Annotated in this window: 50 protein-coding genes (1 of these 50 only partly in view); 32 read left to right on the top strand and 18 right to left on the bottom strand. The window is 65.0% G+C overall.

Annotated elements, in window-relative coordinates:
* The 4 genes in view from ctaD to PTE31013_RS14065 are tightly spaced (at most 19 nt apart) and all read left to right on the top strand, a layout consistent with a single transcriptional unit that may run on beyond the window.
* Positions 1-662, top strand: the final stretch of a protein-coding gene (gene ctaD / locus PTE31013_RS14080) for a cytochrome c oxidase subunit I (RefSeq protein ID WP_150613427.1). The gene continues 1,186 nt to the left of window position 1, outside the view; only the last 662 of its 1,848 coding nucleotides appear in the window; its start codon lies beyond the left edge, outside the window; it ends in the stop codon at positions 660-662.
* Positions 659-1,294: a cytochrome c oxidase subunit 3 gene (locus tag PTE31013_RS14075; protein WP_150613426.1), complete on the top strand. Its 636-nt coding sequence runs from the start codon at positions 659-661 to the stop codon at positions 1,292-1,294. The genes ctaD and PTE31013_RS14075 overlap by 4 nt, the downstream gene beginning before the upstream one ends.
* A 19-nt stretch (positions 1,295-1,313) precedes the next feature.
* Positions 1,314-2,006, top strand: coding sequence for a heme-copper oxidase subunit III family protein (locus tag PTE31013_RS14070; protein WP_150613425.1), 693 nt, complete (start codon positions 1,314-1,316; stop codon positions 2,004-2,006).
* Positions 2,007-2,014: 8 nt separating this feature from the next.
* Entirely contained in the window at positions 2,015-2,371 is a 357-nt protein-coding gene (locus PTE31013_RS14065) for a cytochrome C oxidase subunit IV family protein (RefSeq protein WP_150613424.1), read from the top strand.
* Between the two features lie 27 nt (positions 2,372-2,398).
* Here the strand turns inward: PTE31013_RS14065 and PTE31013_RS14060 are convergent, their stop codons facing one another.
* Complete coding sequence (locus tag PTE31013_RS14060) at positions 2,399-3,331, bottom strand: LysR family transcriptional regulator (RefSeq protein ID WP_150613423.1); 933 nt, start codon at positions 3,329-3,331, stop codon at positions 2,399-2,401.
* Positions 3,332-3,537: 206 nt separating this feature from the next.
* Here PTE31013_RS14060 and PTE31013_RS14055 point away from each other — a divergent pair, with 206 nt between their 5' ends.
* From PTE31013_RS14055 to PTE31013_RS14010, 10 genes are all read left to right on the top strand, one after another.
* Entirely contained in the window at positions 3,538-4,359 is an 822-nt protein-coding gene (locus PTE31013_RS14055) for a putative hydro-lyase (protein WP_150613422.1), read from the top strand.
* Between the two features lie 274 nt (positions 4,360-4,633).
* On the top strand, positions 4,634-5,965 hold the full coding sequence (locus PTE31013_RS14050; protein WP_150613421.1) for an MFS transporter: 1,332 nt from the start codon (positions 4,634-4,636) through the stop codon (positions 5,963-5,965).
* Between the two features lie 228 nt (positions 5,966-6,193).
* The gene (locus PTE31013_RS14045; protein ID WP_150613420.1) at positions 6,194-9,883 is read left to right on the top strand and encodes a hydantoinase B/oxoprolinase family protein; all 3,690 of its coding nucleotides are present in this window, start codon (positions 6,194-6,196) and stop codon (positions 9,881-9,883) included.
* A 140-nt stretch (positions 9,884-10,023) separates the two neighbouring features.
* A complete protein-coding gene (locus PTE31013_RS14040) occupies positions 10,024-10,425 on the top strand; it encodes a hypothetical protein (RefSeq protein WP_150613419.1) in 402 nt (133 codons plus the stop codon).
* A gap of 13 nt (positions 10,426-10,438) precedes the next feature.
* Positions 10,439-10,963, top strand: a complete 525-nt coding sequence (locus tag PTE31013_RS14035) for a hypothetical protein (RefSeq protein WP_150613418.1) — start codon at positions 10,439-10,441, stop codon at positions 10,961-10,963.
* Between the two features lie 85 nt (positions 10,964-11,048).
* The gene (locus tag PTE31013_RS14030) at positions 11,049-11,675 is read left to right on the top strand and encodes a hypothetical protein (RefSeq protein WP_150613417.1); all 627 of its coding nucleotides are present in this window, start codon (positions 11,049-11,051) and stop codon (positions 11,673-11,675) included.
* The gene (locus PTE31013_RS14025; RefSeq protein ID WP_150613416.1) at positions 11,672-12,187 is read left to right on the top strand and encodes a tetratricopeptide repeat protein; all 516 of its coding nucleotides are present in this window, start codon (positions 11,672-11,674) and stop codon (positions 12,185-12,187) included. Before PTE31013_RS14030 ends, PTE31013_RS14025 begins: the two co-directional genes overlap by 4 nt.
* Entirely contained in the window at positions 12,184-13,701 is a 1,518-nt protein-coding gene (gene sctE, locus PTE31013_RS14020; RefSeq protein ID WP_150613415.1) for a type III secretion system translocon subunit SseC family protein, read from the top strand. Before PTE31013_RS14025 ends, sctE begins: the two co-directional genes overlap by 4 nt.
* A gap of 60 nt (positions 13,702-13,761) precedes the next feature.
* The gene (locus tag PTE31013_RS14015; protein ID WP_150613414.1) at positions 13,762-14,436 is read left to right on the top strand and encodes a hypothetical protein; all 675 of its coding nucleotides are present in this window, start codon (positions 13,762-13,764) and stop codon (positions 14,434-14,436) included.
* Between the two features lie 4 nt (positions 14,437-14,440).
* The gene (locus tag PTE31013_RS14010) at positions 14,441-14,869 is read left to right on the top strand and encodes a hypothetical protein (RefSeq protein ID WP_150613413.1); all 429 of its coding nucleotides are present in this window, start codon (positions 14,441-14,443) and stop codon (positions 14,867-14,869) included.
* Between the two features lie 6 nt (positions 14,870-14,875).
* On the opposite strand, the gene PTE31013_RS14005 is transcribed toward PTE31013_RS14010, so the two are convergent.
* On the bottom strand, positions 14,876-16,351 hold the full coding sequence (locus tag PTE31013_RS14005) for an SLC13 family permease (protein WP_150613412.1): 1,476 nt from the start codon (positions 16,349-16,351) through the stop codon (positions 14,876-14,878).
* Between the two features lie 226 nt (positions 16,352-16,577).
* Between PTE31013_RS14005 and PTE31013_RS14000 the strand changes: the two genes are divergently transcribed.
* Complete coding sequence (locus tag PTE31013_RS14000) at positions 16,578-16,907, top strand: GIY-YIG nuclease family protein (protein ID WP_150613411.1); 330 nt, start codon at positions 16,578-16,580, stop codon at positions 16,905-16,907.
* Here the strand turns inward: PTE31013_RS14000 and PTE31013_RS13995 are convergent.
* Positions 16,879-18,024: a serine hydrolase domain-containing protein gene (locus PTE31013_RS13995; RefSeq protein WP_174978571.1), complete on the bottom strand. Its 1,146-nt coding sequence runs from the start codon at positions 18,022-18,024 to the stop codon at positions 16,879-16,881. The two genes, PTE31013_RS14000 and PTE31013_RS13995, sit on opposite strands and share 29 nt — an antisense overlap.
* Positions 18,025-18,619: 595 nt before the next feature.
* Here PTE31013_RS13995 and mprF point away from each other — a divergent pair.
* From mprF to PTE31013_RS13980, 3 genes are all read left to right on the top strand, one after another.
* Positions 18,620-21,277, top strand: coding sequence for a bifunctional lysylphosphatidylglycerol flippase/synthetase MprF (mprF, locus tag PTE31013_RS13990; protein WP_150613571.1), 2,658 nt, complete (start codon positions 18,620-18,622; stop codon positions 21,275-21,277).
* The gene (locus tag PTE31013_RS13985) at positions 21,274-22,878 is read left to right on the top strand and encodes a virulence factor family protein (RefSeq protein WP_174978570.1); all 1,605 of its coding nucleotides are present in this window, start codon (positions 21,274-21,276) and stop codon (positions 22,876-22,878) included. Before mprF ends, PTE31013_RS13985 begins: the two co-directional genes overlap by 4 nt.
* 141 nt (positions 22,879-23,019) lie before the next feature.
* Complete coding sequence (locus PTE31013_RS13980) at positions 23,020-24,327, top strand: solute carrier family 23 protein (RefSeq protein WP_150613408.1); 1,308 nt, start codon at positions 23,020-23,022, stop codon at positions 24,325-24,327.
* Positions 24,328-24,366: 39 nt separating this feature from the next.
* On the opposite strand, the gene PTE31013_RS13975 is transcribed toward PTE31013_RS13980, so the two are convergent.
* Positions 24,367-25,281 (bottom strand): LysR substrate-binding domain-containing protein, encoded by a 915-nt coding sequence (locus PTE31013_RS13975; RefSeq protein ID WP_150613407.1) that lies wholly within the window; start codon positions 25,279-25,281, stop codon positions 24,367-24,369.
* Between the two features lie 378 nt (positions 25,282-25,659).
* Between PTE31013_RS13975 and PTE31013_RS13970 the strand changes: the two genes are divergently transcribed.
* The 7 genes from PTE31013_RS13970 (at position 25,660) to PTE31013_RS13940 (ending at position 33,172) form a co-directional block, all read left to right on the top strand.
* Positions 25,660-27,282 (top strand): DEAD/DEAH box helicase, encoded by a 1,623-nt coding sequence (locus PTE31013_RS13970; RefSeq protein WP_150613406.1) that lies wholly within the window; start codon positions 25,660-25,662, stop codon positions 27,280-27,282.
* Positions 27,283-27,319: 37 nt separating this feature from the next.
* Positions 27,320-27,520 carry a hypothetical protein gene (locus PTE31013_RS13965; protein WP_150613405.1) on the top strand — a complete coding sequence of 67 codons (201 nt, stop codon included), beginning with the start codon at positions 27,320-27,322 and terminating at the stop codon, positions 27,518-27,520.
* Between the two features lie 91 nt (positions 27,521-27,611).
* The gene (locus tag PTE31013_RS13960; RefSeq protein ID WP_246174554.1) at positions 27,612-28,373 is read left to right on the top strand and encodes a peptidylprolyl isomerase; all 762 of its coding nucleotides are present in this window, start codon (positions 27,612-27,614) and stop codon (positions 28,371-28,373) included.
* A gap of 405 nt (positions 28,374-28,778) precedes the next feature.
* On the top strand, positions 28,779-30,164 hold the full coding sequence (locus PTE31013_RS13955; RefSeq protein WP_150613403.1) for a protoporphyrinogen/coproporphyrinogen oxidase: 1,386 nt from the start codon (positions 28,779-28,781) through the stop codon (positions 30,162-30,164).
* A gap of 81 nt (positions 30,165-30,245) precedes the next feature.
* The gene (locus PTE31013_RS13950; protein ID WP_150613402.1) at positions 30,246-30,824 is read left to right on the top strand and encodes an AfsA-related hotdog domain-containing protein; all 579 of its coding nucleotides are present in this window, start codon (positions 30,246-30,248) and stop codon (positions 30,822-30,824) included.
* Positions 30,825-30,866: 42 nt separating this feature from the next.
* Positions 30,867-31,673 (top strand): fatty acid desaturase family protein, encoded by an 807-nt coding sequence (locus PTE31013_RS13945; protein WP_246174550.1) that lies wholly within the window; start codon positions 30,867-30,869, stop codon positions 31,671-31,673.
* An 11-nt stretch (positions 31,674-31,684) separates the two neighbouring features.
* On the top strand, positions 31,685-33,172 hold the full coding sequence (locus tag PTE31013_RS13940) for an NAD(P)/FAD-dependent oxidoreductase (protein ID WP_150613400.1): 1,488 nt from the start codon (positions 31,685-31,687) through the stop codon (positions 33,170-33,172).
* Between the two features lie 51 nt (positions 33,173-33,223).
* Here the strand turns inward: PTE31013_RS13940 and PTE31013_RS13935 are convergent, their stop codons facing one another.
* Positions 33,224-33,997 (bottom strand): class I SAM-dependent methyltransferase, encoded by a 774-nt coding sequence (locus PTE31013_RS13935; protein ID WP_174978577.1) that lies wholly within the window; start codon positions 33,995-33,997, stop codon positions 33,224-33,226.
* A 189-nt stretch (positions 33,998-34,186) separates the two neighbouring features.
* On the opposite strand from PTE31013_RS13935, the gene PTE31013_RS13930 reads away from it, so the two are divergent.
* On the top strand, positions 34,187-35,023 hold the full coding sequence (locus PTE31013_RS13930) for a helix-turn-helix transcriptional regulator (protein ID WP_246174548.1): 837 nt from the start codon (positions 34,187-34,189) through the stop codon (positions 35,021-35,023).
* Positions 35,024-35,053: 30 nt separating this feature from the next.
* Here PTE31013_RS13930 and crcB read toward each other — a convergent pair whose 3' ends face one another.
* Both crcB and PTE31013_RS13920 read right to left on the bottom strand, forming a co-directional pair.
* Entirely contained in the window at positions 35,054-35,452 is a 399-nt protein-coding gene (gene crcB / locus PTE31013_RS13925; protein WP_150613398.1) for a fluoride efflux transporter CrcB, read from the bottom strand.
* 102 nt (positions 35,453-35,554) lie between these two features.
* A complete protein-coding gene (locus PTE31013_RS13920) occupies positions 35,555-36,244 on the bottom strand; it encodes an orotate phosphoribosyltransferase (protein ID WP_017234978.1) in 690 nt (229 codons plus the stop codon).
* Between the two features lie 358 nt (positions 36,245-36,602).
* On the opposite strand from PTE31013_RS13920, the gene PTE31013_RS13915 reads away from it, so the two are divergent.
* On the top strand, positions 36,603-37,841 hold the full coding sequence (locus PTE31013_RS13915; RefSeq protein WP_246174540.1) for an MFS transporter: 1,239 nt from the start codon (positions 36,603-36,605) through the stop codon (positions 37,839-37,841).
* Between the two features lie 317 nt (positions 37,842-38,158).
* Positions 38,159-40,438 (top strand): NADP-dependent malic enzyme, encoded by a 2,280-nt coding sequence (locus tag PTE31013_RS13910; RefSeq protein ID WP_150613396.1) that lies wholly within the window; start codon positions 38,159-38,161, stop codon positions 40,436-40,438.
* A 143-nt stretch (positions 40,439-40,581) separates the two neighbouring features.
* Here the strand turns inward: PTE31013_RS13910 and PTE31013_RS13905 are convergent, their stop codons facing one another.
* Positions 40,582-44,148: an indolepyruvate ferredoxin oxidoreductase family protein gene (locus PTE31013_RS13905; RefSeq protein WP_150613395.1), complete on the bottom strand. Its 3,567-nt coding sequence runs from the start codon at positions 44,146-44,148 to the stop codon at positions 40,582-40,584.
* Between the two features lie 600 nt (positions 44,149-44,748).
* Between PTE31013_RS13905 and PTE31013_RS13900 the strand changes: the two genes are divergently transcribed.
* On the top strand, positions 44,749-44,958 hold the full coding sequence (locus PTE31013_RS13900) for a hypothetical protein (protein WP_150613394.1): 210 nt from the start codon (positions 44,749-44,751) through the stop codon (positions 44,956-44,958).
* Positions 44,959-45,171: 213 nt separating this feature from the next.
* Positions 45,172-45,660 (top strand): Lrp/AsnC family transcriptional regulator, encoded by a 489-nt coding sequence (locus PTE31013_RS13895; protein WP_017234984.1) that lies wholly within the window; start codon positions 45,172-45,174, stop codon positions 45,658-45,660.
* Positions 45,661-45,745: 85 nt separating this feature from the next.
* On the opposite strand, the gene PTE31013_RS13890 is transcribed toward PTE31013_RS13895, so the two are convergent.
* The 9 genes from PTE31013_RS13890 to PTE31013_RS13850 all read right to left on the bottom strand — a co-directional run bounded on the left by PTE31013_RS13890 (position 45,746) and on the right by PTE31013_RS13850 (position 53,504).
* Entirely contained in the window at positions 45,746-46,402 is a 657-nt protein-coding gene (locus PTE31013_RS13890) for a GNAT family N-acetyltransferase (RefSeq protein ID WP_150613393.1), read from the bottom strand.
* A gap of 236 nt (positions 46,403-46,638) precedes the next feature.
* On the bottom strand, positions 46,639-47,295 hold the full coding sequence (locus PTE31013_RS13885; protein ID WP_150613392.1) for a TetR/AcrR family transcriptional regulator: 657 nt from the start codon (positions 47,293-47,295) through the stop codon (positions 46,639-46,641).
* A 9-nt stretch (positions 47,296-47,304) separates the two neighbouring features.
* Entirely contained in the window at positions 47,305-48,093 is a 789-nt protein-coding gene (locus PTE31013_RS13880; RefSeq protein ID WP_150613391.1) for a DUF1835 domain-containing protein, read from the bottom strand.
* Positions 48,094-48,307: 214 nt separating this feature from the next.
* A complete protein-coding gene (gene paaE, locus PTE31013_RS13875; RefSeq protein ID WP_150613390.1) occupies positions 48,308-49,396 on the bottom strand; it encodes a 1,2-phenylacetyl-CoA epoxidase subunit PaaE in 1,089 nt (362 codons plus the stop codon).
* A gap of 85 nt (positions 49,397-49,481) precedes the next feature.
* Positions 49,482-50,054, bottom strand: a complete 573-nt coding sequence (gene paaD, locus PTE31013_RS13870; protein ID WP_246174528.1) for a 1,2-phenylacetyl-CoA epoxidase subunit PaaD — start codon at positions 50,052-50,054, stop codon at positions 49,482-49,484.
* 80 nt (positions 50,055-50,134) lie between these two features.
* Entirely contained in the window at positions 50,135-50,938 is an 804-nt protein-coding gene (paaC, locus tag PTE31013_RS13865) for a 1,2-phenylacetyl-CoA epoxidase subunit PaaC (RefSeq protein WP_150613388.1), read from the bottom strand.
* Positions 50,939-50,987: 49 nt separating this feature from the next.
* Complete coding sequence (gene paaB / locus PTE31013_RS13860) at positions 50,988-51,284, bottom strand: 1,2-phenylacetyl-CoA epoxidase subunit PaaB (protein ID WP_150613387.1); 297 nt, start codon at positions 51,282-51,284, stop codon at positions 50,988-50,990.
* A gap of 50 nt (positions 51,285-51,334) precedes the next feature.
* A complete protein-coding gene (gene paaA / locus PTE31013_RS13855) occupies positions 51,335-52,348 on the bottom strand; it encodes a 1,2-phenylacetyl-CoA epoxidase subunit PaaA (RefSeq protein ID WP_150613386.1) in 1,014 nt (337 codons plus the stop codon).
* A gap of 214 nt (positions 52,349-52,562) precedes the next feature.
* Complete coding sequence (locus tag PTE31013_RS13850) at positions 52,563-53,504, bottom strand: LysR family transcriptional regulator (protein WP_150613385.1); 942 nt, start codon at positions 53,502-53,504, stop codon at positions 52,563-52,565.
* 220 nt (positions 53,505-53,724) lie between these two features.
* On the opposite strand from PTE31013_RS13850, the gene PTE31013_RS13845 reads away from it, so the two are divergent.
* Positions 53,725-55,017, top strand: coding sequence for a porin (locus PTE31013_RS13845; RefSeq protein ID WP_246174526.1), 1,293 nt, complete (start codon positions 53,725-53,727; stop codon positions 55,015-55,017).
* A gap of 28 nt (positions 55,018-55,045) precedes the next feature.
* Positions 55,046-56,497: an amidohydrolase family protein gene (locus tag PTE31013_RS13840; RefSeq protein ID WP_246174525.1), complete on the top strand. Its 1,452-nt coding sequence runs from the start codon at positions 55,046-55,048 to the stop codon at positions 56,495-56,497.
* A gap of 215 nt (positions 56,498-56,712) precedes the next feature.
* On the opposite strand, the gene PTE31013_RS13835 is transcribed toward PTE31013_RS13840, so the two are convergent.
* Positions 56,713-56,946: a hypothetical protein gene (locus tag PTE31013_RS13835; RefSeq protein ID WP_150613384.1), complete on the bottom strand. Its 234-nt coding sequence runs from the start codon at positions 56,944-56,946 to the stop codon at positions 56,713-56,715.
* Positions 56,947-57,525: the final 579 nt, after the last annotated feature.

Below are 57,525 nucleotides of genomic sequence, written 5' to 3'. Positions count from 1 at the left end.
TCAGCGTCGACATGCCGTTGTCGAACACCTACTTCGTGGTCGCGCACTTCCATATGGTGATGGGCGTGTCGCCGCTACTGGTGATCTTCGGCGGCATCTACCACTGGTATCCGCTCATCACAGGAAGACGGATGAATGACCGCCTCGGCCAATGGCATTTCTGGATCACGTTCCTCGGCACCTACGCGATCTTCTTCCCGATGCACTACCTCGGCATCCTCGGCATGCCGCGCCGCTACTACGAGTTCAAGGGCTACAGCTTCATCCCCGAGTCGGCGCACACGATGAACGCCTACATCTCGGTGGCAGCGTTCATCGTCGCCGCCGGGCAATTGTTGTTCCTGTTCAACCTCGCCTGGAGTCTGCGGCATGGCAAACCGGCCGGCGCCAATCCGTGGCGCGCCGCTTCGCTCGAATGGCAAACACCGGACGTGCCACCTGTGCACGGCAACTGGGGGCCGGTGCAGCCCGTGGTCTACCGCTGGCCATACGAATACAGCGTGCCGGACGATATCGACGACGTCGTCCCGCAGAATATCGCCCCCGATCCGCGCCGCCCCGCCACGCTCGTGCAGGGCGATTCGGTGGCGCTGCATCGTCGCGACCCACCGCCGCCCACACCGCCCAAGTCACCCAAAACACCCAAGGGAGCCGCACCATGAAGCCCGCTCCGTCCTGGCCGTCCCCGTCGCCCGGGGGCGCACCCATCGCTCAACCGCAGCGTCGTGCGGCGTCGCAGATTGCGCTCTGGTGGCTCATGGGCGTGATCGGCATGCTGTTCGCGCTGATGCTCGCCGCCTACGCCATGCGCATGAGTCTCGGCGACTGGCATCCGCTGCCGTCGATCAACGCGTTGTGGATCAACACAGGGGTGCTCGCCGCCGCATGCCTCGTGATGCAGTCGTCGGCCTGGCAAGCGCGACACGGCGAGCTGCGACGTTCACGCCGTGACTGGGCGCTGGCGGGTGGGCTGGCGCTCGCGTTCGTCATCGGGCAACTTTGGGTGTGGCACGACCTCACGCTGCGACACTTCGGCGTGGCCGGCAATCCCGCCAACAGCTTCTTCTTCCTGCTCACCGGATTGCACGCCCTGCATCTGCTCGGGGGTGGGGTGGCGTGGGCGTGTCTCGCGTCGCATCGGCTCTCGCATGCCACGCGCGCGCGTCGCCTGTCGTTGACCGCACAGTATTGGCACTTCCTGTTCCTGCTATGGATCGTGCTGTTCGCGGCCATCGTCAATCTCACGCCGGAAATCGTGCAGCGACTGTGCGGCGTGGCCGCCGTCGGTCCGTAACGCGCCGAGGAGCGACATCGTGAATACGTCTTCGCCTGCATCGTCCCCGTCGACCGAGCCGCCCGCCGGCTGGCGCGGCGTCGTCACCGATTGGTCGGGAGATCGGGCCGCGTTCCACGTGCCGTGGGGCAAGGCGATGATGTGGATCTTCCTGCTCTCGGACACGTTCGTGTTCAGCAGCTTCCTCATCGGCTACATGACGGTGCGCATCTCGACGACCGCGCCGTGGCCAAACCCGGCGGAAATATTCGCGCTCGACGTGAATGGCCATCCCGTCCCGCTGCTGCTCATCGCCATCATGACGTTCACGCTCATCACCAGCAGCGGCACCATGGCGATGGCGGTGAACTATGCCTACCGGCGCGATCGCGACAAGACGGCCGCCTGCATTCTCGCCACGGCCTATCTCGGCATGGCTTTCGTCGGCATGCAGGCCTTCGAGTGGACAAACCTGATCGTGCACGAAGGCATCCGGCCGTGGGGCAATTCGATGGGCGCGGCACAGTTCGGCGCGTGTTTCTTCATGATCACGGGCTTTCACGGGCTGCACGTGAGTGCCGGTGTCATCTATCTGCTCACGGTGATGCGCAAGGTGCTCAATGGCACGCTCGAGCGACGCGGCAACTATCAGCTCGTCGAGATCGCCGGCCTTTACTGGCACTTCGTCGATCTCGTCTGGGTGTTCATCTTTGCGCTGTTCTATCTCTGGTAGGAGGAGCGATGGAGTCCTCTGCAACGTCCGCGCCGCACGCATCGACCGCCAGCGGCGGGCACACCGGACAAGAGCATTCGGTCGGCCTTTATCTCAAGGTATGGGGGCTGTTGTTCGTGCTCTCGACGTTCTCGTATCTCGTCGACTACGCCGATCTGCACGGCTACCTGCGCTGGGGGCTGATCCTCGCGCTGATGGTGGCGAAGGCGAGCCTGATCGTGGCCGTGTTCATGCACATGCGCTGGGAGCGGCTCGCGCTCGTCTACGCGATCCTGATTCCACCGCTCGCGTTGCTCGTGCTCATGGGATTGATGGCGGCGGAGGCGGATTACACGTTCCTCACGCGACTCGCGCATTTTCACTGAGTCGCAGCGAGCCGACAGCGCAGCGCCTTACAACAACTCCACCAGCCGCCGGTCACTCTTGCGGCAGTACTCCGCGCACGCGGTGCGTGCCGCCGTGGCCGCACCGTGCACGAAGAGCGGCGCGTCGGCGCGGCGCGACATCGACACCACGATGGACGGCGGCGCCGGCTGCAACGGCAGCTCCGCGACTTCACCGCTTGCAATCAGATCGTCGACGAACAAACGCGGAATCGCCGCCACGCCGAAGCCGTCCCTCACCAACTGCACGATCACGGCAATCGATGGCGATCCGGTGATGCGGGTCTCCGAGAGCGGCACGCCATGCACGCCCGCCAGCTTCGCCACGATGTCCTCCAGCGCCCGGTGCGGCGCGGTGCCCCGCCCATACGTGAGGATCGGATGCTGCAACACCTGCTTCGCCAGCCCGCTGCGCGTGTTCGGAAACATGCCCGTGCGTGCAATCCAGTGCACCGGATAGTTGGCGAGCGCGTCGCACACCACGCTGCTGTCGTCGCTGCCCTCCACGCGGATGATGAGGTCGAGTTCGTCGGCAATCAGGCGGCGCTGCAACTGCACCGAGACGTCGACCGTCAACTCCACTTCCAGTGTGGGATAGTCGGCCGCCAGTCGTCGCAGGTAATGCGGCAGCCAGCTATGCACGACTGTCTCGATCACGCCAAGCCGCAATCGTCCACGCAAGGTACTTTCGCCCGATGCCGCCGCCTGTAGACGGCGCGCCGCCTCCACCACCGCCTTGGCATAGCCCAGCAGGTATTCGCCATTCGGGGTGAGCCGGAATTCGCGGCTGTCGCGGTCGACCAGCTCGGTTTTCAACTCCTCCTCGAGTGTCTTGAGTCGTTGCGAGATCGCCGCCGGGGTGGCGTGCAGTGCCGCGGCCGTCGCGCGGAAATTGCGCAGCTTGGCCAGCGTGACGAAGGTTTCGAGAAATCGCGTGTTCATGAGACTCGGCAGCCAGGGAGCCTGCCCAAAATTTGGCCTCGGATCGAGGAAAGGGAACGCAACGAACCTCGGGAAAACCCGTGATGTTGTTAAGAAATTCTATACGGAGGTGCCTAGAAAAACTCGTTAGCGACAATTTTTTTTTCTTTCTATGCTTCAGCCATCCGATGCCGCCATGGCGTCGTCCCCCAAACGCCGGAGCCTTCATGAACTATCCCGCCGTGCTCAACGACCTTGCGTCGCAACGCGACGCCGCCTCGCCCTTCGCATTCCGTCAGGCGGTGCGCAGCGGTCAGTTTCGCAAGCCGACCGCGGGGTACTGTGGCGACTTCGCGCAAGCCAACCTCGCGATCCTGCCGCAAGCGTACGCGCACGACTTCCTCCGCTTCTGCCAAAGTAATCCGAAGGCCTGCCCGCTGCTGGGCGTCGGCGAACCGGGCCAATGGCATGTGCCGTCGCTGGGCCAGGACGTGGATATCCGTACCGATGTGCCGGGTTACAACGTCTACCGCGACGGCAAGCTCGCCGAGCAGGTCGATCACCTCGCCGAGGTCTGGCAAGACGATTTCGTGGTCTTCGCGATCGGCTGCTCGTTTTCGTTCGAAGACATGCTGGCCAAGGCGGGCATTCCCTTGCGTCACGTGGAAGAGGGCCGCAACGTGCCGATGTACCGCACCAACATCGCCAATCAGCGCGCCGGAACGTTCGGCGGCGAGCTGGTCGTGTCGATGCGGCCGATGAAGGGCGCCGACGCTATTCGCGCCGTGCAGATTACGAGCCGCTTCCCCGGAGTGCATGGCGCGCCGATCCATATCGGCGACCCGGCAGCGTTGGGTATCAAGGATTTGGCCACACCCGAGTTCGGCGACGCCGTCACCCTTCGCGATGGCGAGCTGCCCGTCTACTGGGCCTGTGGCGTGACGCCGCAGACCGCGCTCATGGAGGCCAGGCTGCCGATCGCCATCGCCCATCGGCCGGGCTACATGCTGATGACGGATATCCGGAACGCCTCGCTCGCCGTTTTTTGATCGAGCGCGTCGCACGGCACCGGCGCATCACGGGAACATCGGCAACACCGACGCAGGGCCTGAAGCACTACGCAAATTTCACGCAAGCATCAAGCGAGCATCAAGCGAACATCACAAAGCATCACCCGAGCACCACGTACGACAAAAACACCGCGCCATGACGGGAGGCGGCAGGGGAACGATTGCCTGCCGGTGACCGCACACGCCCATCGGGGAGCGCGGCCCGAGGGCACATCACACGGCAAGTCACGACATCACCGGAGCCTTTTTTCTCATGGAAAGCAAAACCCCTCTCGCGCCCCCGGCGGCGGTATCCTCCGCCGACACGTCCACTACGTTCGACAAGGGCGGCAGCCTGTTCGGCTGGTACGGCGACGCCACACCGCGCCAAAAGCGTGCGTTCTGGAGTTGCAAGGTCGGCTACATGCTGGACGGCATGGACACCCAGATGCTGAGCTTCGTCATCCCGACGCTGGTCGCGACGTGGGGCATCAGTCTCGCGGACGCCGGCTTCATCGGCACGCTGACGTTGCTCGCGTCGGCGCTCGGCGGCTGGGCAGCCGGCATTCTGTCGGATCGCATCGGTCGCGTGCGCACGCTGCAGCTCACCGTGTTGTGGTTCGCCGTCTTCACCGGGCTGTGCGGGCTCGCGCAGAACTACCATCAACTGCTCGCCGCGCGTGCGCTCATGGGCTTCGGCTTCGGCGGCGAATGGACCGCAGGCGCCGTGCTCATCGGTGAAGTCATCCGTGCCCGTGATCGCGGCAAGGCCGTGGGCCTCGTGCAGTCCGGCTGGGCCATTGGCTGGGGTCTGACGGCAATTCTCTACTCGGTGCTGTTCTCGCTGTTCTCCGCCGAAATGGCGTGGCGAGGAATGTTCCTGGTCGGCCTGTTGCCCGCGCTGCTCGTGCTCTTCATTCGTCGTTACGTGCAGGAACCGGAGGTCTATCAGAAGGAGAAGGCCAAGCAGACTTCGGACGACGCGCCCGGCCTGGCCGCCATTTTCAGCCCGGCATTGCTCTCGACGACGATCCGCGCCGCCCTGTTGACTACCGGCGCACAAGGCGGCTACTACGCCATTACGACGTGGCTGCCCACGTACCTGAAGACGGAGCGCCATCTCACGGTGATGGGCACCGGCGGCTACCTCGCCATGATCATCTTCGGCTCGTGGGTCGGCTATCTGGCCAGCTCGTATCTGACGGACCGGCTCGGCCGCAAGCCGAACTTCATCCTGTTCGCCGTGGGCTCGATGGTGATCGCGTTCTCGTACACGTCGCTGCCGCTGACCGATAGCGCCATGTTCTGGCTCGGCTTCCCGCTCGGCTTCTTTGCGTCGGGCATCTTCAGCGGCATGGGCGCGTTCCTCACCGAACTCTTCCCGACACGCGTGCGCGGCTCCGGCCAGGGCTTCTGCTACAACGTCGGCCGTGCCGTGGGCGCCCTGTTCCCGTTCCTGATCGGCATGCTCTCGAAGCAATACGGCCTGGGCACGACCATCGGTATCTTCGCCGGCGTGGCCTACGGTGTGCTGATCCTGGCGGCGCTTACGCTTCCCGAGACGCGTGGCCGAGATCTCGATGGGCTCGAGGCACACACGCAGTGACAAGCGACACCGTGTGCCAGTGAAATACCGCGGCAGCCGTCGCTGCCGCGTCCGATGACTTATCTCTAATCCTCCCGGCAGCGAAATTCGCAAGTGTGTGGAGCATCCGACGACATCGGCTGCGCCACACACCGGGACACGTGCGCCCTGCGCCAGTATGAATTGCGACGGTGCTCTGCGCCGTCACCCCGACGATTCACGTTTGACCATTGCTTTGCGAGTGACCTCATGACGACCGCCCTCACGCCCTCCGCCCAAAATCGCGCACCCGCGCATCAGACCGCTTCGCGCTGGCAGTTCTGGATCGACCGCGGCGGCACCTTTACCGACATCGTGGCACGTCGCCCGGACGGCACGCTCGTCACACACAAGTTGCTCTCCGAGAACCCCGAGCAGTATCGCGACGCCGCCGTGGCAGGCATTCGGTACCTGCTGGATCTCGCGCCGGGCGAGCCGATCACGCCCGAGCGCGTCGAGATGGTGAAGATGGGGACGACCGTGGCCACCAACGCGTTGCTCGAACGCAAGGGTGAGCCGCTCGCACTCGTGACGACGCAAGGCTTTCGCGACGCACTGCGCATCGCGTATCAGAACCGGCCGCGACTGTTCGATCTCGACATCGTGTTGCCGGAGGCGCTGTACGCGGAGGTCGTGGAGATCGACGAGCGTGTCGGTGCGCACGGCGAAGTCGTGCGCGAACTCGATCCCGAGGCGACGCGTCGCGCGCTGGAAGCGGTCTACGCCAAGGGGATTCGTTCGATCGCGATCGTGCTGATGCACGGCTACCGCTATCAGGCGCACGAAAAGGCGCTGGCGTCGATGGCGCGCGCGCTGGGCTTCTCGCAAGTATCTGTCTCGCATGAAGTCTCACCGCTCATGAAGTTTGTCTCGCGCGGCGATACGACCGTCGTCGATGCGTACCTGTCGCCGATCCTGCGACGCTACGTCGAGCAGGTCGCGCAGGAAATGCCGGGCGTCAATCTCCAATTCATGCAGAGCAGTGGCGGCCTGACCCGTGCCGACAACTTCCAGGGCAAGGACGCCATTCTGTCCGGCCCGGCGGGCGGCATTGTCGGGATGGTGCGTGCGTCGAGCGCGGCCGGCTTCGACCGAGTGATCGGATTTGACATGGGCGGTACGTCGACCGACGTCTCGCATTACAACGGCGAGTTCGAGCGCGTGTTCGAGACGCAAGTCGCTGGCGTGCGCATGCGCGCGCCGATGATGAGCATCCACACGGTGGCCGCCGGCGGCGGGTCGGTGCTGTCGTTCGACGGCACGCGTCTGCGCGTGGGGCCAGATTCGGCCGGCGCCAATCCGGGGCCGGCCGCATACCGACGCGGCGGCCCGCTCACGGTGACTGACTGCAACGTCATGCTCGGCAAGATTCAGCCCGCGCATTTTCCGAGGGTGTTCGGCCCGAACGCCAACGAACCGCTCGACCGCGATGTCGTGGTCGCGAAGTTCACCGCGCTGGCCGCCGAGATCGAACAGGCGACCGGCCGGCGTCAGACGCCTGAAGCGCTCGCCGAAGGGTTCCTCGAAATCGCGATCGGCAGCATGGCCAATGCCATCAAGAAGATCTCGGTGCAACGCGGTCACGACGTGAGCCGCTATGTGCTGACGACGTTTGGCGGTGCGGGCGGTCAGCATGCCTGTGGCGTTGCGGATGCCCTCGGCATGACGAAGGTCTTCGCGCATCCGCTCGCGGGGGTACTTTCGGCCTACGGCATGGGCCTCGCGGATCAGACGGCGATGCGCGAGCGCATGATCGAAGCGCCACTCTCGGACGACGGTCTGGGCGCACTGGAAGACGCGCTGGGCGCGCTCGCCGACGCCGCCGTGAACGTCTTGCTCGCGCAGGGAGTGCCGCCGTCGCGCATCGAGACGGTGCGTCGCGTTCACGTCCGTTATGCGGGCACCGATTCGGCGCTGGCGGTGCCGTTCGGTGACGTTGCCCAGATGCGCGCCGCCTTCGAAGCCGCCTATCGCCAACGCTATTCATTCCTGATGGACGGCGCGGCACTGATTGTCGAGGTGGCCTCGGTCGAAGCCATCGGCCGCTCGGACGCGCCGGTCGACATCGCCCCGCTGGAAGCCCGCACGTCGGGCGCACCACAGGCGGTCGATCGCGTGAACCTCTACGCCGGCGGCGCATGGCAGGAGGCGGCGCTGTTTGCCCGCGACACGCTGCTCGCGGGCGACACCATCGACGGACCCGCCATCGTTGCCGAGAAGAGCGGCACGACGGTCATCGAGCCCGGCTGGCAGGCGCAGATGAGCGCGCAGGGCAACCTCGTGCTCGCACGCGTGGTGCCGCGCGCCATGCAACGCGCCGCCGATGATCGAGGCACGCAAGCCGATCCGGTGCGCCTCGAGATCTTCAACAACCTTTTCATGTCGATTGCCGAGCAGATGGGGCTGCGTCTGCAGAATACGGCGTACTCGGTGAACATCAAGGAGCGCCTGGACTTCTCGTGCGCCCTGTTCGACCGCGACGGCAACCTCATCGCCAATGCACCGCATATGCCGGTGCACCTGGGCTCGATGGGCGAGAGCATCAGGACGGTGATCGAGCGCAATCGCGGCAAGATGCGCCAGGGCGACGTCTTCATGCTCAACGATCCGTATCACGGTGGTACGCACTTGCCGGACGTCACCGTGATCACCCCGGTGTTCGTGGGCGCGGAAGGCGCCGAGCGCGCCGAGCCGCTCTTTTATGTCGGCTCGCGCGGCCATCACGCGGATATCGGCGGGATCACGCCGGGGTCGATGCCGCCGGATTCCACGCACGTCGAAGAGGAGGGGGTGCTCATCGACAACTGGCAACTGGTCGCGGCGGGCGAGCTGCGCGATCGCGAGACGCGTGGGCTGCTGGCCGGTGGGCGCTACCCGGCGCGCAACATCGACCAGAACATGGCCGACCTGCGGGCGCAGGTGGCGGCGAACCAGAAGGGCGTCGACGAACTGCGCCGCATGGTGAGCGAGTTTGGACGCGATGTGGTGCTCGCCTACATGGGGCATGTCCAGGACAACGCCGAAGCCGCCGTGCGCCGCGTGATCGGCGCGCTGGCCGACGGGCACTATCGCTATGCGCTGGACAACGGGGCGGTGATCGAGGTGGCGATTCGCGTCGATCATGCCACGCACGGCGCGACCATCGATTTCACGGGCACGTCGGCGCAGCTGCCGAACAACTTCAATGCGCCGCGGGCCGTGTGCATGGCCGCCGTGCTGTACGTCTTCCGCACGCTGGTGGACGACGACATCCCGCTCAACGCGGGCTGCCTGAAGCCGCTGACGGTGATCGTGCCGCAGGGCTCGATGCTCAACCCGATGTTCCCGGCGGCGGTGGTGTCCGGTAACGTGGAGACGTCGTCGGCCATCACCAACGCACTCTACGGCGCGTTGGGCCGAGTGGCGTCGAGCCAGGGCACGATGAACAACTTCACCTTCGGCAACGAGACCTATCAGTACTACGAGACCATCGCGGGCGGCAGCGGCGCGGGCGAGGGCTTCCACGGGGCCGACGCCGTGCAGACGCACATGACGAACTCGCGCCTGACGGATCCTGAAGTGCTGGAGTGGCGTTATCCGGTGCGCCTGGAAAGTCATCGGATTCGCGTCGGGTCGGGCGGCGCGGGACGTTGGCATGGCGGTAACGGCGCGGTGCGACGTATTCGCTTCCTCACCCCGATGACGGCGTCGATCCTCTCCAACAATCGCGTGCATGCACCGTTCGGCGCGCAGGGCGGGGCGGTGGGGGCGCTGGGTGTGAACTACGTTGAGCGCGTAGACGGTACGCGCGAGTCGCTGGCACACATCGGACGCACGCAGATGCTGCCGGGCGACATCTTCGTAGTCGAGACACCGGGCGGCGGCGGATTTGGTGTCGTGTCAGTGATTCGTGAGACGTAAACATGCCGCGCTGATGGGAATTTGCTGAAGCGCGGCGTGATACCGGAAGGGAATGCTGCCTTTGCAAAGGCGAGCGTCGAGCGTCTTCGTACGATGCGTTATGTCTTCAACGACTGACCGCAACATACGGAGGCGCCTTCATGTCTGACCCGTTGCAACATCCCACCCTCACATCCGCTACGTCTGCCGAGCCGGTGCAGGCCGCGGCGAACGATCTTCTTGTTCAGTACGAGCGCGCATGCGCCGACATGCAACTGGCCGGGCGAAAGTTGCACCGGCAGATGCAGGACTACCACGCCGTGCTCGACGAGGTCGCGCGTCTTGAAGCGGCCGGCACCCCCGACGCCCGCGAGAAGCTCAAGCGTCTCGAGGCGCTCGTGGAGAGCGAAGCCTTCCAGCGTAATGAGCGCGAAATCCGGCGCATGACGGCGGCGCTTGCGCACACCATCGAGCGGATGCGCGACGACGCGCCCGTCCCGCTCGCGGCGGTGTCGGCCGTTCCAGCGAAGCGTGCACCGGTCGTGCGCCGCGTATGCGCGTGAGATGAGGTTCGCCATGATCGATCGACTCTCCGGCCCTGCATCGCGCGTGTACTCCAATGCCGTGTCCGCGCCTGGCGCGACGTCGGCGGAATCCCACAACCCGCTGCTCTCGACGATCGCTGTCGCCAGCGATCGATTGCAGACCTTGCAGTCGATGGCCGACACGTGGCTGGTGACTGCGCAAGCGCGCGTCAATGTTGCTCGCGAAGCCCGCGATTTCGCAACGTTGGCGGGCGAAATGGCGCAGCGCGCCGGCGCCGGGGCGAAGCCCGAGGCGTTGCCGACGGCACTGCGAGACTTCGCGGTTCAGCACGACCTCGTGTCGCCTGCGCTCGCCGGCGAGCCGTTCGATGCGGCGAGTCTGCACGACCTGTCGTCGAAGCTTGCGTCGCTGGCGCTCACCGACGGTGCGTCAAGTACCCATGAGCAAATTCAGCTTAAGCGCTTCGTCACCAGCTACGACAACACCCTCACGCTCTACAACGCGGTGATCGTCAAGCTTGGCGAAATTACCAAGAAGATCGTGAGCAGCATCTAGCGGGCCGCGTGGCGCTGCCGCCCGAGCGTCAATCGCGATGCGCCTATCCCTGCCCAGATTTCATTGACTTCAGAACTCAAGCCTTATGACACCCATCCAGTACGCCTCGGCTCGCCTCCTTCCCAATCAGTCCGGCTTCACGCGTGAAGTGAACGTCGGCGGTATCACGAAGTCGCTCGACTTTCATGGAACGCTTGCGCAATACGCCTTGTTGATGATGGAGATGAACAACGGCGAAGCGCAGAACATGATCCAGGAGATGCAGCGGCGCCAGAAGGAAGGTCAGGAAGCACGCGAAGTGTCGAACATGATCGAGTCGCTGATCAACGAGATCGGCTCGGACACGTCGAAGAAGCAAGCCGTCGGCGACGGTATCCGGGGGTTCTTCGACAAGCACAACATCCGGATCACCGTGTACGACGACGGCACGAAGAAGACCATGATGGAGTGGGAAAAACGGCAGAAGCGCGTCGGCGAGCCTGGCTACGTGACGCCATCGGGCGACGGTACGCAATACGATGCGGCCGAGTTGCGCACGCTGAGGGCTGCCGCCGAGGGCTTCACCGAGCAGGCGTCCGACAGTCGTACGGTTGACCAGATCAAAATCAACAAGAAGCTTCAGGAATATAACGGTGCGTCGACGCTCGTGAACACGATCTACAGTTCGCAGGGTTCTCAGCTCAACCAGATCAACGGATCGATGCGCACATGAACGCATCGACGCCCGTGGCGGCCGCACCGCCGGATCCCGGCGTGGACGAAGCGCCAGCCATCCTTTCGCGCTTCTTCGAAAGCGGTGGTGCACTTCGCATGCTCGCCGATCTCGACGAGAGCGATCTCGCATGCGTACGCGCTCACGCCGGTCAACGCTTCGCCCAAGGGCAGATCGCCGCAGCGCAACGGGTGTATTTCGTCCTCGCCACGCTCGACCCATGGTCCTTCGACGATTGGTATGGACTCGGCCTTTGCTACCAGCGACTCGGGCAGCACGAACAGGCGCTGCCGTGCTTCGCGAAGGCCGGCGTGATCCGCGCTGCGGACCCGCGCCCGCCGTATCTCGCAGGGATGAGTTACGAGCACACGGGCAATCGGGAATTTGCACGCAAATCGTATGACGCGGCGCTGCGCATAGGCGGACAACTGCCGCAACACGACACACTCATTCGCTCGGCGCGTGCGCGACGCGATGCGCTGAATACCCCTTTGGATCCTAAAACGACATGACCGCCATCGACTCCGCACGCGCCAGCTACGTACCTGCCTGGACAGGTAGCATCGACAACTTCCCCGCCGGAAACGCAACGGACGCCGCCAACGAATCGATCGGGTCCCCGGACGCCGCGCGCAAACGGCACGAGCGCCCGGACTGGCTCCGTACCGAAGACTTTGCGCCCGACGCCTCGACGGGGGCCGCCTGGCAAGACGCCGACGACGCGTTCGCCCGTCTGCTGAATCGGCTTTTTTCGGTAGGCAGTGGACTGGCGACGAACGCGTTGCGTTCGTCCAGTCCGGAAGGCGCGACAAACCTGTCGGCGCTCGAGAACGTGGATCCGTCCACGCTGGCGCTGATGGCGTCGATGATCGCGATGGACGCGTTGGGCGACACTGCGAAATCCACGCAGCGCGCGCTGTCGCTGATGGGTGAGCGGCAGGAGAAGCTGCGTCAGGAGGACATCAAGAAATATCGCGAGCAGATGGATGCGAAGACCGAGGACGCCAACCAGGCCCGCAAGGGTGGCATCTTCGGCGTGGTATTCGACTGGCTCATCGCGGCGGTCGACTTGGTGATCGGTGCCGTCAAGGTCGTGACGGGCGTGCTCACGATGAATCCGCTGATGATTGCCGGCGGCGTGGCCGATGTCGGCGCAGGCATTGCCGGACTCGGGGTGGCGTTCCACAAGACGATGGCGCTGGTCGATCCGAAGAACGCGGCTTACCACGAGAAGGAAGCCACCAAGTGGGGCCATGCGCAGTTGGCATTCCAGATGCTCGGCATGGTCGTCGGCTTCGGCAGTTCGATCAAGGGCTTTCTTGCCAAGCGGGCAACGACCAAAGCCGCAAGCCGCGTGTTCAAGGCGGGTGCCGGTGAAGCGCTGGAGCAAGCGGTCAAGTCGGGCGACAAGGCCGCCGTTGGGGCGATCAAGTCTCGCGTGGTGTCGGAGATCGGCTTCGTCGTCGGCAACGAAGCCGGCAAGCGCGTGGGCCAGTCGCTGCTGCAAAGCGGCACACAAGGCGCGCGTCGGCTTGCGAAGGCGGGCTTCAATCGCATGGCCGAGCAGTTCACGCAGCAGATGGTCGAGCAGATGGCCTCGCGCGCATTCGACAAGGTGGTGAAGAACGCCGCCAAACAGGTCGCTCGCGGCAAAGCGGTGAGCGCCAAGGGGCTTACCCAGTCCTTCACGTCCGGCATGAACGTGCAAGGGTACTTCGCACTGGCGCGTGGCTCGTGGTCGCTCTCGGGCGCAGTGCGCAGCACGTTCTCCGGCGCCAACGCCCTTGGGCAAGGGATCGTCGGCGTACAGCGCGCAAAGTTGCAACTCGAAGCGCGCGATCTCGCTGTCGACATGATGTGGCTGCAGATGCTCATGCAAATGAACGGCGACGACAAGAAACGTGCCGCCAAGCGCATGGAAACGCTCGTGGGCCAGCAGAATGACATCGCCGTGTCGGCGGGCGAGCAAGTGCAAAAAACCGGCGAGATGCGGATTCGTATCGCGGCCTCGCTGTCGCGGGCGTGAGCCAGCGTTGTTTTTCCAGGCGCGGCCTTTCCCCGCGTCGCCTACCTACGGAGTGATGACATGACTTTTGCATTGAGTTCGACGTTGGCGAATCAACGTCAGGCGGGAAGCACCGCATCCGAGGTCCAGCCACGCGCCGCGATCGACGGCGACGGGGGGCGGGTGTTGTCGCGGGTGCGCGATAAGGTTGACGGACTCCAGTCCGCACAGACGCTGGTCGCCCTGTTTCTCGCCATGCGCGTGGCCGAGCGTAATACCGACCAGGCGTATCGCACGCGTCACGACGCGATGGTCTTCGAGCGCGGCCAGACGGCGCGCACCGAGAAGTACAACGCGAACCAGTCGCATTACCGCGCCGGGCTGCATTCGGCCATCGGCGGTATCGTGTCCGGCAGCTTTTCGTTGATCGGCGGCGTTGGCTCGGGCGCCGCCGGTTTCGGCGGCGAATTGGGCAAGCTCAGAACGGTCGGCACCGCCGTTGGCGAGACGACCAAGGGCTTCAGCCAGTTCGTGAAGTCGCCGTTCGATGTCGTGGCCAACGACAATTCGCTTGCCGGTCGCGATAACGACGTGCTCGGCGAGTTCGAATCGTCGCTCACCGAGGAGACCCGTCGTACCAACGATCGGCTGCGTCAGCGCATCGACGCGACGAGTGCCGACATCCGTGAAGTGTCGCGTTCGATGTACGGCATGATCGGCCAGCAGGTCACGAAAATGTACGACACCATCCGATAAGCCCATGACCGTTTGCGAGCGCGCCGTTGCAGCCTTCTTCAGAGCCCACCGTTTCACGGCGCGTGTCGAAATCTGCGAACGCACGCACATCGAACTGGGACAGCGCGTCGAGAACGGCGAGCTGTCCCTTCGTCATCGTCTCGACAGGGTGCCGGCCGGTGTCGTGCTGACGATCACCGATTTCCGGCTCGACGCGGAAGCGAAGGCGAGCGAGCACGCCGTGCGCCGCTTCTGCCAACTGATCCGGACGCTGCTGCGCACGGTGCCGCATGTCGTCTACGTTCGCGGCATGATCCTGCCCGGCGTGAGCGATACCCGCGTTCGCGAGGTCCGTTTGCGCCTCGGTGCGATTCTCGAACGCGAAGGGGCGTTCTGGCGAGAGGAGGACGGTGACCGGTGGCTGGTCTTCTGCCGAGAACACAGCCAGGGATAGGGGCGTTCAGGGCAGCATGCCGAGCATGTGCCACCAGAGATAGTCGAGTGGGAAGAGGAAGACGAGGGTGATGATCGTCATGACGATGGTCAGCCGCGTGCCGTCGCGCATGCCGACGCCGCCCAGATGCATCGCAATCATCATCGGCGGGCTTTGATAGGGCAGCAGCACGGTCGAAAACACCGGCACTTGCAGCATCAGGACGGTATAGAGCGGCAGGCCGCTCGCGCTCGAGAGTTGTCCTGCAAGCGGGGTGAGGACGGCGGGCAGACCCGGGAGCGTGGCGACCAATCCGATGGCCGCGCCGACGGCGATGAGCCAGGCGGCATTGATCGCCGGCGTGCCTGGCGTCATGCTCACGGCATCCAGGCATAGCCGAGCGAGCTTTTCGCCCAGCCCCGTATCCGCAACGACCGCGCCCACGCCGAGAAAGCCCGCGACATAGATAAGCGGGGTGATGTGCATCTGCTCGGAGAAGGTTTTCGGCGTGACGATGTGAATGGCGGGCAGCAGGCAGAGGATCGCCGCGGCGACGGAGATCCACGCGGGCGAGATGCCATGCCAGGCATCGGTCGCGAACCCGGCGAGCGCCAACGCGAGCAATACCGACAGGCGTCGGGCGTCGTTTGAGAGCGGGGCTGCGGCGCTAGTCGACACGCCGTCGAGCGGGCCGTCGTCGGGGAACAGGCGGCAGATCACCCACACCAGAATGGCGGCCTTGAGCGCACCGAGCACGGGGAAGTGCAGCAGCAGGTAGGGTGCGTAATGCAGCTTCACGCCATAGAACGCGTCCGCCGCGCCCATGAGCACACTGTTCGGGATGTTGGCGGGCAGGATCGTCGTGGGCGGCATGTAGCTTGCGGCGGCGGCCGTCATCACGAGACCGGTGCGCCCGCGCCGGCCCTCGGTGAGGCCGATGCGATCGGCGAGCGCCAGCACGATGGGGATCAGTAGCAGAATGCGTCCCGTCGTCGAGGGCATGACGAACGCCAGGCCCACGCAGGCGACCGTCACCGACGCCACATAACGCGCATACGTCGGGCGCTTGAGTGCGAATAGCGTCGCGGCCAGACGAGCGCCGAGTCCTGTCGTGCGCACGGCAATGCCGGTCACCGCTCCGCCAAAGACCAGCCACCACGCGGCCGAATGGAACCCCGCGAAGATCACTTCGGGTTTCGCGATATGAAGCAGTACGGCGAGCAGGAAGAACGTCAGTGTGGTGATCGGTTCCGGGAACAGGCCGAACGCCCACGCCCCAATGGTAAGCAGCACGAGCACGGCCGCCTGCGCCGCCGTGGGCGACAGGCCGAGCGTGGTGCTGCCGTGGCTGGCGGCCCATAGCGCGAGGGCGTACAGCGCATAGACGGCGTAGCCACCCAGTGTGCGCACGCGCGAGCGCAAACGTGCGCGACGCAACGCCTCAGACGCGGCCGGGCGGTTGTGGGGAGAGTCGGAGGTCTCCGGCGAAGCGGATTCGGTCATGGCGCTTGTCGTTGTGATGATGGGCCAGGCGGACACGTGAGAGGTCCGGCGGCGATGAAGGGTGTTCGCATCGCCTGGGGCATATCGTATGCTAGCGACATTGATAGCGTCATCCGATCTGCACAAATACCGTCGCGAACATGCCACGCCCCGAGCCCGCGCCTGCCATGCGCACCAATGTTTCTCCGATGCGGCGAGCGCTGCGCGGCGCGCAACAGTCCACGCGATGACCGTTGCCTCACCCAACCCCTGGTTCCTCTACCTGCTGGAGTGCGCGGGCGGCCGCATCTACACGGGCATCACCGTCGACGTCGAGGCGCGGTATGCGGCGCACGTCGCGGGCAAGGGCGCACGCTTCACGCGCGCCTATCCGCCGTCGCGCATCCTGCTCTCGCTTACGTTTGCCGATCGTTCGGCGGCGTCGCGGGCCGAGTATCGCGTCAAGCAACTGAGCGCGTCGCAGAAGCGCGCGCTCATTGCCGGCACGTTCATCTGCGATTTCGGCGACGGCGGCGCCGCCGTTGGGCTCACGGCGCCAGACGGGCCTGACGAATGATCCGGCGCACGTCGCGCTGAATCGCACCGAACTGGCCGCGCGACGGAATCGGGGACACCACGAGCGCCCAGCTATCGCCGGGCACGGTCTTCTCCACCACGGTGTAGTAGGTCGACTGGGTGCGGAAGAAATCGGCGATGCCGTCGTGACTGATGCGATAGCTGCGCTCGCCCGCGCCGGGCACCATGAACACGCCGAGCGTGTAGTACACATTCCGATCCGCTCTGACCGGGCCGGACTGCTTGTCGAGCAACAGCGTGCGCAGCGTCGTTTCCGTGAGCAGGCTCGGCCGGCGAATGTCGAACACGCGCCACACCTTGAGCAGCGCGCTGGTCGACATCTGCCATCCCGCGAACGGTGCGAGCAGACGCCAGTTATCGGGCAGCGTGGCGCCCGTGATGCCAAGCGGTGCAAAGATGCGCGTCTCGCAGAAGTGCTTGTACTCGTCGCCCGACACGGCTTCGATCACCATGCCCAGCAACAGGTACGACACGTTCGAGTAGACGAAATCGGACTTGCCGGTCGAGTGCCCGGCGTCGCCGGCATCGAGATAGTTGAAGAAGTCGGCGCTGCCGCCCACGCGCCGGATGGCCAGCCCGCTGAACAGACCGTTCACGGGATCGTTGTAGCCGTTCGTGGCGAGCCCCGCGCGGTGCGCGAGCAGGCGTCGCACCGTCAGGTCGCGCAGCGACGGGTCGAGCGGCTTGCCGTGCTGCTTCGAATACGTGTCGAGCAGATCGCCAAGTTTGGCGTCGAGCGAGAGTTTGCCCTGCTGCACGAGCAGCGCGATGCCGATGGCCGTGACCGACTTCGACAGACTCGCGACGGGCAGCATCTGGCGGACGTCATCGCCGCGCGTGGCCGCTTCGAGCCCCACGCCGGCATCCGATTCCGTGCGCAGCCACACATGCGACAGGTTGTAGCGCTCCTTGAGCTGCGCCACGCCCTGTGTGAGCGTCGCCTGGCCGATGGGCACCGCCGGCCGGATCGGCGTGGCCGTGCCGGAAGACGGCAGGGCCACCACGACAGCGCTCATGTTCGCGGCAACGGACGACGAAGCCGTCGGCATCTCGGCCGACGTGGCTTGGGCGAGCGCATGGCCCGTGGTCATCAACATGGCAGTGCCCAGCAAGGCACTCAGGACACCCAGGACAGCACGGCGCACAGACGCACCACGTCGCCGGGTCGCGCGCGCGACGACGTGTGCATTGCACCGCGATGCCAGCGGCGCTGTCAGACGTGCCCCTGCCGGACGGCTGTGCCGTTCGACGTACATTTTTCATTCCCCCCGCGCACGATGCTTCGAACCACAAATCGACTCTCTTCGGAGTCAGAATGGTTCGGGGTGCGCACGTGACGCATTGCCGCGATCTTCGATATCGAAGTTTAGGAAAAACTTCGCTCAAATAACCAGTAAAAACCCTGCATTTTACAGTAAGTTGCCTGTATCGGAATCTCGCGCCCATAGTTGGGCGCAATTGAGGCGTGACAACCCCCCGCGGCGCGACGGCGCGCGGGCCTTCACCGACGAGACCTGTCACGCATCGCGGTGTAAGCTATCGCCCTGACAGGCTCTGGCCCTCCATAGGCCATGGAAGCGACGCCACCGTAGGTGGCGTCGTGCCGGCTGAAGGATCGACCGATACATGACTGAACCCTCCCGCGCGCGCCCGAGCCGGCCCGCCGATGTACCTTCTTCCGTCGCGCTGCCGATGGCCACCGCTGCGGCATCCGCCGAAAGCGGGGACGCGGGCGGCCCGCCCGAGCCGCCAACGGCCGACGAGGCCGCCTGGCTCGCGCTGCCCGCGCCACTGCGCGCGCTCCGGCGCGTGCCATGGGGCGCGGCCCGGCCGTGGCTGATCGTGGCCGGCGTCGTCCTGCTCGGCCTCTTTGTCTTCGATGCGCTGCATCACATGCTGCGCCACGTGCGTTACGACGACATCGTCGCCGCGATTCACGACACGCCCGTGACGCGTCTGGTGCTTGCCATGTTGGCAACACTGGCGAGTTACGCGGCCCTCACCGGTTATGACATCTCAGGGCTGGGCTTTGCCCGGGCGAGCGTCAAGCGCTCGACGGTCGTGCTCACGTCGTTCATCGCCTATGCGCTGGGGAACTCCGTCGGCCTGGGGGTGCTCACCGGCGGCACGGTGCGAATGCGCATGTACGCCGCTGCGGGTGTCGACGCGTCGAAGGTGGCGCAGGCGGTGGCGTTCAACGCCGGGGCGTTCGGACTCGGCATGACCGTGTTCGGCTCGCTCGGCATGTTGTGGGGCGCGTCGCGCGTCTCGGCGCTGGTGCCGATTCCCGCGTGGCTGTTGCAGGCGTTCGCCTTGCTGCTGCTGGCCGGGGCTGTCGCGTTCCTCGTGCTGTGCGCACGCAAGCGCACGGTGCGCCTGCTGAATCGCTGGCCGATGCCGCTGCCGCCGCTGCGGCTCGCGCTGCGCCAGTTGCTGATCTCGGCCGCCGATCTGGGCATGGCGGCCGCCGCCTTGTGGTGCCTGCTGCCCGCCAACGTGGTGGACCTGCCGACCTTCGTCGTCTTCTATGCCATTGCCATGGCGCTTGGCGTACTCAGCCACGTGCCGGGCGGCGTGGGGGTGTTCGAAGCGGTCATTCTGCTTGCGACGAACGGACATGCGCCCATCAGCCAGGTGGCGGGGGCGCTGGTGCTCTATCGCGGGATCTACTATCTGTTGCCGCTGATGCTCGCGGCGTGTCTGCTCGCGGGCTTCGAGCTGCGCCAGGGGCCGGCGGCGCCGATCGGGCGCGCAGCCGTGCGGCTCTTCCCTGGCCTGCTGGCGGCGCTGACGCTGGTTGCCGGGGTGATGCTGCTGATCTCGGGTGTAACGCCCGCCACGCGCGACGCCGAAGACTTCCTGCGTCATCACGTGCCGCTGTTCCTCGTGGAAGTGTCGCACCTGCTCGGCAGTGTCGCGGGGTTGGCGATGCTGTTTCTCGCCCGTGGTCTGCTGCACCGGCTCGATGCCGCCTGGTGGGGCTCGCTCGGCCTGACGATCATCGCCGCCGTCCTCGCGATTCCCAAGGGCATTGCGGTGTCGGAGTGCTTCGTGCTGGCCGTGCTCGCCACGCTGCTGCTCGTCTCGCGCAAACAATTCGACCGGCGCTCCTCGCTGTTCACGCAGACGTTCGAGCCGGGCTGGATCATTGCCGTGCTCTCGGTGATCGGGGCTTGTACCTGGCTGATGTTCATGGCGTACCGGCGCGTGGAATACGCGAATCAGCTTTGGTGGCAGTTCACGTTCGATGGCGACGCGCCGCGTTCCATGCGCGCGTTGATGGTCGTTGCCGTGATTGGGCTTGGACTGTCGTTGTGGCAATTGCTGCGTCAGTCCGCCGGGGCGATGGTGCCCGCGAGCGAAGCGGAATTGGCACGTGCGCACGACGTCATCCGCAAGCAACCGGCCGCCGATGCGTGCTTGGCGCTCATGGGCGACAAGAGCTTCCTGTTCTCGCCGTCGGGCAACGCGTTCATCATGTACGCGAAGCATCGCCGGTCCTGGGTGTCGCTCTCGGACCCGGTCGGCGACCAGAAGGAGTGGCCCGAACTGATCTGGCGCTTCATCGAGCTGGCCGATGCGCACGGCGGACGCGCGGCGTTCTACAAGACCCGCCCGCAGGCGCTGCCGCTCTATATCGACGCGGGACTGCGCGCCTTCAAGCTCGGCGAGGAGGCGTTCGTCACGCTGCCGGAGTTCGGCCTGCAAGGCGCGCGTCGCGCCAATCTGCGGCATGGGGTGGCACGCGGCGAGCGCGAAGGGCTGACGCTGGAGATCGTGCAACCCGAAGCGGTCGCGCCGTATCTCCCGGACATGCGACGCGTGTCGGAGGCGTGGCTCGCGCGCCAACACACGCGGGAGAAGGGCTTCTCGCTGGGCGCTTTTTCCGACGCGTACGTCGCTCGCCAGCCGGTGGCGCTGGTGCGTCGCGAGGCGCGGCTCGTCGCGTTCGCCACGCTGATGTGTCCCGACGTCCAGCGAATCGAAGCGAGCGTCGACCTGATGCGGCAGGTGCCGGACGCACCGCCCGGCACGATGGACTTCCTGTTTGCCAAGCTGATGCTGCATTTCAAGGCGCAGGGCTATCAACGCTTCGGCCTTGGCATGGCGCCGATGTCGGGCATGGAGACGCATCAGCTCGCTCCCCGCTGGCATCGCTTCGGCCGCATGATGTTCGCGCACGGCGCGCGCTTTTATAACTTCCGCGGGCTGCGCAGCTTCAAGGACAAATTCGATCCGCAATGGGAGGCGCGTTATCTGATGACGCCGGGCGGCATCGCGCCAATGCTCACGCTGGCCGACGTGGCCGCGCTCGTGGGCGGCGGATGGAAAGGGATCATGACGAAATGACAGGGCACACGATGGCGATGTACGGCAAGGCAGACGACGGGCGGGTGAGATCGGGCAGGCGCGCGTATGGCAGTGGGGCGTCGCACTGGGTCAGCCGTGTCGCGGTCGGTGCCGCGGTGACCTGGACGGTGATGATGACGCCTGTCGCCGCGCTGGCCCAGACGCCGATGTCCGCGCAAGCGCCAGAGATCATGACGCACGGCCGCTTCGAGCACGTGCCCATTTTCCGTCCGCAGGGCGAGCCGAATGCGACGGTGCTTTTCTTCTCCGACAACGACGGCTGGACGCCCCGCGCCGAGCGGATGGCGCGCGCCCTCGCGGATACCGGGGCGCTGGTGGCCGGCATCGATACCGCCCGGTTGATGGCGAATTACACCAAGGACGATATTGCCTGCATCTACGCGGCAGGCGATCTCGACAACTTCGGCCGATGGGTCGAGGCGGCCGTCAAGCTGCCCGGCTACACGCCGCCGATTCTCGTTGGGGACGGCGTGGGCGGGACGTTCGCCTACGCGATGCTGGCGCAGGCCGGTAACGACACGTTCTCCGGTGCGCTGTCCGTCGACTTCTGTCCGGTGCTGCCGATATCCCGGCCATTGTGTCAGGGTGAGGGGGTGCACTTCGCACGCGGCATCACGCACACGGCCGGCGGCGCGCCGATGCGATTGCTGCCCGCCCCCGTCATGAGCGCACCGTGGGTGGCAATGGGCGGCCCGGCGGGTGGGCCCGCAGCGCGCGCGCCGCGTTGTGCGGACCACGTGGCGCAGGCGTTCGCCGCACGCACACCTAATTCCAGTTGGCTCGTCGGTGGGCTTGCGGGCAGCCTGGCGGGGACGGATACCGCCAGCACCCTGTCTGAGACGGAGGCATCGTCGACGCCCGTGCTGGCCGACTGGGTGACGCAATACAAGAACGCGTTCCGGCGTCTGAACGCGCATCACGTGGCGGGAACGGCCCGGCCGCCTGCCGCGGTGGCCGACCTGCCCGTTGTCGAGGTGCCAGCCACGGGCAAGCCTGCCGCGAACCTGGCCGACACCTTCGCCATCCTGCTGTCGGGCGACGGCGGATGGGCCGGACTCGACCGCGATGTCGCCGGCGCGCTCTCCGCGCACGGCATTCCGGTGGTGGGCGTGGATTCGCTGCGCTATTTCTGGTCGGCACGCACGCCGGCGTCGGGCGCGCTCGACATCGATCGCCTCATGCGTTTCTATCAGACGCGCTGGAACAAGAAGCGCGTGATCCTGATCGGTTACTCGCAAGGCGCCGATGTGCTGCCGTTCATGGTCAATCGCCTGCCGGCGGCGGCTCGCGACCGGGTGGCACTGCTCGTGCTGATGGGACTCGGGCAGAAAGCCGATTTCGAGTTCCGCATGACCAATTGGGTGATGTCGAGCCAGAACGGCCTGCCGATTCGTCCGGAAGTGGAGCGTCTGCCCGACGGCATGGCGATGTGCGTCTATGGGGCCGACGAAGACGACAGCAACTGCCCGGGACTCGATCCGAAGCGTGTCCAGGTGGTCAAGATGCCCGGCGGGCACCATTTCGACGGTAACTACACCGGGCTGGCCGACGTGATTCTCCAGGGCGTCGCCAAGCGGTGATGGCCGGTGGCAAGGCGGCGCGATCCAGGCGCGCCGCCTTGCCTTCCTTGCAGGTGCTCCGTACACTGCCGCCAGTTTTCCCATCGACCCACGTTCCGCACATTCCGCACGGGGCGGCACGACACCCAGGAGAAGATCAATATGGCAGAGGGGTATTTCCCGAAGTGGCGGCAACAGGACACGGCCTCGGGCCGCGTGATCGCCCCCGATGAGCGCCTGGCCTGGCCGCCCACCATCGCGATGGGCGTGCAGCACGTGGTCGCCATGTTTGGCTCGACCGTGCTCGCGCCGTTGCTCATGGGGTTCGATCCGAACCTCGCCATCTTCATGTCCGGCATCGGCACGCTGCTCTTCTTCGTGCTCGTCGGCGGCCGCGTACCCAGCTATCTCGGATCGAGCTTCGCCTTCATCGGCCTGGTCATCTCGGTGACGGGCTATGCGGGCAGCGGGCCGAACCTGAACATCCCCGTGGCCCTCGGCGGGATCATTGCCTGCGGCGTGCTCTACGCCATCATCGGCCTGATCGTGATGGCCGTCGGCACGCGCTGGATCGAAGCCCTCATGCCGCCGGTGGTGACGGGGGCGGTTGTCGCGGTCATTGGCCTGAATCTCGCGCCCGTCGCCGTGAAGGGCGTCTCGGGCGCGCCGTTCGACACCTGGATGGCACTGGCGACCGTGCTGTGCGTCGGTCTCGTGGCGGTGCTCGCGCGCGGCATGATGCAGCGCCTGCTGATTCTCGTGGGCCTGCTGCTGGCGTATGCGCTGTACGCCGTGCTGACCAACGGCCTGGGTCTCAGCAAGCCGATCGACTTCGCCATCGTGGCCCATGCCGCCTGGTTCGGCCTGCCGCACTTTGCCGCACCCGTGTTCAAGCCCGAAGCGATGGTGCTGCTCGCCCCGGTCGCCATCATCCTGGTGGCGGAGAACCTTGGGCACATCAAGGCGGTGAGCGCCATGACCGGACAGAACCTCGATCGCTACATGGGCCGTGCCTTCCTGGGCGACGGGCTGGCGACCATTGTGTCCGGCAGCGTCGGGGGCACGGGCGTGACCACGTATGCCGAGAACATTGGCGTGATGGCCGTCACGAAGATCTATTCGACACTGGTGTTCGCCGTGGCGGCGGTGATCGCGCTGGTGCTGGGCTTCTCGCCGAAGTTCGGCGCGGTGATCCAGACGATCCCGGGCCCGGTGCTGGGGGGCGTGTCGATTGTGGTGTTCGGCCTGATTACGGTGGCCGGCGCGCGCATCTGGGTGCAGAACAAGGTCGACTTCTCGGACAACCGCAACCTGATCGTCGCGGCCGTCACGCTGGTGCTCGGTGCGGGCGACTTCACGCTGAAGTTCGGCAGCTTTTCGCTGGGCGGCATCGGTTGTGCCACGTTCGGCGCCATCATCCTTTACGCGCTGCTGCGCGGGCGCGGGGCGTCGGCACCGGCCGCGATGTAATTCGCCTCGCCGGCCACGCCGGAGATCACGGCACGACGATTACGTCGTGCCGTTTTCATTTGTGGCGGTGGGCGTTGCCTGCAGCCGTTCGAGCAATTGCCGCGCGTAGACGGGCAGGGCGTCGCGCTCACGCACGCACAGCACCAGTCTGCGCAGGGCCCAGGGGTCCGAGAGCGGCACGATGCCGAGGCCCAGGGTGGCGGCCGAGCGTGCGGCGGCGCTCATCGGCACGATGCCCAGGGCGGCCCCTGCCGCCACGGCACGGCACAGGCTGTCGAAGTCTCTCAGGCGCAGACGATAGTGCACCGGCCGTCCGGCGCGCTTGGCGTGGTCGTCGAGGTGCTCGGCCAGCGCGCTGCGCTCGGGCAGGCCGATGAATGCCGAGTCCAGCAGGCCGATGAAGGCGACCTCGGACCGAGAGGCCAGTGCGTGCCCCGGTGGCGTGACGACCACCAGCCGGTCCTGCCGGAATGGCACCGATTCCAGCCCCGTCAGTTCGATCCAGTCGGAGACCACGCCAATGTCGGCCGCGCCTTCGAGAATCGCTTGCACGACGGCCTGGCTCGTCTGCTCGCGCAGCGAGATCTCCACGCTCGGATGCTCGGCAAGGAACGCGCCCAGCAGATCGGGCAGGAATTCGGACATGGCGACCGTGTTGGCGGCGATGCGCACATTCCCCTTGAGTCCGGCGGCGTACTCGCCGAGTTCGCCGCGCATCTGTTCGATCTGGGCGAGCACGCGCCGGGCGTGAGCGAGCAGGGCGCGCCCGGCGGGGGTGGGAATCACACCCTGGCGGTGGCGCATGAAAAGCGCGACCCCCAGCGTCTCTTCCAGGCCACGAATGCGGGCGCTGGCTGAGGCCAGTGTCAGGTGGGCGCGCTCGGCGCCGCCGGTGATGCTGCCGGCTTCGGCAACCAGCAGGCACAGGCGCAGGTCGGTCAGGTCGAATCGCACGGGGCAGGCAGGCCGTAGAGGGGCGACGGGGCGTTGGGGCAATGGCCTCAGTGTAGCGGCTTGGGCGAAAAGCGCGCAGGCGCACGGTCGAACGTCCGAATTTCGGGGCCCGCGCGAACGCGGCTACCGATGCCGACTGACTTGGGAAAGGGCGCATGGTAAACTACGTGCTTTCAAGACACGGCCGTACCCGCGACGGCCTCGCCCGCCAAGCCGCTTGTTTTCATCCGTCGGCGGGTCGTCTTGCCGGCGTCTTTCGGCGCATCGCCCCAGTGAGCGCGATGCCTGTCGCACGCCCTACGCGGGCATTCCCTCAAGAACACACAACATCGATACGCGCGGGGACACACATCGTGGCGCCCGTGCATTGGTCCATATATGTCTTTTGAAACGCTCGGCCTGTCGGCCGACATCCTGAGTGCGGTGGCCGACCTTGGCTACACGCACCCGACTCCGATTCAACTGCAAGCGATTCCGGCCGTCCTGCAAGGTGGCGACCTCCTCGCCGGCGCGCAGACCGGAACCGGCAAGACGGCAGGCTTCACGCTGCCTATCCTGCAAATGCTCTCCACGCGTGCGCGCGCGCCGGCGGCAAACGGCAAGCGCCCTGTGCGCGCACTCGTGCTGACGCCCACGCGCGAACTGGCCGCCCAGGTCGAGGAAAGCGTCACGCAATACGGCAAGTACCTGCGTCTTACGTCCATGACCGTGTTCGGCGGCGTGTCGATGGTGCCGCAGGTCAAGCAATTGGCGCGCGGCGTGGACATTCTCGTCGCGACCCCCGGCCGACTGCTCGATCACATGCAGCAGAAGACGGTCGACTTGTCCGGCGTCGAGATTCTCGTGCTCGACGAAGCCGACCGCATGCTCGACATGGGCTTCATTCGCGATATCCGCCGTGTGCTGGCGGTGCTGCCGGCAAAGCGTCAGAACCTGCTGTTCTCGGCCACGTTCTCCGACGAGATCAAGCAACTGGCCGACGGCCTGCTCAAGTCGCCCGCCCTGATCGAAGTGGCGCGTCGCAATACGACGGCCGAGACCGTCGCGCAGAAGATCCACCCGGTCGATCGCGATCGCAAGCGCGAACTGCTCGAACACCTCGTGCGCGAGCACAACTGGTTCCAGGTGCTCGTGTTCACGCGCACCAAGCACGGTGCGAACCGGCTGGCCGAGCAGCTCACGAAGGGCGGCATTCCTGCGCTGGCCATTCACGGCAACAAGAGTCAGGGCGCCCGCACGCGCGCGCTCGCCGAATTCAAGAGCGGCACGTTGCAGGTGCTGGTCGCGACCGATATCGCCGCACGCGGCATCGACATCGACCAACTGCCCCACGTGGTCAACTTCGATCTGCCGGAAGTGGCGGAAGACTATGTCCACCGCATCGGTCGTACGGGACGTGCTGGCGCGAACGGCGAGGCCGTGTCGCTCGTGTGCGTGGACGAGCATCAACTGCTCACGCAGATCGAACGTCTCATCAAACGCACCATCGAGCGCGAAGTGATCCCGGGCTTCGACCCGGATCCGCACGCTGTAGCGCAGCCGATTCGCAAGACGCAGCAAGGCCGTGGGGCCGGCGGACGTGGCGGTCGCGGTGGCGACGACGACGCGCGCCAACCGCGCGCGCCGCGTGAAGCCCGGGAGCCGCGCGACGGCGATCGTGGCGCGCGCCAGGGGAGTGAGCCGAAGCCCCGCCGCGAGGGCGAGCGCGGTGGCCGAAAGGCCGGTGGCACCGGCAACGGCGCCCAGGTCGCGAACGCGGGGCAGGGTGGGCAGCCACGCCATCAGGCGCCGGCGCCCAAGCGCCAGGGCGATGCCCAACGCGCCGCCACGCCGGGCACCGGCGCAGCGCGCCAAGCTCGCGACGGCCGTACGGGGCAGACAGCTTCGCGTGTGCAGGGCGGTGGTGCCGAGCGAGGCGATTTCGCGCAGCGCGGGCCGCGCCCGGCACGTCGCGACGGCGTCGGCGGCGCCTTGCTGATGGGCAAGGCGAAACGCGGCTGAAAGGTTCGGGAAGGGTATCCGGCGCAAATCAGTATCAATGTTAACCTTTTGCGTCCGGCTGCCCGGTCGGGGCATCGGCGACGTGGGCGTGTCGGTCACGCACAGCGCGATGCCGACGCTCGTCTCGATGGTGCCGATCGTGCTGATCATCGGCACGGCGGTCGGTGCTCGCCGTACGCGAGTGTGTGCGACGCGCAACGGCCGCCCGCGCCGTCGTCGCGGGCATTTGCCTTTCTGACGCGCATCGCCTACAACATCGATATACCTTGGCGCCCCGGCATGCGAGCCGGCGCGACCGGTGGCAGTCGATGTTTTGGCGGGAGTGCGTTATGTCTTTGCGAGTCAACGGGATTGTCATCGACGCACGCCGCGTCGCCGATGAGATCGATCAGCACCAGGACGCGGCCGATCCGGAAGTCGCCGCACAGCACGCGCTCGTGAGTCGCGAATTGCTGCGCCAGCGGGCATTCGATTTACGCTTGTTCAACGAGAACGATGCGATGGGTGCGAGCGACGACGCCATCGTCGACGCGCTGTTCTCACGCGACGTTCATGTGCATCGTCCCACGGAAGCCGAGTGCCGGGCTTATTTCCACGAACACGCAGGACAGTTTCGCGTGGGCGACAGGGTGCAGGCGAGTCACATCTTGTTTGCAATGTCGGCGACGGTGCCGCTGTCCACCACGCTGGAGCGCGCGCAGTTGGCACTGAATACCGTACTCGCCAACCCCGACGCGTTCGAATCGGTCGCGCAAGCGATGTCGGATTGCCCGTCTGGGCGCGCGGGCGGCAGCCTTGGCATGCTCGCGCGTGGCAGTGGCGCACCCGAATTTGAGTTGGTGCTGTTCTGCGGCGACCGGCTGGGCGTGGTGCCGCGACTGGTCAACACGCGCTATGGCTTTCACGTGGTGCGCATCGAACGGCGGGTGAAAGGGCACATGCCGCGCTTCGAACGCGTGGCTGGGCGCATCGCCGCGCAGTTGTACGAACAGGCGCGTGCGCGCGCCTTGCGGCACTACGTGGCGCTGCTTGCCGGGGCCGCCGAGATTTGCGGTGCCAACGACGATGACGGACCGCTGCGCATGCAGTAGTGCCCGGTCGACCAGGCACGCATGTCAGGTCGTGTGAAGGAGGCGTCGCGTGTCTTTCGATGAAGGGATCACGTAACGTCGGATCGTCAGGTATCGCCCCCAAGGGCCGGGTTCTGTGTCAGACAGAACCCGGCCCTTTCCTTTTGTTGCTGCGTGATGGTGATTTGCGCGAAGCGTCGCCGCGCAGCGCACGCACCGCTTCCGACATGTTCCATCCAATGATTGGATCGGTATCCGATGCTATTGCGATGCCGACCTGGTCATGCTTCGTGGTGTCCACTATCGGTTGCCGCGCCATGGGATGCAAACGATGAATCGCATTCGCCTATCCTTAGGATGTCGTGATATTCGGGTGTCATCATCACGATACTTAAGAGAGTCTGGCGATCATGCGGGGGATCCCTGATGGCAATCACTGCGAACTGCGCCGTCGTTGGCGGCGGCATTTCCGGTATCGCGGCCGCACACTATCTGCGCGACGCCGGTCTTCATGTCGAGCTTCTCGAGCAGCACCGATCCCCCGGCGGCCGGATGACCACGGCCACCCTCGACGGCGAGCGAGTCGATCTCGGTGGCAAGAACATTGGGCGGCACTATCGGCGCTTTCGCAAGCTCGCGCATACCCTCGGACCGTTTGCGTTCGAACCCTTCGGTATCAATACATCGCGCATTCGCGACGGAAAAATTGTCACGCTCGATAGCACGCGTCGCCTCGGCAGCACGCTCGCCTACCTGCGCGGCTGCCCGCCCGCGGACGCGATGCGTCTTGCCGGGCTTTGCGCACGCGTGTGGCTCGACGCGCGCAATCGGTTCCTGGACGGACCGTCCTTTGCGCGGCTGGCGCGAGATGCCGACGATTCGTCGCTGGCCTCGCACTTCAGTCCCGCGTTCTGTCGCGCCGTGGTGCGAGCGATGTCGGTGCGGATGAATGGTGCGGAGCCCGACGAAATTCATCTCGGTAATTTCGGAACGCATCTGGGCATGTGGCTTGACACCTACGACCAGCTCAAGGCTGGCATGGGGGCGTTCATCGGTGCGGCAACCGCCCCGTTGGCGGTGCGCTTCAACGCCAGCGTCGAGCGGGTCATGGTGCGTCACGGGCGGGTTTGCGGTTTGCACGTACGGCAACCCGATGGGCGAATCGATCACCTGGAATACGACCATGTGGTGCTTGCCACCCCGGCGGGGGTGAGCGCCGACTTGCTGCGCGAGCACGACGCGGGACTCGCGGCCGCGCTCGACGACATACGTTATTTTCCGGTGCTCGTCGTGGTGGCCGCCTATCGCCGGCCAATCTTCTCCGCCAACGTGCGCGGCCTGTCGTTCGGCCCAGATGGTGCGCTGAGCAATGCCGGCGCCTACGGCATCGACAGGCTCGATCGCGTGCGCTACACATTCAGTGGCCGCCAGGCACGCGACATGATCGCAAGCGTGCCCGGCGCTGCCGGCCTTGCCGGGCCGGAAGCCGAGGCGCTGCTTGACCTCGCCGAGGCGACCTTGCGACGGTACATTCCGGTGGAGCGAGCCGACCGGCGCGACTTTGTCGCACATCGCTTCGATCCGGGGTTATGTGCGTACGCGCCGCATCATTACCGGCTGCGCGCACTGCTCGACGATCCGCGCCACGTCATCGACGGTCTTGCGTTCGCTGGCGATTATCTGCGCGGGGCGTCGATCGAGGCGTGCATGCTTTCCGCGCAGGAAGCGGCGGTCCGCATCGCCCAGTCATGCCTCGTGCGTGATCCTCGCGCGTCGCACCGTATCGATTACGGCTACCGCGCATCCTCGTAAATCCAGAGCTGCACCTCAAGCCAACCCGCCGTCATCTCGGCGGGTCCGGTTCCGTCCCCCCATTGTCTGAACGGAGTCGCCATGAACCTTCAATCGCCTGCAACCGGCCGCCTCGCCGGGACCCCTGAAGCCACTGCCGCCGACGCTTTTGCCATGCCGGCGAAGCTCGACCGCGCGATCGTGCACAAGACAGATCCGGTCAACGTCTTCGTGGCGTCGATCGAGCGAGCGGATGCCACGTCCGAGGGGTACGACACCTTTACCGCGACGCTCGCGATCGATCCGCACCACGCGTTCTTCTTCGAGCATCCGCTCGACCACGTTCCCGGCCTGATGATGATCGAAGCCACGCGCCAGAGCGGCACCGCGATCTCGCATCGCTTCTACGACGTGCCTCACGATCTGGTGTTCGTCCTCAATTCGCTGGAGGTCACCTTCGAGCACTTTGCCGAGTTGCACGCACCACTGTCGGTGCGATTCGTGATCGTCGCCAAGACCTATCGTCATGATCGCCTGTCCGCGTTGGCCTGCGAAACCCAGTGGCTGCAGCTCGGCCGCCCGCTGGGCACGATGAATGCGCGCTGGAGCTTCTCTTCGCCAACGCTGCTTGCCCGCTTGCGTCACTCGGCGAAGGCGATGAAGGCGGGCGACATCCATTGAATCGAATGGATGGTGGTAGGCAATGCGTTGCAGGGAGGCATCATGAGACATCTAGCCCGACTTCTGGGCCTGCGCTACACCGAGGATCTTGCGCCGCTGGCGCTGGTGACCAGTACGGCTGCATTGCAGTGGGCCGCCTATGGCTTCGTGCGCGAACCGTGGGCCGCGATCGCGTGCGCGACACTGCTCCTGTTGCCGCAGATCGCCATCTCGACCGCCGTGCACAACCAGTCGCACGTGGGCATGTTCGCGGGGGCCTGGGGCAATCGCGCGCTGGAACTGGTGATGAATCTGGAAACCGGCATGTACGCGACAAAATTTCGCCTGCATCACAGCCGGGGACATCACCTGCACTACACAGAACCGGAGCGGGATCCGTCGCGCTGGATCGACGCCAGCGGCCGCCGGATGTCGCGCCTGACTTACGTCGCGCACTACTTCCTGACATACGACTATCACGTGCTGCGCATCGGCCGGACCTGTACGCGATTGCGTCGACGCTGCCTCTGGCAGGTGGCGGCCAGCTACCTCGTATTGGCCGCTCTGCTCTTTCACGACCCGCGCAATGCGCTTCTTTTTTTCGTCGTGCCAAGGGTCTTGGTCTGGCTTAATTTCATTCACATGACGTACGACGATCACGTCGACCTCTACGCCAACGATCCGTTCAAAGCATCGCACACGAAGGCCAATCGCTGGCTCAATCTCGTGTTCTTCAACAACGGCTATCACCTCGCGCATCACGTGCGGCCTGGCCTGCATTGGAGCCGGCTACCTGAATTCCATCGGCAGATTGCCTATCGGATTGACGTGCCGCCATCGCCGACGCCTTTGAATCGCTGGTTCCGATAACGAGGTCGATCATGACGAATTCCTCGACGCAGGCAACGCGCGTGCCCTGCGACAACCCTTCGTCCGCCCGGCGGGCCATTGTCATCGGCGCGGGCATGGCGGGCTTGCTCGCGGCCCATCGACTGGCGGGGCACTTCGATGAAGTGTGGCTCGTCGAGCGCGATGCGTTGCCCGATGCGCCCGGTCCGAGGGCGGGTGTGCCACAGGGGCACTATGTGCATCAACTCCTGATGCGCGGGCAGCGCACCCTTGAGGCGCTGTTTCCGGACTTGGGCCAGACCTTGCTCGATGCAGGTGCGGTACCGCTCGACTGGTACCGGTCGGTGCGCTGGTTCGGCGCGGCGGGTTGGATGCCGCCCGCCGGCGAAGGCTTTGTCACATGGTCGACGAGCCGCGGTCTGCTCGAGTTCGCGGTGCGCCAACGCGTGCTGGCCGAGGGCCGGGTTCGCGTCCTGACGGGGTACGAAGTCACGGGCCTTCGTTTCGACGCGGCGCCCGAACGCGTTTGCGGCGTGGCGATTCGGCGTCGCGCGGGGCGGTCGTCCGGCCATGCCGGCGACGCCACGACCGTGCCGGCCGCCTTCGTGGTCGACGCCAGCGGTCGCAACTCCCACGCCCCGTCATGGTTGCGCGCGATGGGCCTGGATGCCGTGCGAGAGACCGTTGTGGACGCCCGCGTCGGGTACGCGAGCCGCCTCTATGCGGTGCCGAAGCGGTCGATCTGGCGCGACTGGCAAGCGCTGGTGGTACACGGCCGTCCGCCGGAATGCCTGCGCAGCGGCACGATCTTTCCCATCGAGGGCAACCGGTGGATTGTCACGTTGACGGGGGCGGGCGGCGATTATCCGCCGGGCGATGACGACGGCTTCCTGGCGTTCGCGCACAGCCTGCGCGTGCCGACCCTCCACGAGGCCATTGCGCACGCCGAACCCGTATCGCCGATCCGCCAGTTTCGCCGGACGGAAAACCGGTTGCGCCACTTCGACGAGATGGCGCGCTGGCCCGCAGGCTTTGCGGTGCTTGGCGACGCCGCATGCAGCTTCAATCCAGTGTACGGGCAGGGCATGACGATTGCGGCGTTGAGCGCCGTGGCGCTCGACGCCCATCTGCACGCGCTTCGCCGTGCGAGCGATGTTCCGGGTGGGCTGGCGTTGCAGCGGGCGCTTGCCCAAGTGGCGCGGCGTGCGTGGATTTTCGCGACCGGCGTCGACTTGCGGCAGACCGGGACGCGCGGCGCCGAGCATTGGCGGGCGCAGCTCATGCAGCGTTACGTGGAGTTGTTGCTCGGCCTCGCCGTCGACGACGCAGCGATTTACCGGCGCTTTCTACGCGTGATGCACATGGTGGAGCCACCGGCCGCGCTGTTCGTACCTACCGTCGCGGCGCGAGTCGCCTGGCGGCTTGCCTCGCAACACGTAGCGCTCACCTTTGCGCCGAGACGTTCCGCATCACGCTACCCACGCGATTTGGCGAGCGTGAAGAAAAACGGACGAAAGTGAACGCCGATGCGAGGAAGGCAGGCACGCCCGCCCTCCTCGACCTCGTCGCGCTTAACCCACGACCAGTTCGAGCGTCAGTGTGTCGAGCGTGAACGAGCCGTCGTCCTGGATCCGGAAATGTCGACGCACGTCGTCGGCCATTGCCGTTTGCAGCGCGCGAATGGCCACCTGCATCGGCGCCGGCGTGCGCATGCGCGTGGTCCACGTCGTGAAGTCGAGATCGAGCGTGCGCAGCGTGAGCGATGCCAGCGACAATCCCGCCCCCGCGGCCATGGTCAGCCATTCGCCCGCGGCATAGTTGCGCACATGCGACGTATCGCGCAGCACTTCGACCGCTTGCAGATACGTGTCGAACAGCGGCCGACCGGTGGAGGCGACGTCGCAGATCGCGATGCGCCCGCCCGGTTTGAGCACACGACGCATTTCACGCAGTGCCGCGCCCACGTCGGCCCAGTGATGCGCGCTGTAGCGACTGAAGACAAGATCGAAACTGGCATCGGCGAACGGCAGCGATTCGGCCGCACCAAGCTGGGTGACGACATTCGTCAGTCCGCGCTTGGTCGCCTCGCCTGCGACCACGCCGAGCATGTCGGCTGACAGATCGTAAGCGACCACGCGCGCCACGTGGGGTGCCGCGAAGAAGCTCACGTGCCCCGCGCCGCACCCCAAGTCGAGCACCTGAGCCCCCGGATGCGCACGGGCGATCGCGGCGAGTTGCTCCAGATCGGCCCCTTGCGCGTGGTTGGCACTCGTCAGATAGGCGGAAGCCTGCGGGCCGAACTGGCCGGTGACGACGGCGTTATGGGCATGATGGGTGTCCTGCATCGCCTCAGGGGCGCTGGACGAACCCGGATGGGAAGCGGATGGTGGGGTTTCGCTCACGGTGAGTCTCCTTCGTGGGTGGGGCAGGGGGTGATCGGTAGGACGTCGGCCTGCCGGGGCGCTTGCGCGATGTCGGTAAGTCTCACGATAATGGCTCGTCGATACCGGTACAAGTTACCTATTTATTCTGGTATGAAAACTACCCCCATTGCGACGTCCGGCGTGGCTTCGGACGCATCGGTGCTTCACGGCGACGACGCGCGTCAGCGTCGCGCGTTAGGCGACTTCCTGCGCGCGCATCGCGAGCGGCTAACCCCGTCGGCGGCCGGACTGCCGCTGATGGGGCGGCGTCGCACGCCGGGATTGCGGCGCGAGGAAGTGGCGCAGTTGTGCGGCTTGTCGGCCACCTGGTACACCTGGATCGAGCAGGCGCGCGACGTGTCGATCTCGGCGGGCGCGCTGGCGGCCGTGGCCGGCGCGCTGCGGCTATCGCGTGCCGAACGGGCCTATCTGTTCGATCTGGCGGGCAAGCGCGATCCCGAGCGCGGTGCCGCGCCGTTGCCACACCATGCGTCGGCGCAGGTGCACGCGGCCGTCGCTGCCGTGGCGGCCCCGGCCTACGCGCTCGACCGGTGCTGGGACGTTCTCGCCTGGAACGAGGCCGCGGCCGACATCTTCCACGGCTGGCTCGATGCCCCGGGCGCAAAGAACCTGCTGCGGTACATCTTTCTCGATGCGGGCGCGCCAACGTTGATCCAGGATTGGGAGCGCCGAGCGCGACGTGTCGTGGCGGAGTTTCGCGCCGAATGCAGTGCGTATCTCGACGACACGCCCGTGCGTGCCCTGACGGACGAATTACAGCGTGACAGCCGCCGGTTCGCCGCGCTCTGGTCGCAGCAGGATGTCGTCGAACGCGAAGGCGGTCGGCGCGGTTTTCATCACCCGGCGCGTGGCGATATCGACTTCGCGCAGGTCACGTTTCGCCTGTCGGGGCACGACGACGTCAAGCTCGTGATGCTGCTGCCCTGACATGGGGGCGAAACCCGTCGTCATGGGCGCTCAGACGACCGGGCGCAGCCACTGCAACAACAGCGTGACGCTGACCATGCCGAGCAGGGTCATGACAAGCGAGCCTCCCACGTGAACCGCCACGGTAAGCGATGCCCAGCCCAGTTGCCCTTCGCGTAGCAGGGTGGCGACTTCGGCCGAGAAGGTGGAGAAGGTGGTAAGGCCGCCGAGAAAACCGGTGACGATCAACAGTCGCCACTCGACGGGGACCGACGGAAAGTGGCTGAAGAGTGCGACGGCGACGCCGATCAGATAGCCGCCAACGAGATTGGCGACGAGCGTGCCGAGCGGGAGCGTCGGCAAGATCGCATTGAGCTGTACGCTCAGTGTCCAGCGCAATAGCGCGCCTAACGCTGCCCCGATGCTGATGGCGAAGACCGACGCAAACATGAGTAACTCCTCTGCCGAGGGGATGCGGAAATAAAACGGCCGACCTTTTCAGGCCGGCCGCTCTCGCCTCTCAAGCGAATACTACAGGCATTGCCACGGAACTCAGTCCTTCGGGAACGACGTGGCGCCGCCGTGCGCGCCCGACCACTCGGCCGGTGCGTGCAGGAATTTCTCGACTTCGTCGAGCGTCTTCGTGTCGAAGTGGTTCTGCTGCTTGGCAACACGCAGCACGTCCCACCACGTGGCGAGCGAGTGCAGCTCGACATCGATGTCCTTGAGCACCTGACGGCTCTCCGGGAAGATGTCGTAGTGGAAGACCACGAACACGTGGTTGACCTTCGCACCGGCGTCGCGCAGCGCCTTGCAGAAGTTGATCTTGCTGCGGCCATCGGTCGTCAGGTCTTCGACGAGCAGCACGCGCGAGCCTTCCGGCAGATCGCCTTCGATCTGCGCATTGCGGCCGAAACCCTTCGGTTTCTTGCGCACGTACTGCATCGGCAGCATCAGCTTGTCGGCGATCCAGGCGGCGAACGGAATGCCCGCGGTCTCACCACCAGCGACCGTGTCGAACTGCTCGCAGCCAACGTCTTGAATGATGACGGCCTCGGCGAAGTCCATCAGCGTACGGCGCACGCGCGGGTACGAGATCAGCTTGCGGCAGTCGGTGTACACCGGGCTGGCCCAGCCCGACGTGAAGATGTAAGGCTTCTCGGCGTTGAAATGCACCGCGCCCACTTCGAGCAGAATCTTGGCGGTGATGTCGGAAATCGCCTGGCGGTCGATGCCAATCATGATGCGGTTCCTAAGCGTAGCTGCCCGCCGTGCGGCGCGCAGCCAGGAGTCATGGGTGAGTCGGCGTGATGCCGTCGCGCGCAGGGTGCTGCGGCAGGACGCCGTCTAAGGCGGCGGGTCGGCACATCTTGCAACGACCGACCGGCGCTTAAGCGCGAATTATGCCATAAGTTTCAGCAGATGCGCGGTCAATTATGCACTCAGCGTATATATTTCGCCGCGAAGACACGCGTGATGTGCGCGCACGGCGCATATTGAAGGCTGCCTTCGACAGATGAGTCCAAAAAAAGAGACAGTTGCCGAGGTTGACTGACAGGCATACACTCACGCCGAAAACGCAAACCCGATGGACGTGCTCATGCCTAACGATTCCTCGCCCGCGCTCACCGCTACGGCCGCGCCGCAAGACACCGCCTACGCAAACCGTGCCCTGTGGGCCTCGGCCATCGGCTACGCCATGGACGGTTTCGATCTGCTGATCCTCGGCTTCATCCTGCCGGCCATTGCGACCGATCTCTCGCTCACCGGCGCGCAATCGGGTGCGCTCGTCACCTGGACACTCGTGGGCGCGGTCATCGGGGGCATCGTGTTCGGCATGCTCTCCGATCGCTATGGTCGCGTGCGCGTGCTGTCGTGGACGATTTTGCTGTTCGCGGTGTTCACTGGGCTGTGTTCACTCGCACGGGGTTATTGGGATCTGCTGGCCTACCGCACGATTGCCGGCATCGGTCTGGGCGGCGAGTTCGGCATCGGCATGGCGCTTGCGGCGGAGGCGTGTGCGCCGGCACGTCGGGCGCGGGCGTCGTCGTTCGTGGGGCTGGGATGGCAGGCCGGGGTGCTTGCCGCCGCGTTGCTCACCCCGTTGCTGCTGCCGCTCATCGGCTGGCGCGGCATGTTCGCGGTCGGCCTGCTGCCGGCGGTCGTGTCGTTCATCATGCGTCGCACGCTCGGCGAACCCGAGATGTTCCTCGCGCAACAGCAACAGCCGCGCGAACACGCGCCGCTCAAGCTGCTGGTCAAGGACGGTGCGACCACGCGCGCGAGCCTCGGTGTGGCGATCCTGTGCTCGGTGCAGAACTTCGGCTACTACGGCCTGATGATCTGGATGCCCTCGTATCTGTCGAAGGCTTTCGGTTACTCCCTCACCAAGTCGGCCATGTGGACGGCGGTGACCGTGCTCGGCATGGCGTTCGGTATCTGGCTGTTCGGCCGTCTGGCCGATCGCTTCGGCCGCCGCCCGACGTTCATTGGCTACCAGATCGGCGCGGTCGTGATGGTGTTCATCTACGCGCAGTTGCAGTCGCCGTTTTCGCTGCTGATCGGCGGTGCGGTGATGGGCATGTTCGTGAACGGCATGATCGGCGGCTACGGCGCGCTGATCTCGGAGCTGTACCCAACGGCAGCGCGCGCCACGGCGCAGAATGTGCTGTTCAACATCGGCCGCGCCGTCGGCGGTTTCGGGCCGCTCACGGTCGGTGCGCTGGCCGCCGCCTATTCGTTCAAGCTGGCGCTCGTCTTCCTCGCCGGCATTTACGTGCTCGACATTCTCGCCACGCTGTTCCTGATTCCGGAGCGTCGCGGCGAAGCGCTTCAGTAAGGGCGGTATTTTGCCCGCCACGCCGCACGCGGGGGCGGCGTGTGGCTTTCGGCGCAAGGTGTACACTTTGCGTCCTGCGGTGCGTCCGGCGCACCGCAAGCCCCACGGTCCGATGCGCGCGAGCGCAGCATGCAGGATCGGGGGAGGCGCGGCGGCCATCACGCCGCCGCGCGGTGAAGCGCCCCGTCGACGACACAATCGCCGAATCCCTCCGGTTGGCGCTTCCCCTGCCGTGATCCGTCAAAAGACGGCTGAGTCCACGCGCTGCCCGCATGCGGCACGGACCCGACCGTCGCCCTGTCCTTAGGTATCGAGATATGGATGAACAACTGAAACAAAGCGCCCTGGCGTACCACGAGCATCCGCGTCCGGGCAAAATCTCGGTGACGCCGACCAAGCCGTTGTCGAACCAGATCGATCTGTCGCTGGCCTACTCCCCCGGCGTGGCCTACGCTTGCGAGGCGATTGCCGAAGATCCGCTCGCTGTCAATCGCTACACGTCGCGCAGCAACCTCGTCGGTGTGATCACCAACGGCACCGCCGTGCTCGGCCTGGGCAACATCGGTCCGCTCGCCGCCAAGCCGGTGATGGAAGGCAAGGGTTGCCTGTTCAAGAAATTCGCTGGTATCGACGTATTCGACATCGAACTCGCCGAGCACGACCCGGACAAGCTCGTCGAAGCGATTGCCATGCTCGAGCCGACGCTCGGCGGCATCAACCTTGAAGACATCAAGGCGCCCGAGTGCTTCTACATCGAGAAGAAGCTGCGCGAGCGCATGAAGATCCCCGTCTTCCACGACGATCAGCACGGCACCGCCATCATTGCCTCGGCTGCCATCCTCAACGGCCTGAAGGTCGTGGGCAAGGACATTGGTCGCGTCAAGCTGGTGTGCTCGGGCGCGGGCGCTGCCGCCATCGCCTGTCTGGACCTGCTGGTGAACCTCGGCCTGAAGAAGGAGAACATTCTCGTTGTCGATTCGAAGGGCGTGATCCACACCGGCCGCGGCAAGCTCGACGAGAGCAAGGCGCGCTACGCCGTGGCGACCGAAGCCCGTACGCTGGCCGACGCGAGCAACGGCGCCGACGTCTTCCTCGGCTGCTCGGCCGCCGGCGTGCTGACCGGCGACATGGTCAAGACGATGGGGCCGAAGCCGCTGATTCTCGCGCTCGCCAACCCCGAGCCGGAAATCCGCCCGGAAGTCGCGAAGGCCGCGCGTCCGGACTGCATCATCGCGACCGGCCGTTCGGACTACCCGAACCAGGTCAACAACGTGCTGTGCTTCCCGTTCATCTTCCGCGGTGCGCTCGACGTCGGTGCCACCACCATCACCGAAGCGATGAAGCTCGCCACCGTGCGTGCCATCGCCGAGCTGGCGCAGGAAGAAGAGCAGAGCGAAGAAGTTGCGCGCGCCTATGAAGGCCAGTCGCTGGAATTCGGACCGGAATACATCATTCCGAAGCCGTTCGATCCGCGCCTGATCATCAAGATCGCACCGGCCGTGGCGCAAGCCGCGATGGATTCGGGCGTGGCCACGCGTCCGATCGCCGACATGGACGCCTACCGCGAACAACTCGGCACGACCGTGTATCGCACCGGCTTCATCATGCGTCCGGTGTTCGCCGCCGCCCGTGCCCGCTTCGGCAAGGATGCCGCGCGCATCGTGTTCGCCGAAGGCGAAGACGAGCGCGTGCTGCGCGCCGCCCAGTTTGTGCTGACCGAGCGCATCGCGCGTCCGATCATCATCGGTCGTCCGGCCGTGGTGGAAATGCGCCTGCACAAGATCGGCTCGAAGCTCAAGCCGGGTGTCGACTTCGAGATCGTGAACCCGGAAGACGATGTGCGTTATCAGCGTTGCTGGCAGGCATATCACGACCTGGGCGCACGTCACGGTGTGACGCCGGAAGTCGCCAAGGCGGCGATGCGCAAGGACAACACGTTGATTGGCGCGATCCTCGTGCATCTCGGTGAAGCCGACGGCATGATCTGCGGCATGATCGATACGTACCAACGCCATCTGGATGTGATCGATCAGGTGCTCGGCCGCGCCGCCGGCGTCGAGACCTACGCGGCGATGAACCTGCTGATGCTCGAGAAGCGCAACCTGTTCATCAGCGATACGTACGTCAACGAGACGCCGACTGCGGAGCAACTGGCCGAGATGACCGTACTCGCCGCCAAGGAGATCGAGCGCTTCGGCATTGCCCCGAAGGTGGCGCTGCTCTCGAACTCGAACTTCGGCAGCGTGAAGTCGGCCTCGGCGCAACGCATGGCCCGCGCCTGCGAACTGCTGACCAAGCGTGCGCCTTCACTGGAAGTCGACGGCGAAATGCACGGCGACGCCGCGTTGTCGGAGACAGTGCGGCGTGCCGCGTATCCGGCGTCACGTCTGTCCGGTGAAGCGAACCTGCTGGTCATGCCGAACGTGGAAGCGGCGAACATCACGTACAACCTGCTCAAGATGACGGGCGGCGAAGGCGTGACGGTCGGCCCGTTCCTGCTCGGCTGCGCCAAGCCGGCTCACATCCTGACACCGGCCGCGACGGTGCGCCGTATCATCAACATGGCGGCCGTGGCTGCGGCTAACGTCATCCGTTGAGTGTTGGGATGGATGTGCCGCCGCAGATGTCGCGGTGTGCCTGTGCGCCGACGGTGCGATAGCGCCTAAAAAAATCCCGCCAGACGCGTACGCGCTGGCGGGATTTTTGTTGGACTGAAGGTGACGGCCGATGCGTCAGCGAGTCAAGCCGCCGCGCGATGCGAATCGCCCTCGCGGAGCTGCGTGAGCAACTTCGTCCACTTGATGCGTGTGGCGGCGAGGTTCTGCTCCTTGACGTGCCCGAAGCCGCGAATCTCCTGCGGCAGTTCCGCCAATTGCACGGCCAGCGACAGGTTGTGCTCGCTCAGGCGCGACAAGACCTCGTTGACCAGCGTCTCGTACTCGCCGATCAGGGCGCGCTCCGTGCGACGCTCCTGCGTCCGGCCGAAGATATCGAACGGCCCGCCGCGCAGCCCCTTGAATCTGGCGAGCACGCCGAACGCCTTCATCATCCACGCACCGTAGGCCTGCTTGATGAGGTGACCCTTGTCGTCGTGCTTGGCCAGCGACGGCGGCGCCAGGTGGAAGCGCAGCGTGAAGTCGCCTTCGAACTGCTCGTTGAGCTTCTTCATGAACGCCGGGTCGGTGTACAGGCGCGCCACTTCGTACTCGTCCTTGTAGGCCATGAGTTTGTAGAGTGCCCGCGCGACCGCTTCGGTGAGTGGCATCGGCATGCCCTCGGGCGTCAGCGCGGCCTCGGCCGTGCGCACGCGATCCACCGTCTGCTTGAAGCGCTCGGCGTAGGCGCGATCCTGATACGCCACGAGTTGGTCATAGCGGCGTTCGATCAACCTGTCGAGTGCGCGCGGCGTGTGCAGCGTGATCAGCTTGCCGCCGGTGGCTGCCGGCTCGGGCGCCTCGTTCTGTTGTGCAAGCTTGCGCACGCTCGCCAGGTCGTGTGCGGTACGACGTCCCCATTCAAACGCCTGCTTGTTCTTCTCGATCGCCACGCCGTTGAGTTCGATGGCGCGCGTGAGCGCCGCGTACGAAAGCGGCACCCAGCCTTTCTGCCATGCGTAGCCCAACACGAAAGGGTTCGTGTAGATCGTGTCGCCGAGCAGTCGCAGCGAGAGGTGATTGGCGTCGACGAAATCGACATGCTCACCGGCCGCCGCGCGAATGTCGTGCTCCGTGCTCGTGCCGGGGAAGCGCCAGTTCGGATTGCGGATGAACTCCGCTGTCGGCGTGTGGGCGCTGTTGACCACGATGTTCGTCACCCCGTGCTGCACGCGCGAGAGCGTGTCGTCGCTCGCGGTCGTGATGGCGTCGCAGCCGATCACCACACGCGCGTCGCCCATGGCGATGCGCGTGGCGTGGATGTCCTCCGGCTGCAGCGCGATCTGCACGTGGCTCGTGACCGCGCCGCCCTTCTGGGCGAGGCCGGTCACATCGAGCGTGGTAACGCCCTTGTTTTCAAGGTGCGCGGCCATGCCGAGCAGCGCGCCAATGGTGACCACGCCCGTGCCGCCCACCCCCGTGACGAGAATGCCGTACGGACGTGTGATGGCGGGCAGCGCGGGTTCCGGCAATGGCGGCAGCTCGCTGCTGTCGACCTGTGCCGTCTCGGGCTTGCGCAACCGACCGCCTTCGACCGTCACGAAGCTCGGGCAGAAGCCGTTCAGGCACGAGTAGTCCTTGTTGCACGTCGACTGATTGATCTGACGCTTCGTGCCGAATTCGGTCTCCAGCGGCTCGACCGACAGGCAGTTCGACTTCACGGAGCAATCACCGCAACCTTCGCAGACTGCTTCGTTGATCACTACGCGCTTTGCCGGATCGGGGTAGGCGCCGCGTTTGCGACGGCGGCGCTTCTCGGTCGCGCACGTCTGGTCATAGATCAGGATCGACGTGCCCTTGACGAGCCGCAGTTCGCGCTGCACGCGGTCGAGGTCATTGCGGTGGTAGACCGGCACCTCGCCGACGAGCTTCACGCCGTCGTACTTCTCGGGTTCGTCCGTCACGATGACGATCTTCGCCGCGCCTTCGGCGTCGACCTGTGCCACGATCTGCGGCACGCTCAGCGTGCCGTCGACGGGCTGGCCGCCGGTCATGGCGACCGCATCGTTGTACAGAATCTTGTAGGTGATGTTGACCTTCGACGAGATCGCCGCGCGAATCGCGAGCAGACCCGAGTGGAAGTACGTGCCGTCACCCAGGTTGGCGAAAATATGCTCGTCGCACGAGAACGGCGCCTGACCGATCCATGGCACGCCTTCCCCGCCCATTTGCGAGAACGTGTCGGTGCGCCGATCCATCCACACGGTCATGTAGTGACAACCGATGCCGGCGATGGCGCGCGAGCCTTCGGGCACATTGGTCGATGTGTTGTGCGGACAGCCCGAACAGAACCACGGCTTGCGCTCGACCGCCACGCGCGGCTTGGCGAGGGCTTGCTCCTTCGCGTCGATCACGCGCAGACGGGCGGCGATGCGCTCGCGCACGTCGCTCGGCAACTCGAACTTTTCCAGGCGCGTGGCAATCGCCTTGGCGATCAGCGCGGGCGAGAGTTCGTAGTGGGCGGGCAGCAGCCAGTTGGCCATCGGCACCGACCATTCGCCGCCGGCACCATCCTTTTCGTCGAACTTGCCGTACACGCGGGGGCGTACGTCATCGCGCCAGTTGTACAACTCTTCCTTGATCGCGTATTCGAGGATCTGGCGCTTTTCCTCGACCACGAGAATCTCCTGAAGCCCCTGTGCGAACGCGCGCGCCCCCTGCGCTTCGAGCGGCCACACACAACCGACCTTGTACAGACGAATACCGATGCGCTGGCACGTCGCTTCGTCCAGCCCCAGATCGGCGAGTGCCTGACAGACATCGAGATACGCCTTGCCGCCGGTCATGATGCCGAAGCGGGCATGGGGCGAATCGATCATCACGCGATCGAGCTTGTTGGCGCGCACGTACGCGAGGCCCGCGTACCACTTGTAGTCGAGCAAACGCGCTTCCTGCACCAGCGGCGGATCGGGCCAGCGGATGTTCAGGCCGTCGGGCGGCATGATGAAGTCGTCCGGCAGGCGGATGTCGACGTTGTGCGGATCGAGCATCACCGAGGCCGACGATTCGACCACGTCCGTCACGCATTTCATCGCGACCCACAGGCCCGAGTAGCGGCTCATTGCCCAGCCATGCAGGCCGTAATCGAGATACTCCTGGACGTTCGACGGATACAGTACGGGAATGCCGGCCGCCTTGAAGTCGTGTTCGGACTGGTGCGCGAGCGTGGAGGATTTTGCCGCGTGGTCGTCACCCGCGAGCACCAGCACGCCGCCGTGCTTCGACGAGCCGGCCGAGTTGCCGTGCTTGAGCACGTCCATGGAGCGGTCGACACCGGGACCCTTGCCGTACCACATCGAGAACACGCCGTCATACTTGGCAGGGTACAGGTTGACCTGCTGCGAGCCCCACACGGCGGTGGCGGCGAGGTCTTCGTTCAGGCCGGGCTGAAACACGACGTGATGGCTCGCCAGATGCTGTTTCGCCTTCCATAGCGACAGGTCCAGGCCGCCCAGCGGCGAGCCGCGATAGCCCGAAATGAAGCCGGCGGTGTTGAGCCCGGCGGCCGCATCGCGCGCCTGCTGCAACATCGGCAGCCGAACCAGGGCCTGAATGCCGCTCATGTAAGCGCGACCGCGCTCGAGCGTATATTTGTCGTCGAGCGTGACCGATTCCAGTGCGGCCAGCAAGCTCGGATTGACGGGGGCGTTCATGGGGTGTGCTCCTCACTCTCACGGATTTTGGGATCGCCAAAACTTCCTGCCCCTCCCGCTCTCGTGAAGCAGGACGGCAGTGGTGAATGCCGGCCTCTGACTAGCGCGTACCAGGGTGCTCACTTGCGTGATGTCACCCCGGCGAGCGGGGCCTTTTATCGTAATGCGCTTACCAGTCGAACTTATGGTAGCACCGGTGTCATGGCGTTGCCTGACGGGTACGGTGACGTCTCATCAGTGACCGATCCAGCGAAGTATAGCGAGCATTATGACGTTTACGTAAACGTCATGTGGCTGGCGTATACCCTCGTCGCGAAACTGGGCGTGTCGTCCCTCATCTCGTTCGCCGGCGCGATATCGCGATACACGGCGGTTTTCGGATTTCACATCAAGTGCCGCCAATGTGCCGTGATGATGTCGGCAACCGTACGCTTGTCGGTCCTTTCTGACGCGAGGGTAACAACGTGTAACGGTTGGCGGCGAGGCGGAACGGCGCGGGCAGAATGGTGACTAATGCCTTACCCGACAGACACGTTGGGGACGTACTTTGCGCACCGTCGGTGCGCCCTGCAATGCCGCAACACGTAAGAAGGAGTCACTGTGAATCAACGAAACATCGCCAAATTCCTGCTGGTTTCCGCTTCGTTTCTGACCCTGGAAGTGAGCGTCGCTCGCGCCGACGAAATGGCGCGCGACAAGACGGCCGAACCTACCCCGATCACGCAGCAGCGCACGACGCAGTCGCCGCAGCGTTACGAAGGCCCGCTCGACCAGCGCACGATCGATCCGCGGGAATTCCAGCGTCGCTGAGGCGGCCTCGATCCCTCTTGGGGGCGTCGCCTCGCCGGTGGCACGCTTCCTCCTCCCGACACCCCAAGGCGCCACCCTACCCGGTGGCGCTTTTTTTTGTCCCGAGCCCCTTTGCTGTAATCTCTTGGAACTGCCGAATCAGGGACAAAGATTTCTGAAAATCAGGAATCTGCGCAATAATGTTGCGAATAATTAGCGATTATGGGGAGTCATGTGCCAAAACTCGAACTGGACAAGATTGATCGCCGAATTCTCGCCTTGCTGCAAAGCAATGGCCGGCTGTCCAATCTCGAAATCGCGGAGCAGGTGAGACTCTCGCCGAGCCCGTGCCTGCGTCGCATCCGGCGCCTGGAGGAAGCGGGCGTCATTCGCGGCTACGTTGCCTTACTGGAGCCAACGCGCATCGGCCTCGGCCTGCTGGCGTACGTCAACGTGCGGCTCGACAAGCGGCATCCGGGCGACGGGCAGGGTGGCTCGGTCATCGAACACTTCCGCGCCGTGGTCGACACCTGGACGGAGGTCGTTGGTTGCTACGCGATGGCAGGGGACATGGATTACCTGCTGCGCGTGCACGTGCGCGACATGGCGCACTTCTCGCGCTTCATGCAGGCGCAGTTGCTCGTGCATCCGAGCGTCGTCGACGTCAAAACGAGTTTCGTCCTCGATCAGCTCAAGGAGACGACAGCGCTTCCGCTACCGTGAATCGGTCTCAGTCGTTATTCTGACGCAGACAAAAAACCCGGCCAATCCAGCCGGGTTTGTTTTGTCGGTGAGCCGTGACCGCCGCTCAGGCCGCGCGCTGATTCGGCAACAGGGCGCCGAACAGACGTCGGGTGGTGCGAAGTTGACGCTTGACTGCGTAGTCGAAGGCAGCGACCTGCTCTTGCATCATTTCCGCGAGCATCGACTGCGGGTCGGCGGGAGGCAGGCTCAGGTAACCGTCGGCCTCGCCGTACGCGTAGTTGATCTCCATGCCGGCCTTCTTCGCGATGCGCATCATACGAGCATTGCGCGAGAGGCAGTGCATGTACAGTGTGTCGACGCGCTGGTTGCGGCAGTGGATCGTGGCACGTTCGAACAGGCGTGAGCCGATACCGCGACCACGGGCCGATTCGAGCACCGAAACGCCGAATTCCGCGACGCGTCCGTTCTTGCCTTCCGGCAGACGCGCAACGTGAGCGACCGCAACGAGGGCGAGATTGTCGTCGTAGACGCCGAAGATGCTATCGCGTGAGAAGTCGAGGCTGGCGACATAGCGGGTGATGACGTCGTCGCTGACGGCCTGGCCGAAACGCAGCAGGCGGTCTTCTTCGCCGAGCGCCAGGAAGTGGCGCTGGAGTCGGTGGATGTCGCCCGAGGTCAGCTCACGAATCAGCACGCTCGACCGCTCGTTGGCGGCAACCGTCGCGCGTGCGACGTCGGGCGTGGGGTTCGGGGCAGTCATGACGCAATCCTTGAGTATGCTTTCGTGCGTGCACTGAATTGTGCGACGCAAAAGAATTATACCCGATTGGATAGGTAAAAACCCTAGTTTCTGGCGGATGAGTCTGGAGGGAAATGTCTAAGTCCCTGAAGATCCGCGTCATTCCTCGATGTCACCTCTGATGGCGCCCGGCACGAAGTTGCTGCGAGGCAACAAAAAAGGGCGAAGTATCGCCCTTGTTGCGAGTGAGTGACCGCTTACTGCGTGCGCGATGGCATTGTCGCCGGAATCGCAGGTTCGATGCCGCCAGGCAGCGGAGCGACGAGCCCGTGTTCAAGCACGGCGATCACTTCGTTGGCGAAATCGCGATACCGCATGCGGCCACCTGGCTTGAGCCAGGTGAAGGTCCAGTTGATCATGCCGAACAGCATCATCGTGAGCGCGGTCTGGTTGTGCTTGGCGACCCGATCAGGGAACGCACGCGAGAGTTGGCGGGCAAACGCCCCTACCACGTCGCGTTGACGATTAAGCACGATCTCACGTTGTTCGTCGTTGAGGAACTTCACGTCGTTGAGCAGCGCGATATGACGCGTTTGCGACGTCTCGTACTCGTCGAGAAAGGCCCGGATCAACTCGTGGAACGTATCGCGTTCGGACAGCCCGCGCCGTTGGCCGAGCGCCTCGACCTCGGTGACGATCAGCATCAGGCGCTTGGTGTAGCGCTCGAGCAGATCGAACAGGATGGCGTCCTTGCTGGCGTAATAGTGATACAGCCGGGCCTTCGACGTGCCGCACGCAGCGGCCAACTCGGACATCGACGTGCTCGGATAGCTCGCGTGGGCGAACGCTTCGGCAGCGACATCGAGAATCTGTTCGCGCTGCGATTCGTGATCGGGCGCTTTGGTACGTGCCATAAACGGGGGTTACTCCAGTCGTAGATCGCACGCGGCGGGCGCCGTGGTGTCGCCGCGCAACGCGAGCCGGCCTGCCGCGCCGAGCTCGCGGCAGCGCCACAGCAGAAAACTGTCGGTCGCAAAAAAGCCTTCGATACGGGGCATCGCCTCGCCGAGAAAGGCAGCCATCGGCGTCCAGTCGACGGGCGCCATGGCGAGAATCTGGTCATCGATTTCAGCGAACGTCGCGCCTTCGAACGTGTTGTTCACCCAGCGGCGCACCTGCGTGTTCACTTGCTTGAGCGCGCGCCATTCCAGTGACAAACGGCCAATGCGCAACAGCGAGATCGGGGCGATGCGTGTGAATCGGTCGGCCAGCACCTCCGGCGCGTACATGCCGACGCTGGTGCGCCGCGTGGCGTCCTGCGGTGTGCCGGGCATCGCCAGATCGCTGCCGCGCAGGACGATCTCGTTCAGGCGTGCGGGCGTGTTGCGCAACATGAAGGCCACGCGCCGCAGCGTGAGCTGGTCCGAGGCACTGTCACCATGCCAGCAGACCACCGCACTGTCGCCTTCGACCAGACGTTGCAGCGACACCAGTTCCTCACGCAGTTCTTCCGCGTAGTCGCGTCCGGCGCCCGGGTGCACGCGTTGCCAGAATGCCGCCCGTTGCCGCTCGTTCTCATCGATCTCGCGCAGCGGGCCAATGGCCAGATCGTCACGCAGGACAAGCACGGGGTCGGCGCGTTGCGCTTGCGCCATCGCCGCGCGCAACTGCTGCGCGGCGATATCGCCACAGACGACATGGAAGGTATTCATGCCCGCTAGTTTACGGTATTCCCGCAACCTCGGGTTGACGCTCCCGTCACGCCGGAAATAATCGGGACATTGGCGGGATTTCGCGCCTGTTCCCGCCGCGTTGACGTGATGTTCGCACGACTTGCGACACGACTTGGCAAACAGGCGTTCGACTCGCCGGCACCGTGGGTGCGACGCGGGCGAGCGAACCGCTCAACGCCCGCGCAACGCACGTTCAACGTTCGTCGTAGCTCACCACGACGCGCTCCGTGAGGGGCCGCGCCTGGCACGTCAACACGAAACCCTGCTCGACTTCGTAGTCTTCCAGCGTGTAGTTCTTGTCCATCGCCACTTCGCCCTCGAGCACCTTGGCGCGGCACGTGCAGCACACGCCGCCCTTGCAGGCGTAGGGTAGCGCCAGACCGGCGGCAAGGCCCGTATCCAGAATGCTCTGGCCTTCGTACGGCTGGCGCAGACGACGCTCCTTGCCGTCCATGACAACGACCAGCTCCGCCATCGGCGTATCGTCCGTGATCACGACCGGCTTCGCAGCGACTTGCGGCGTCGGCACGCCGAACCGTTCGACGTGAATCTTTTCCTTGGCCACGCCAGCGGCATGGAGCGCGGCTTCGGCAGCGTCCATCATCGGACCCGGGCCGCAGATGAACGCTTCGTCGATGCTCGATGCCGGAATCAGCGTCTCGAGGAAAGCCGTGCACTTGTCCTGATCGAGCAGGCCGTTGAACAACTCTACTTCCTGGGCTTCGTCCGAGAGCACGTGATACAGGCGCAGGCGGCCCAGATACGTGTTCTTCAGGTCTTCGAGCGCCTCGGCGAACATGATCGCGGGCACCGCGCGATTGCCGTAGACCAGAGTGAACTGGCTGTGCGGCTCGGCGGCCAGCGTCGTCTTGATGAGCGCGAGCATCGGCGTGATGCCCGAACCGCCGGCGAAGCCGACATAGTGCTTCGCGTGATCGGCCGACAGACGTGTAAAGAAGCGGCCATCCGGCGTCATCACGTCGATCTGCTGCCCCGGCTTCAACTGGTCATTCGCGAAGTTCGAGAACTTGCCGCCCGGCACGCGCTTGATGCCCACGCGCAGTTCGCCCGTGGCGTCATAGTCGGGCACCCCGACGCAGATCGAGTAGGAGCGGCGGGCTTCTTCGCCGTCGATCTCGGTCTTGAGCGTGAGGAACTGGCCTTGCGTGAAGCGATAGGCGTCGCGCAACGCGTCCGGCACCGTGAAGGCGATGGAGATGGCGTCGGTGGTCTCGGGCCGGATTTCGCGGATGGTCAGCGAATGGAATTGCGGGGTCGTCATCGTGGGCTTCCTTGCTGCCCGGGTGCGGTTGCCGCCGGGCAAAGTGTCGGCATCGCTACGCGCGAAGCGGGATCAATCGGGTCAATCAATAGGGCTTGAAATAGTCGAACGGCTCTCGGCACGTGCGGCAACGGTAATGCGCCTTGCAGGCGGTCGAACCGAACGCCGATACCACTTCGGTCTCGGTGGACCCGCAATGCGGGCACGTCACGCCATCTTTCGGCCGGCCGTAGAACGTGATCTTGCGCGGCGCGTCGGCGGCCACGGCGTGCGTGCCCGTGGGCGGCGCGATGCCGTAGCCGCGCAGCTTTTCGCGTGCCTCGGGGCTGATCCAGTCCGTCGTCCAGGCGGGGGCGAGCACCGTCGTGATGTGCCACGGGCCGAGACCCGCGCGCGTCATGGCCGCGTCGATGTCCTCGGCGATCTGTTGCATCGCCGGGCAACCCGAGTACGTTGGCGTAATCACGATCTCGAATGCCGTGCCGCTGGCGTTCGTGACGACGCGCACGTCGCGCAGGATGCCGAGTTCCCGGATCGACACGACCGGAATCTCCGGATCGGGCACCGCTTCGAGCGTCTGCCATGCGAGCGGCAGCGACGCCTCCGAGGCCGGCGTGAGCACGTCGGGCGCCACGGGGGGAGTGAGCGGCAGATTCATGGTTGTATCGGCGAAATGAGCGGCAACCGGGGTGGCGAACGGATTCATCGTAGGCATGGACGTGCGTGGCGGACGGTGGCTTACCAGGTCGCGCCGGGATGCTGGCGAGCCAGCCCCTGCATCTCGCCGAGCAGATAACCCATGTGCTCGGAGTGATAGCCGAACTTGCCCGTGCTCTCGAACGCGCCGCCGACCGGTGCGTCAAGCGTCGCTTCTTGCAGCGCGTCGCTCACCGTGGCTTGCCACGTGTCCTTCAGGCTGGCCATCGTGACACCGGTGCCGGCTGCGGCCACGGCGTCTTCGAGCGCGTCCGGCTTGAAGATCTCGTTCATGTACGGCATCAGGTAGTCGAGCGCGGCCTGGGCGCGGAGATGCGATTCCTCGGTACCGTCGCCGAAGCGCACCAGCCAGTCGCGGGCATGGTGCAGGTGGTAATGCGCTTCCTTGACCGACTTGGCGGCGATGGCGGCGAGATCCGGATCCGTCGATTGCGTGAGGGCTTGCCACACTTCGACCATCAGGGCCGAGTAGAGGAAGTTACGCACGATGGTCACGGCGTAGTCGCGCTCCGCGGCGGTCGTGCCGGCGGTCGGGCCATAGTGGGGCAGTTCGACCAGCGTCCAGTTGCGGAACGCGAATTCGTCGCGCCAGAAGGCGTAGTCGTCCTCCTGCTTGGCAATGCCGGTCAGCGCGGTGTCGATCTTGGCGGCTTGCTGATACAGCATGCGTGCCTGGCCGATGAGATCGAGGCTCAGGTTGGTGAGCGCGATGTCTTCTTCCAGCACGGGGCCGTGACCACACCATTCCGCATTGCGCTGACCGAGGATCAGCGCGTTGTCGGCGAGGCGCAGCAGATAGGACAGATGTTCCTGCGTCGGTTTCATGTTCTGGGGTCTCGCATGGGGCGCACCGATCACCTCGGCGCGCTGCCGCTTACATGTGGTTCACTTCTTCCGGCAACTGGTAGAAGGTCGGATGACGGTAGATCTTGTCGGCGGCCGGATCGAACAACTCGGCCTTGTCTTCGGGGGCCGATGCCGTGATGGCGGCGGACGGCACGACCCAGAGGCTCACGCCTTCCTGGCGGCGCGTGTAGACGTCGCGTGCCATGTGCAACGCCATCTCGGCGTCGGCGGCGTGCAGGCTGCCGCAGTGCTTGTGTTCGAGGCCCATCTTGCTGCGCACGAACACTTCCCAGAGGGGCCATTCCTTGTTGCTTGCTTGCGTCATGATCGTTCCTGATGTCTTGTGAGGGGGCTGCCTGTTGCGGCGCGTGCCGCTCAGGCGGCCCGTTTCTCGGCGCGTTGGCGCTGCTTTGCGGCGTGCGCCAGGGCGGCGTCGCGCACCCAGGTGCCTTTTTCGTGGGCGGCCACGCGCGTGCCGACACGTTCCTTGTTGCACGGGCCGTCACCGCCGACCACACGCCAGAATTCGCTCCAGTCGATCTCGCCGTAGTCGTGTGCCTTGCGGGCCTCGTTCCACTTCAGGTCGGGGTCGGGGAAGGTCACGCCGAGCACCTTGGCCTGTTCAACGGCGGCGTCGACGAATTTCTGGCGCAGGTCGTCGTTCGAGATGCGCTTGATGCCCCATTGCATGGTTTGCGCGCTGTGGATCGAGTCCTTGTCGCTCGGGCCGAACATCATCAGCACCGGCCACCACCAGCGGTTCACCGCCTCCTGGACCATGTCGCGCTGGGCTTGGGTGCCGCTCATCATCGAGAGCAGGGCGTCGAAGCCCTGACGCTGGTGGAACGACTCTTCCTTGCACACGCGGATCATGGCGCGCGCGTACGGTCCGTACGAGCAGCGGCACAGCGGCACCTGGTTCATGATGGCGGCGCCGTCGACGAGCCAGCCGATCACGCCGACATCGGCCCAGGTGAGCGTCGGGTAATTGAAGATGCTGGAGTACTTGGCCTTGCCCGAGTGCAGCGCGTCGATCATCTGGTCGCGCGACGAGCCGAGCGTTTCGGCGGCGGAATACAGGTAGAGGCCGTGGCCGGCTTCGTCCTGCACCTTGGCGAGCAGGATGGCCTTGCGCTTGAGGCTGGGCGCACGCGAGATCCAGTTGCCTTCCGGCAGCATGCCGACGACTTCCGAGTGCGCGTGCTGCGAGATCTGGCGCACGAGTGTCTTGCGGTACTCGGCGGGCATGTAATCCTGCGGCTCGATCTTCTGATCGGCGGCGACGCGGGCGTCGAAGCGGGCTTGCTGCTGCTGCTCCGCCTCGCTCAGGGCGCGCACGCCCTTGGGGCTGTTGCCGGCCAGATCGATGGCTTGCGTATACGTATACATAAAGGAAGGTCTCCGCGGCATGTGGGGATATGGAACGCATTATAAACCGACCGGCCGGTCGGTCAATAAATGTTTTCCATGAGAAGGCGGAGACTGTTTGTCGCAGAGTATGGGTGCGGCGGATTCGGGATTTGCGGCGCGCTGAAGGCGGGCGGATGCGCTGGCGCGCCGAGCCGGTACCTTGCGGCGCCGCCGGTATTGCCGGAAAGCCGCCTCAGCGCGGCGCTGCCGAGGCGCATCGCTTCAATGCATCGACAAATGCCGTGGCGAGTGGTGGCAAGGGATCGCCCTTACGCCATGCCACACCCATCGGCGCGGGCAGCGGTGGCGGGCGCAAAGGCAAGATAGTGACGTCTCCCTTGTCGCGCAGTGCATGGGCGAGGCGGCTCGGCAGCACGGTGATCGCGTCGCAGGTTTGCAGCATCCCGAGCGCGAGGGGGATGGAAAACGCCTCGACGATCACGCCCGGCCCCGGAACGCCGCCCGCAAGAAATTGCGATTGAAGCGCATGGCTGATCGGGGATTCTTTCGGGGGGAGCAGCCAGGGATAGTCGGCAACGTCTCGCCAACCTGGCGTCGGCATATCCGCAAGCGGGTGGCCGCGACGGCAAATGACGAGCAGGTCCTCTTCGAAAAGCGGCTCCAGTTCGACGGCGCTGCGAAAGTACTCGGGCACCAGACGTCCCACGACCAGATCGAAGCTGCCATCGTGAAGCCCCGCGGCCAGCCCGAACGAACCACTCTCGCGCACGGTAATGACGCAACGGGGATGGGATTCGGCCATCAACGCGATCGCCTGCGGCAGCAGTTGAGGCATGGCGATGAACAGGGCGCCGACGACAAGGCTCTCGCGGTGCTCATTCATCAGGTCTCGGAGTTCATCCTCGGCCGAGCGAAGATTGCCAAGAATCATGCGCGCGTGACGGGCCAGTGTTCGGCCGAACGTCGTTGGCACCATGCCGGACGCGGTGCGCTCGTAGAGCTTCACCCCCAGTAGGTCTTCGAGCGCAGCCAGGGTCTTGGAAAGTGCCGCGCGTGTGAGATTCAGGCGATCGGCGGCCTTCGTCAGGCTGTGCGTTTCATCGAGCACTGCGACGGCCTGCAGGTATTTGAGCTTGAGGCGCGACGGCGGCGCCTGACCGGTTCTGGCATTCATTTTCGACCTCCATCAACGCGTTATCGGCAACGAGGCGACGGCCTCGCTCCCAACGTCGCGAGCCCACAGCTCTCGTGCTGTCCGCCCCCTCATCGGCGCCACCGACTGCGCCAGCCGTGCGTCAACCAATGGTTGATGGCTGATTCCAAGAATTCACCTTTCCGGTGCTTGCCTGAACCTACACTGGCCTGCCAGACACCCCATACGGTGTCGGGCACAGGTGGCAGAGGCCCTGCCGTTCTGTTCAATAAGTTTAAGTGTCAATTATATAGGCATAAAAAATAATCGTATTCACGTCTCCCGAACACGACTCGGGGATGCGACGGATGCGAAGCGGCTGACCCTATCGGGCAACACGCCGCGCAAAACCTGTCCTTGCCACGCATCCGGTTCAATAATTCAGGGAGACAACGTGAATCACCACGGCATTTGGGTACGTTCATTCATCACCGCGGGCCTGCTGGGCGGCGCCCTCGCCAACCCGGCGCAGGCGCAGAGCAACGTCGAGATCAGCGGCCTGCTGGGCGCCGGCGTGGGCTATTCGAGCAACGTTGGCGGGGGGGCCGCCGTCACCGCAAACCCCGGTGTTCTGCGGCCGAACGCCCTGATCGTTCGCGGCACCGAAGACCTTGGCGGCGGCAACCGAGCCGTGTTTTATCTCGGTTCGCTATTCAGCATTGTCAACGGCAACGTGTTCGGTGGTCCGGGCAGTCTGTTTTCCCGCGAATCGTATGTCGGACTGGCGAATCGATACGGCACGCTGACCCTCGGGAATCAGCGCGACTTCATGTTCGACAGCCTGACGCTGAACCGCTACCCGGGCAGCTTCTTCGAGGGAGCTTACGCCGCGCACCAAGGGCCGTTCGCGAAGTTCGGTGTGTCCTATTCCGCGCAGGGTTCATTCGACTTCGATCGCGTGAATGGCGAGGCGATCGCCAACACGGTCAAGTTCAAGAGCGCCGATTTCTCCGGCCTGACGTTCGGCGCGATGTACGGCTTCGGCGGCGCGCCCGGAAGTTTTGGCAAATCCTCGGCCAGCAGTTTCGGCATCAACTATGAGTACGCGAATGCGGGTATCGGTGCGGCGTACACGATGGTCAAGTCGCCGCAAACGAACAACGGCAACGATGGCATCCGCAACATCGGGCTCGGCGTCCGCTACGGATTCGACAAGGTGTTGATCTCGGCGCTCGCCACGATCTCCCGGAACACCGCGACCGGGGCGCAGATCAACGCTTTTGACGTCAGTGTGGGGTACGACTTCAGCGCGGCGTGGTATGCGAGCGCGACCTATACGCACATGCGCGGCAACGCACAACTGAACGACAACCGTGCCAATCAACTCACGTCCCTTGTCGGCTACCGGCTGTCGAAACGCACGACGGTGTATGTCGACGCTGCACTGCAAATCGCCTCAGGCAACGGTGCGAAGGCGCAGGTGAACGCGTCGATCGGCCCCGCGAGCGGTGATCACCAGTTCGTGAGTACCGTCAGCATCCAGCACACCTTTTGACGCGTTGTCGCCCCCAAGGAGTTCCGATATGAAAAACGAGATGCAGCGAAACCGGCGCAGTCTTCTCAAAGCCTGCGGCGCCGTTGCCGGCAGCATGATGGTCCCCGCGCTGCTGGCGCCGGTGTCGGCGGCGGCGCAGGGGCATGCCTGGCGTGCCCAGCCCGAGCGCGACGAGTTCATCTTGCGCGGGGGGTACGTGTTGACGATGGACCCGGCGCTTGGCGAATTTCCCGTGGGCGACGTGCACGTGAGGGGCGGCGCCATCGTCGCCGTTGCCGCCCGCCTCGATTTGCCGAACGTGCGAATTGTCGACGCGAGCCGAACGATTGTCATGCCGGGGTTCGTGGACACGCATCAGCACATGTGGACGAGCCTGCTGCGCGGCTCCCTGCGCGGCGACGATCCGACATTCGGTTATTTTCCGAGCAAGGCCCGGGCCGGCGCCGTCATGACGCCGGAGGATATCTACCATTCGGTGCGATTCGGATTGGCGCAAAACCTGATGTCGGGCATTACCACGGTGCACGACTTCTGTCACAACGTGCGCTCGCCGGCGCATGCGCAGGCGGATCTACAGGCGCTGGAGGACCTTGGCGTGCGTGCCCGATTCTCCTACGGCCGCTTCGGTGAGCCGTCTTCGCAGCCCATGGATTGGCAGGATGTCGAGCGAGTCCGACAGGTGATATTGCCGAAGCGTCCGCGCCTGACGTTGGGCGTCGTCGTCGCGCCGGTGACGCAGAAGGATGGTTCGATGCGCGCCAGTGTCCTTGACGACCTCAGCACGTCGATGGCGCATGCGCAGGCCATGCAACTGCCTTACACACTGCATTACGGAAATCAGACGCACGGCATTATCGACGTGATGGCCAGGCATCGATGGCTGAATTCCGATCTGCTGCTGGTGCATCCTCAAGGGTTCACGGCGGCGGAACGTCAGACGCTCGCGGCATCGAACGTGCGAATCAGCATTGCGCCCGCCATCGAGCTGCAGTATTCCACGGTGCGAAGCGGTTATACCCAATTCGCGGAAATGGAAGCGCTTCACGCGCAAATGGGGCTCTCGACCGATTCGTCGGCGGCATCGGCCAACGCCAACTTCTTCAACGAAATGCGCGCGCTGCTGTGGGCACACAAGTCGAGAAGCGATACGAACGTCAAACTCTCGCCGCGCCGATTGGTGGAACTTGCAACCATTGAAGGCGCGAGAACGCTCAATCTCGCCGATCGCACCGGGTCCCTCTCCCCGGGCAAACGGGCCGACATCGTGCTTGTTCGCATGGATGACCTGGACATCGCCCCCGTATTCGACCCGTTCAATTCGCTGGTGTATTCCGCGCAGCCGGAGAACGTCGATACGGTGATCGTGGACGGTCGCATTCTGCGGCAAGGTGGCCGCTTCCTCACGTTTGACGTTGGCGAGGTCGTTCGCGACGCAACCCGTTCGGCGGTGCGTTTGCGACGCGAGGCCGGATTGGCATGACGTACGCGGTGTGAGGCTTGCGCATGCCGTCTTTCGGTCCTGGCGGACGTCAAGTGTGCGCCGGGCAGACAGGAGGCCTTGGTGACGGTGAGCGTGTGACGGTGTGAAGGCGGAGGCGGCGCTGCGCCCGACGGGCGTGTTTCGCGGCGCATCGACGTCAGACCGGAGCGTGGACCGGCGCCGGCACGGTTCAGGTATTCGCGGGGCCGCACGGTTCAGCGCCGGTCATCGCTCGGCCGCAGCGTGAAGGCACCCGCCAGCGCATTGCGCCAGAACGACGCATAGGGGGCGACGTCGAAGGTACGCGACTGGCCGTTCGCCCCGCCAACCCTGCGCAACGCCGGCAGGGTTGGTGGGGTGATCTGCGGTGGCACGTCGGGGTCGGCGGGCGCCGACGGGATGCGAAAACTGGCACGTGGTGACGTTGTCCGCTCGAAAATCCGCGCCATGCGTTCGGCAACATCGGGGGCTGTGGATCAGGATCGCCAATTCGGTATTCAGACGTACGGCGCGCGGGTCCGGATTGAACGAGCCGAGGACGGCGTCGCGCCGGTCGATGACGCAGGCTTGCGCGTAAGGTGCTGCCGAATGAGACGCGCCGCACCGGGCTGGGGGCGATGACGAGCGCGAGCGGGAGACGCGCGATCAGGCGTGGTGACGCGTCGAGGCACGGCGACCGGATGACGCGGGATTGGAACATCGCACGCTTTATATATAGGGGGAGGGAAGAGACTTCGATCCTGTGCCGCCCTTCCATATAAGCAAGCGTGCGGCGAGCATGGGCGATTTCGTCGATTGCACCGCAGTGGCGTGCCGGAAGCGAGCGAACCTGCCACCGTGTGGTTGGGGATCGCGGAACCGGACCTCGCCCACGGGGCAGGCATTTTTTGGCCGATTCCGGCTTTTTTCAAATTATTTTCACAAAGGGCTTGCCAGGATACGGGGTTTTCACTAATATTCCGTCTCTCGCAACGACGGCGACGCAGCGCAAGCGGCGAAGCGGTGGAGGCGACGGGCTGGAAAGCCCG

It is taken from the genome of Pandoraea terrigena, from assembly GCF_902459705.1.
Taxonomy (GTDB): Bacteria; Pseudomonadota; Gammaproteobacteria; order Burkholderiales; family Burkholderiaceae; genus Pandoraea; species Pandoraea terrigena.
This window is presented reverse-complemented; position numbering and strand designations above follow the sequence as displayed.

Excerpts from the sequence above, each read along its gene's own strand:
- PTE31013_RS14075 (WP_150613426.1), top strand. The coding sequence starts at position 659 with ATGAAGCCCGCTCCGTCCTGGCCGTCCCCGTCGCCCGGGGGCGCACCC.
- PTE31013_RS14065 (WP_150613424.1), top strand. The coding sequence starts at position 2,015 with ATGGAGTCCTCTGCAACGTCCGCGCCGCACGCATCGACCGCCAGCGGC.
- PTE31013_RS14060 (WP_150613423.1), bottom strand. The coding sequence starts at position 3,331 with ATGAACACGCGATTTCTCGAAACCTTCGTCACGCTGGCCAAGCTGCGC.
- PTE31013_RS14055 (WP_150613422.1), top strand. The coding sequence starts at position 3,538 with ATGAACTATCCCGCCGTGCTCAACGACCTTGCGTCGCAACGCGACGCC.
- PTE31013_RS14050 (WP_150613421.1), top strand. The coding sequence starts at position 4,634 with ATGGAAAGCAAAACCCCTCTCGCGCCCCCGGCGGCGGTATCCTCCGCC.
- PTE31013_RS14045 (WP_150613420.1), top strand. The coding sequence starts at position 6,194 with ATGACGACCGCCCTCACGCCCTCCGCCCAAAATCGCGCACCCGCGCAT.
- PTE31013_RS14040 (WP_150613419.1), top strand. The coding sequence starts at position 10,024 with ATGTCTGACCCGTTGCAACATCCCACCCTCACATCCGCTACGTCTGCC.
- PTE31013_RS14035 (WP_150613418.1), top strand. The coding sequence starts at position 10,439 with ATGATCGATCGACTCTCCGGCCCTGCATCGCGCGTGTACTCCAATGCC.
- PTE31013_RS14030 (WP_150613417.1), top strand. The coding sequence starts at position 11,049 with ATGACACCCATCCAGTACGCCTCGGCTCGCCTCCTTCCCAATCAGTCC.
- PTE31013_RS14025 (WP_150613416.1), top strand. The coding sequence starts at position 11,672 with ATGAACGCATCGACGCCCGTGGCGGCCGCACCGCCGGATCCCGGCGTG.
- sctE (WP_150613415.1), top strand. The coding sequence starts at position 12,184 with ATGACCGCCATCGACTCCGCACGCGCCAGCTACGTACCTGCCTGGACA.
- PTE31013_RS14015 (WP_150613414.1), top strand. The coding sequence starts at position 13,762 with ATGACTTTTGCATTGAGTTCGACGTTGGCGAATCAACGTCAGGCGGGA.
- PTE31013_RS14010 (WP_150613413.1), top strand. The coding sequence starts at position 14,441 with ATGACCGTTTGCGAGCGCGCCGTTGCAGCCTTCTTCAGAGCCCACCGT.
- PTE31013_RS14005 (WP_150613412.1), bottom strand. The coding sequence starts at position 16,351 with ATGACCGAATCCGCTTCGCCGGAGACCTCCGACTCTCCCCACAACCGC.
- PTE31013_RS14000 (WP_150613411.1), top strand. The coding sequence starts at position 16,578 with ATGACCGTTGCCTCACCCAACCCCTGGTTCCTCTACCTGCTGGAGTGC.
- PTE31013_RS13995 (WP_174978571.1), bottom strand. The coding sequence starts at position 18,024 with ATGTTGATGACCACGGGCCATGCGCTCGCCCAAGCCACGTCGGCCGAG.
- mprF (WP_150613571.1), top strand. The coding sequence starts at position 18,620 with ATGGCCACCGCTGCGGCATCCGCCGAAAGCGGGGACGCGGGCGGCCCG.
- PTE31013_RS13985 (WP_174978570.1), top strand. The coding sequence starts at position 21,274 with ATGACAGGGCACACGATGGCGATGTACGGCAAGGCAGACGACGGGCGG.
- PTE31013_RS13980 (WP_150613408.1), top strand. The coding sequence starts at position 23,020 with ATGGCAGAGGGGTATTTCCCGAAGTGGCGGCAACAGGACACGGCCTCG.
- PTE31013_RS13970 (WP_150613406.1), top strand. The coding sequence starts at position 25,660 with ATGTCTTTTGAAACGCTCGGCCTGTCGGCCGACATCCTGAGTGCGGTG.
- PTE31013_RS13965 (WP_150613405.1), top strand. The coding sequence starts at position 27,320 with ATGTTAACCTTTTGCGTCCGGCTGCCCGGTCGGGGCATCGGCGACGTG.
- PTE31013_RS13960 (WP_246174554.1), top strand. The coding sequence starts at position 27,612 with ATGTCTTTGCGAGTCAACGGGATTGTCATCGACGCACGCCGCGTCGCC.
- PTE31013_RS13955 (WP_150613403.1), top strand. The coding sequence starts at position 28,779 with ATGGCAATCACTGCGAACTGCGCCGTCGTTGGCGGCGGCATTTCCGGT.
- PTE31013_RS13950 (WP_150613402.1), top strand. The coding sequence starts at position 30,246 with ATGAACCTTCAATCGCCTGCAACCGGCCGCCTCGCCGGGACCCCTGAA.
- PTE31013_RS13945 (WP_246174550.1), top strand. The coding sequence starts at position 30,867 with ATGAGACATCTAGCCCGACTTCTGGGCCTGCGCTACACCGAGGATCTT.
- PTE31013_RS13940 (WP_150613400.1), top strand. The coding sequence starts at position 31,685 with ATGACGAATTCCTCGACGCAGGCAACGCGCGTGCCCTGCGACAACCCT.
- PTE31013_RS13935 (WP_174978577.1), bottom strand. The coding sequence starts at position 33,997 with ATGCAGGACACCCATCATGCCCATAACGCCGTCGTCACCGGCCAGTTC.
- PTE31013_RS13930 (WP_246174548.1), top strand. The coding sequence starts at position 34,187 with ATGAAAACTACCCCCATTGCGACGTCCGGCGTGGCTTCGGACGCATCG.
- crcB (WP_150613398.1), bottom strand. The coding sequence starts at position 35,452 with ATGTTTGCGTCGGTCTTCGCCATCAGCATCGGGGCAGCGTTAGGCGCG.
- PTE31013_RS13920 (WP_017234978.1), bottom strand. The coding sequence starts at position 36,244 with ATGATTGGCATCGACCGCCAGGCGATTTCCGACATCACCGCCAAGATT.
- PTE31013_RS13915 (WP_246174540.1), top strand. The coding sequence starts at position 36,603 with ATGCCTAACGATTCCTCGCCCGCGCTCACCGCTACGGCCGCGCCGCAA.
- PTE31013_RS13910 (WP_150613396.1), top strand. The coding sequence starts at position 38,159 with ATGGATGAACAACTGAAACAAAGCGCCCTGGCGTACCACGAGCATCCG.
- PTE31013_RS13905 (WP_150613395.1), bottom strand. The coding sequence starts at position 44,148 with ATGAACGCCCCCGTCAATCCGAGCTTGCTGGCCGCACTGGAATCGGTC.
- PTE31013_RS13890 (WP_150613393.1), bottom strand. The coding sequence starts at position 46,402 with ATGACTGCCCCGAACCCCACGCCCGACGTCGCACGCGCGACGGTTGCC.
- PTE31013_RS13885 (WP_150613392.1), bottom strand. The coding sequence starts at position 47,295 with ATGGCACGTACCAAAGCGCCCGATCACGAATCGCAGCGCGAACAGATT.
- PTE31013_RS13880 (WP_150613391.1), bottom strand. The coding sequence starts at position 48,093 with ATGAATACCTTCCATGTCGTCTGTGGCGATATCGCCGCGCAGCAGTTG.
- paaE (WP_150613390.1), bottom strand. The coding sequence starts at position 49,396 with ATGACGACCCCGCAATTCCATTCGCTGACCATCCGCGAAATCCGGCCC.
- paaD (WP_246174528.1), bottom strand. The coding sequence starts at position 50,054 with ATGAATCTGCCGCTCACTCCCCCCGTGGCGCCCGACGTGCTCACGCCG.
- paaC (WP_150613388.1), bottom strand. The coding sequence starts at position 50,938 with ATGAAACCGACGCAGGAACATCTGTCCTATCTGCTGCGCCTCGCCGAC.
- paaB (WP_150613387.1), bottom strand. The coding sequence starts at position 51,284 with ATGACGCAAGCAAGCAACAAGGAATGGCCCCTCTGGGAAGTGTTCGTG.
- paaA (WP_150613386.1), bottom strand. The coding sequence starts at position 52,348 with ATGTATACGTATACGCAAGCCATCGATCTGGCCGGCAACAGCCCCAAG.
- PTE31013_RS13850 (WP_150613385.1), bottom strand. The coding sequence starts at position 53,504 with ATGAATGCCAGAACCGGTCAGGCGCCGCCGTCGCGCCTCAAGCTCAAA.
- PTE31013_RS13840 (WP_246174525.1), top strand. The coding sequence starts at position 55,046 with ATGAAAAACGAGATGCAGCGAAACCGGCGCAGTCTTCTCAAAGCCTGC.
- PTE31013_RS13835 (WP_150613384.1), bottom strand. The coding sequence starts at position 56,946 with ATGGCGCGGATTTTCGAGCGGACAACGTCACCACGTGCCAGTTTTCGC.